Annotated in this window: 55 protein-coding genes and 2 pseudogenes (2 of these 57 cut by a window edge); 33 read left to right on the top strand and 24 right to left on the bottom strand. The window is 69.1% G+C overall.

Going from position 1 to position 56437, the window contains the following annotated elements; translation table 11 throughout:
* Positions 1-135, top strand: partial view of a GNAT family N-acetyltransferase gene (locus OG470_RS30190; RefSeq protein WP_328417755.1) — the final stretch only. 630 nt of this gene lie to the left of the window's left edge; the window shows 135 of its 765 coding nt (coding positions 631-765); its start codon lies off the left edge, out of view; it ends in the stop codon at positions 133-135.
* Positions 136-142: 7 nt separating this feature from the next.
* Here OG470_RS30190 and OG470_RS30195 read toward each other — a convergent pair whose 3' ends face one another.
* From OG470_RS30195 to OG470_RS30205, 3 genes are all read right to left on the bottom strand, one after another.
* On the bottom strand, positions 143-982 hold the full coding sequence (locus OG470_RS30195; RefSeq protein ID WP_328417757.1) for an amino acid ABC transporter ATP-binding protein: 840 nt from the start codon (positions 980-982) through the stop codon (positions 143-145).
* 5 nt (positions 983-987) lie between these two features.
* The gene (locus tag OG470_RS30200; RefSeq protein WP_328417759.1) at positions 988-1782 is read right to left on the bottom strand and encodes an amino acid ABC transporter permease; all 795 of its coding nucleotides are present in this window, start codon (positions 1780-1782) and stop codon (positions 988-990) included.
* Between the two features lie 79 nt (positions 1783-1861).
* The gene (locus OG470_RS30205) at positions 1862-2680 is read right to left on the bottom strand and encodes a basic amino acid ABC transporter substrate-binding protein (RefSeq protein WP_328417761.1); all 819 of its coding nucleotides are present in this window, start codon (positions 2678-2680) and stop codon (positions 1862-1864) included.
* A gap of 422 nt (positions 2681-3102) precedes the next feature.
* On the opposite strand from OG470_RS30205, the pseudogene OG470_RS30210 reads away from it, so the two are divergent.
* The 3 genes and pseudogenes from OG470_RS30210 to OG470_RS30220 form a co-directional block, all read left to right on the top strand.
* A pseudogene (locus OG470_RS30210) lies at positions 3103-3492 on the top strand (helix-turn-helix domain-containing protein); the annotation flags it as partial.
* 211 nt (positions 3493-3703) lie between these two features.
* A complete protein-coding gene (locus tag OG470_RS30215; RefSeq protein WP_328417763.1) occupies positions 3704-4906 on the top strand; it encodes an erythromycin esterase family protein in 1203 nt (400 codons plus the stop codon).
* Positions 4907-5015: 109 nt separating this feature from the next.
* Entirely contained in the window at positions 5016-5813 is a 798-nt protein-coding gene (locus OG470_RS30220) for a formylglycine-generating enzyme family protein (RefSeq protein ID WP_328417765.1), read from the top strand.
* Here OG470_RS30220 and OG470_RS30225 read toward each other — a convergent pair.
* Positions 5773-6165 (bottom strand): hypothetical protein, encoded by a 393-nt coding sequence (locus OG470_RS30225; protein ID WP_328417767.1) that lies wholly within the window; start codon positions 6163-6165, stop codon positions 5773-5775. The two genes, OG470_RS30220 and OG470_RS30225, sit on opposite strands and share 41 nt — an antisense overlap.
* 438 nt (positions 6166-6603) lie before the next feature.
* On the opposite strand from OG470_RS30225, the gene OG470_RS30230 reads away from it, so the two are divergent.
* Positions 6604-7017: an SgcJ/EcaC family oxidoreductase gene (locus tag OG470_RS30230; protein WP_328417769.1), complete on the top strand. Its 414-nt coding sequence runs from the start codon at positions 6604-6606 to the stop codon at positions 7015-7017.
* Positions 7018-7476: 459 nt separating this feature from the next.
* Here OG470_RS30230 and OG470_RS30235 read toward each other — a convergent pair whose 3' ends face one another.
* Both OG470_RS30235 and OG470_RS30240 read right to left on the bottom strand, forming a co-directional pair.
* Positions 7477-8511: an IS110 family transposase gene (locus OG470_RS30235; protein ID WP_328417771.1), complete on the bottom strand. Its 1035-nt coding sequence runs from the start codon at positions 8509-8511 to the stop codon at positions 7477-7479.
* Positions 8512-8609: 98 nt separating this feature from the next.
* The gene (locus OG470_RS30240; protein WP_328417772.1) at positions 8610-9170 is read right to left on the bottom strand and encodes a TetR/AcrR family transcriptional regulator; all 561 of its coding nucleotides are present in this window, start codon (positions 9168-9170) and stop codon (positions 8610-8612) included.
* Between the two features lie 62 nt (positions 9171-9232).
* On the opposite strand from OG470_RS30240, the gene OG470_RS30245 reads away from it, so the two are divergent.
* A complete protein-coding gene (locus OG470_RS30245) occupies positions 9233-10894 on the top strand; it encodes an FAD-binding protein (RefSeq protein ID WP_328417774.1) in 1662 nt (553 codons plus the stop codon).
* A gap of 239 nt (positions 10895-11133) precedes the next feature.
* Here OG470_RS30245 and OG470_RS30250 read toward each other — a convergent pair whose 3' ends face one another.
* Entirely contained in the window at positions 11134-11400 is a 267-nt protein-coding gene (locus tag OG470_RS30250; RefSeq protein ID WP_328417776.1) for a hypothetical protein, read from the bottom strand.
* A 1689-nt stretch (positions 11401-13089) separates the two neighbouring features.
* Positions 13090-13551 (bottom strand): nitroreductase/quinone reductase family protein, encoded by a 462-nt coding sequence (locus OG470_RS30255; RefSeq protein ID WP_328417777.1) that lies wholly within the window; start codon positions 13549-13551, stop codon positions 13090-13092.
* Between the two features lie 318 nt (positions 13552-13869).
* Here OG470_RS30255 and OG470_RS30260 point away from each other — a divergent pair, with 318 nt between their 5' ends.
* From OG470_RS30260 to cspE, 4 genes are all read left to right on the top strand, one after another.
* Positions 13870-14628 (top strand): SDR family NAD(P)-dependent oxidoreductase, encoded by a 759-nt coding sequence (locus OG470_RS30260; protein ID WP_328417779.1) that lies wholly within the window; start codon positions 13870-13872, stop codon positions 14626-14628.
* A gap of 210 nt (positions 14629-14838) precedes the next feature.
* The gene (locus OG470_RS30265) at positions 14839-15738 is read left to right on the top strand and encodes an AraC family transcriptional regulator (RefSeq protein ID WP_328417780.1); all 900 of its coding nucleotides are present in this window, start codon (positions 14839-14841) and stop codon (positions 15736-15738) included.
* Positions 15739-16028: 290 nt separating this feature from the next.
* Positions 16029-16490: a hypothetical protein gene (locus OG470_RS30270; RefSeq protein WP_328417782.1), complete on the top strand. Its 462-nt coding sequence runs from the start codon at positions 16029-16031 to the stop codon at positions 16488-16490.
* 361 nt (positions 16491-16851) lie between these two features.
* Positions 16852-17055 carry a transcription antiterminator/RNA stability regulator CspE gene (gene cspE / locus OG470_RS30275; RefSeq protein ID WP_013283833.1) on the top strand — a complete coding sequence of 68 codons (204 nt, stop codon included), beginning with the start codon at positions 16852-16854 and terminating at the stop codon, positions 17053-17055.
* 1023 nt (positions 17056-18078) lie between these two features.
* Here the strand turns inward: cspE and OG470_RS30280 are convergent.
* Together OG470_RS30280 and OG470_RS30285 are read right to left on the bottom strand one after the other, a co-directional pair.
* Positions 18079-18696, bottom strand: a pseudogene (locus tag OG470_RS30280) (transposase); the annotation flags it as partial.
* Positions 18697-18976: 280 nt separating this feature from the next.
* Positions 18977-19636: a helix-turn-helix transcriptional regulator gene (locus OG470_RS30285; protein ID WP_328417783.1), complete on the bottom strand. Its 660-nt coding sequence runs from the start codon at positions 19634-19636 to the stop codon at positions 18977-18979.
* A 266-nt stretch (positions 19637-19902) separates the two neighbouring features.
* Between OG470_RS30285 and folE the strand changes: the two genes are divergently transcribed.
* Together folE and OG470_RS30295 are read left to right on the top strand one after the other, a co-directional pair.
* Positions 19903-20499 carry a GTP cyclohydrolase I FolE gene (gene folE, locus OG470_RS30290; RefSeq protein WP_328417785.1) on the top strand — a complete coding sequence of 199 codons (597 nt, stop codon included), beginning with the start codon at positions 19903-19905 and terminating at the stop codon, positions 20497-20499.
* 28 nt (positions 20500-20527) lie between these two features.
* The gene (locus OG470_RS30295) at positions 20528-21787 is read left to right on the top strand and encodes an NAD(P)/FAD-dependent oxidoreductase (RefSeq protein WP_328417786.1); all 1260 of its coding nucleotides are present in this window, start codon (positions 20528-20530) and stop codon (positions 21785-21787) included.
* A gap of 60 nt (positions 21788-21847) precedes the next feature.
* Here OG470_RS30295 and OG470_RS30300 read toward each other — a convergent pair whose 3' ends face one another.
* Positions 21848-23206, bottom strand: coding sequence for a hypothetical protein (locus OG470_RS30300; protein ID WP_328417787.1), 1359 nt, complete (start codon positions 23204-23206; stop codon positions 21848-21850).
* Between the two features lie 364 nt (positions 23207-23570).
* On the opposite strand from OG470_RS30300, the gene OG470_RS30305 reads away from it, so the two are divergent.
* The 8 genes from OG470_RS30305 to OG470_RS30340 are packed head-to-tail and all read left to right on the top strand — an operon-like array spanning position 23571 to position 32614.
* Entirely contained in the window at positions 23571-24617 is a 1047-nt protein-coding gene (locus OG470_RS30305; protein WP_328417789.1) for a LacI family DNA-binding transcriptional regulator, read from the top strand.
* Positions 24618-24656: 39 nt separating this feature from the next.
* Positions 24657-26252 (top strand): FAD-dependent oxidoreductase, encoded by a 1596-nt coding sequence (locus tag OG470_RS30310; protein ID WP_328417790.1) that lies wholly within the window; start codon positions 24657-24659, stop codon positions 26250-26252.
* 29 nt (positions 26253-26281) lie between these two features.
* Positions 26282-27565: an ABC transporter substrate-binding protein gene (locus tag OG470_RS30315; RefSeq protein WP_328417792.1), complete on the top strand. Its 1284-nt coding sequence runs from the start codon at positions 26282-26284 to the stop codon at positions 27563-27565.
* Between the two features lie 11 nt (positions 27566-27576).
* The gene (locus OG470_RS30320) at positions 27577-28524 is read left to right on the top strand and encodes a carbohydrate ABC transporter permease (RefSeq protein WP_328417794.1); all 948 of its coding nucleotides are present in this window, start codon (positions 27577-27579) and stop codon (positions 28522-28524) included.
* On the top strand, positions 28514-29356 hold the full coding sequence (locus OG470_RS30325) for a carbohydrate ABC transporter permease (protein ID WP_328417796.1): 843 nt from the start codon (positions 28514-28516) through the stop codon (positions 29354-29356). Before OG470_RS30320 ends, OG470_RS30325 begins: the two co-directional genes overlap by 11 nt.
* Positions 29353-30267: an ROK family protein gene (locus tag OG470_RS30330; RefSeq protein ID WP_328417798.1), complete on the top strand. Its 915-nt coding sequence runs from the start codon at positions 29353-29355 to the stop codon at positions 30265-30267. Before OG470_RS30325 ends, OG470_RS30330 begins: the two co-directional genes overlap by 4 nt.
* Positions 30264-30971 (top strand): N-acetylmannosamine-6-phosphate 2-epimerase, encoded by a 708-nt coding sequence (locus tag OG470_RS30335; RefSeq protein WP_328417800.1) that lies wholly within the window; start codon positions 30264-30266, stop codon positions 30969-30971. The genes OG470_RS30330 and OG470_RS30335 overlap by 4 nt, the downstream gene beginning before the upstream one ends.
* Before the next feature lie 2 nt (positions 30972-30973).
* Entirely contained in the window at positions 30974-32614 is a 1641-nt protein-coding gene (locus OG470_RS30340) for a DUF4127 family protein (protein WP_328417802.1), read from the top strand.
* 128 nt (positions 32615-32742) lie between these two features.
* On the opposite strand, the gene OG470_RS30345 is transcribed toward OG470_RS30340, so the two are convergent.
* The 5 genes from OG470_RS30345 to OG470_RS30365 all read right to left on the bottom strand — a co-directional run bounded on the left by OG470_RS30345 (position 32743) and on the right by OG470_RS30365 (position 36717).
* Positions 32743-33900 carry an acyl-CoA dehydrogenase family protein gene (locus OG470_RS30345; RefSeq protein WP_328417804.1) on the bottom strand — a complete coding sequence of 386 codons (1158 nt, stop codon included), beginning with the start codon at positions 33898-33900 and terminating at the stop codon, positions 32743-32745.
* A gap of 13 nt (positions 33901-33913) precedes the next feature.
* Positions 33914-34291, bottom strand: coding sequence for a Zn-ribbon domain-containing OB-fold protein (locus OG470_RS30350; protein WP_328417806.1), 378 nt, complete (start codon positions 34289-34291; stop codon positions 33914-33916).
* Positions 34288-35145 (bottom strand): thiolase C-terminal domain-containing protein, encoded by an 858-nt coding sequence (locus OG470_RS30355; RefSeq protein WP_328417808.1) that lies wholly within the window; start codon positions 35143-35145, stop codon positions 34288-34290. The genes OG470_RS30350 and OG470_RS30355 overlap by 4 nt, the downstream gene beginning before the upstream one ends.
* Positions 35146-35266: 121 nt before the next feature.
* Positions 35267-36088, bottom strand: coding sequence for an IclR family transcriptional regulator (locus OG470_RS30360; RefSeq protein ID WP_328417810.1), 822 nt, complete (start codon positions 36086-36088; stop codon positions 35267-35269).
* A gap of 161 nt (positions 36089-36249) precedes the next feature.
* Positions 36250-36717, bottom strand: coding sequence for an FAD-binding protein (locus tag OG470_RS30365; protein WP_328417812.1), 468 nt, complete (start codon positions 36715-36717; stop codon positions 36250-36252).
* Positions 36718-37192: 475 nt separating this feature from the next.
* Here OG470_RS30365 and OG470_RS30370 point away from each other — a divergent pair, with 475 nt between their 5' ends.
* Positions 37193-38806 carry a hypothetical protein gene (locus tag OG470_RS30370; RefSeq protein ID WP_328417814.1) on the top strand — a complete coding sequence of 538 codons (1614 nt, stop codon included), beginning with the start codon at positions 37193-37195 and terminating at the stop codon, positions 38804-38806.
* A gap of 595 nt (positions 38807-39401) precedes the next feature.
* Here OG470_RS30370 and OG470_RS30375 read toward each other — a convergent pair.
* Complete coding sequence (locus OG470_RS30375) at positions 39402-39881, bottom strand: Rieske (2Fe-2S) protein (RefSeq protein WP_328426692.1); 480 nt, start codon at positions 39879-39881, stop codon at positions 39402-39404.
* Positions 39882-40219: 338 nt separating this feature from the next.
* Positions 40220-40381, bottom strand: a complete 162-nt coding sequence (locus OG470_RS30380; RefSeq protein ID WP_328417816.1) for a hypothetical protein — start codon at positions 40379-40381, stop codon at positions 40220-40222.
* A gap of 348 nt (positions 40382-40729) precedes the next feature.
* Here OG470_RS30380 and rox point away from each other — a divergent pair, with 348 nt between their 5' ends.
* The 4 genes from rox (at position 40730) to OG470_RS30400 (ending at position 45187) form a co-directional block, all read left to right on the top strand.
* Positions 40730-42151: a rifampin monooxygenase gene (rox, locus tag OG470_RS30385; RefSeq protein ID WP_328426694.1), complete on the top strand. Its 1422-nt coding sequence runs from the start codon at positions 40730-40732 to the stop codon at positions 42149-42151.
* Positions 42152-42538: 387 nt separating this feature from the next.
* On the top strand, positions 42539-43678 hold the full coding sequence (locus OG470_RS30390; RefSeq protein ID WP_328417818.1) for a sensor histidine kinase: 1140 nt from the start codon (positions 42539-42541) through the stop codon (positions 43676-43678).
* On the top strand, positions 43675-44337 hold the full coding sequence (locus tag OG470_RS30395; RefSeq protein ID WP_328417819.1) for a response regulator transcription factor: 663 nt from the start codon (positions 43675-43677) through the stop codon (positions 44335-44337). Before OG470_RS30390 ends, OG470_RS30395 begins: the two co-directional genes overlap by 4 nt.
* Positions 44338-44527: 190 nt before the next feature.
* Positions 44528-45187 (top strand): DUF2306 domain-containing protein, encoded by a 660-nt coding sequence (locus OG470_RS30400; protein ID WP_328417820.1) that lies wholly within the window; start codon positions 44528-44530, stop codon positions 45185-45187.
* A gap of 51 nt (positions 45188-45238) precedes the next feature.
* On the opposite strand, the gene OG470_RS30405 is transcribed toward OG470_RS30400, so the two are convergent.
* Both OG470_RS30405 and OG470_RS30410 read right to left on the bottom strand, forming a co-directional pair.
* The gene (locus OG470_RS30405; protein WP_328417821.1) at positions 45239-46438 is read right to left on the bottom strand and encodes a low temperature requirement protein A; all 1200 of its coding nucleotides are present in this window, start codon (positions 46436-46438) and stop codon (positions 45239-45241) included.
* 462 nt (positions 46439-46900) lie between these two features.
* Positions 46901-47335, bottom strand: a complete 435-nt coding sequence (locus tag OG470_RS30410; protein WP_328417822.1) for a glutaredoxin domain-containing protein — start codon at positions 47333-47335, stop codon at positions 46901-46903.
* Positions 47336-47399: 64 nt separating this feature from the next.
* On the opposite strand from OG470_RS30410, the gene OG470_RS30415 reads away from it, so the two are divergent.
* A complete protein-coding gene (locus OG470_RS30415) occupies positions 47400-47576 on the top strand; it encodes a hypothetical protein (RefSeq protein ID WP_328417823.1) in 177 nt (58 codons plus the stop codon).
* A 141-nt stretch (positions 47577-47717) separates the two neighbouring features.
* Here the strand turns inward: OG470_RS30415 and OG470_RS30420 are convergent, their stop codons facing one another.
* Positions 47718-48143, bottom strand: coding sequence for a hypothetical protein (locus OG470_RS30420; protein WP_328417825.1), 426 nt, complete (start codon positions 48141-48143; stop codon positions 47718-47720).
* 151 nt (positions 48144-48294) lie between these two features.
* On the opposite strand from OG470_RS30420, the gene OG470_RS30425 reads away from it, so the two are divergent.
* From OG470_RS30425 to OG470_RS30435, 3 genes are all read left to right on the top strand, one after another.
* Complete coding sequence (locus tag OG470_RS30425; RefSeq protein ID WP_328417827.1) at positions 48295-48936, top strand: DUF998 domain-containing protein; 642 nt, start codon at positions 48295-48297, stop codon at positions 48934-48936.
* Between the two features lie 39 nt (positions 48937-48975).
* Positions 48976-49347, top strand: coding sequence for a YciI family protein (locus OG470_RS30430; protein ID WP_328417829.1), 372 nt, complete (start codon positions 48976-48978; stop codon positions 49345-49347).
* Positions 49348-49411: 64 nt separating this feature from the next.
* The gene (locus OG470_RS30435; RefSeq protein WP_328417831.1) at positions 49412-50650 is read left to right on the top strand and encodes an RNA polymerase sigma factor; all 1239 of its coding nucleotides are present in this window, start codon (positions 49412-49414) and stop codon (positions 50648-50650) included.
* A 206-nt stretch (positions 50651-50856) separates the two neighbouring features.
* On the opposite strand, the gene OG470_RS30440 is transcribed toward OG470_RS30435, so the two are convergent.
* Positions 50857-52041 carry a peptidase M23 gene (locus tag OG470_RS30440; protein WP_328417833.1) on the bottom strand — a complete coding sequence of 395 codons (1185 nt, stop codon included), beginning with the start codon at positions 52039-52041 and terminating at the stop codon, positions 50857-50859.
* A 518-nt stretch (positions 52042-52559) separates the two neighbouring features.
* Complete coding sequence (locus tag OG470_RS30445; protein WP_328417835.1) at positions 52560-52937, bottom strand: YbaB/EbfC family nucleoid-associated protein; 378 nt, start codon at positions 52935-52937, stop codon at positions 52560-52562.
* Between the two features lie 171 nt (positions 52938-53108).
* On the opposite strand from OG470_RS30445, the gene OG470_RS30450 reads away from it, so the two are divergent.
* The 4 genes from OG470_RS30450 (at position 53109) to OG470_RS30465 (ending at position 54920) form a co-directional block, all read left to right on the top strand.
* Positions 53109-53447, top strand: a complete 339-nt coding sequence (locus tag OG470_RS30450) for a hypothetical protein (protein ID WP_328417836.1) — start codon at positions 53109-53111, stop codon at positions 53445-53447.
* Positions 53448-53452: 5 nt separating this feature from the next.
* Complete coding sequence (locus OG470_RS30455; RefSeq protein WP_328417837.1) at positions 53453-53947, top strand: WXG100-like domain-containing protein; 495 nt, start codon at positions 53453-53455, stop codon at positions 53945-53947.
* Positions 53948-54062: 115 nt separating this feature from the next.
* Positions 54063-54572 carry a DNA/RNA non-specific endonuclease gene (locus tag OG470_RS30460; protein ID WP_328417839.1) on the top strand — a complete coding sequence of 170 codons (510 nt, stop codon included), beginning with the start codon at positions 54063-54065 and terminating at the stop codon, positions 54570-54572.
* Between the two features lie 12 nt (positions 54573-54584).
* Positions 54585-54920: an immunity protein YezG family protein gene (locus tag OG470_RS30465; protein ID WP_328417841.1), complete on the top strand. Its 336-nt coding sequence runs from the start codon at positions 54585-54587 to the stop codon at positions 54918-54920.
* Between the two features lie 302 nt (positions 54921-55222).
* Here OG470_RS30465 and pdxR read toward each other — a convergent pair whose 3' ends face one another.
* Positions 55223-56437, bottom strand: the 3' portion of a protein-coding gene (pdxR, locus tag OG470_RS30470) for a MocR-like pyridoxine biosynthesis transcription factor PdxR (RefSeq protein ID WP_328417843.1). It continues 228 nt past the right edge of the window; 1215 of the gene's 1443 nt are visible here — the last part of the coding sequence; the start codon falls outside the window, past its right edge — the gene reads right to left on this strand; the stop codon is at positions 55223-55225.

The raw sequence follows: 56437 nt of genomic DNA on the forward strand, positions 1-56437 counted from the left end.
CTGTACCTCCAGGTCCAACCCGACAACACCGCCGCGCGGCGGCTGTACGACGGGGCCGGTTTCACCGAGCTGTGCCGGTACCACTACCGCACCGGCGGCCAGCGTCGGGGCAGCCCGGCGGACAGACGTACGTGAGCGGTTGTCAGAGGTTGTGGCGGTCGTCCGCCGGCAGGCGAGGCGGCTCCGGTGGCTCGGAAGACTGGTCGGGCTGACCGAGCTGCGCGACATGGGTCGGGTCGAGGACCCGGGAGAGGAATGAGCGGGTCCGCTCGTGCCGCGGCGCGCCGAGCACCTCCTGCGGCGGCCCCTGCTCGACCACCACGCCGCCGTCCATGAACACGACCCGGTCGGCGACGTCCCGGGCGAACGCCATCTCGTGGGTGACCACCATCATCGTCATGCCGTCCTCGGCAAGCTTGCGCATGACGGTGAGCACGTCGCCGACCAACTCCGGATCGAGCGCGGAGGTCGGCTCGTCGAAGAGCATCAGCTTGGGCTCCATCGACAGCGACCGGGCGATCGCCGCCCGCTGCTGCTGTCCCCCGGACAACTGTGCGGGGAACGCGTCGGCCTTGTCGGTCAGACCGACGCGCTCCAGGTTGTCCCGCGCGATCCGCTCGGCCTCAGCGCGGCCACGCCGCAGCACCCGGCGCTGGGCGATGGTGAGGTTGTTCAGCACGGTCAGATGCGGGAACAGGTTGAACGACTGGAAGACCATGCCGATGCCGCGGCGCACCGCGTCGATCTCGACATCCGGGTCGGTCATCTCGACCCCGTTCACCCAGATCTTGCCGGCGGTCGGCTCCTCCAGCAGGTCGACGCACCGCAGCAGCGTCGACTTACCGGACCCGGACGGCCCGATGACACAGACCACCTCGCCCTGACCGACCTCGAAGTCGATGCCCTTGAGCACTTCGAGCGGCCCGAAGGACTTGTGCAGGTCGCGGATCTCGACGGCGGGGCGGGGCTGTGTGGTCGTCATGCGGGTCACCGAGCCTTGGCGTATCGGAGTTCGAGGCGTCGTACCACCTGGGACAGGGGCAGGGTGATGATCAGGTAGGCGAGGCCGGCCACCAGCAGCGGGGTGACGTTCACCCGGTCGTTCAGCATGTCCCGACCGAACTTGGTGACCTCGATGGTCTGCGCCGTCACGCCCAGCACGTACGCCAGCGACGAATCCTTGGTGAGCAGGATGAGCTCGTTGGTCAGCGGCGGGATCACGATCCGGAACGCCTGCGGGATGACGATCGTGCGCATGGCGGTGAAGTGCGACATGCCGAGGGTGCGCGCCGCCTCCATCTGTCCCTTCGGCACGGCCTGGATGCCGGCCCGGATGGTCTCGGCCATGTACGCCGCAGCGGTCAACCCGAGACCGATCGCGATCGAACCGAAGACGCCGCCGGGGATCTCCCGCTCCGGGAAGGCGATGGGAATGCCGTACCCGACGAGGAAGAGCACCAGCAGCGCGGGCAGACCCCGGAACAGCTCGATGTACGCCGTGGCCACCCAGCGGTACGGAGCCACCCGGGACAGCCGCATCAGCGCGAGGATGGTGCCGAACACGAGACCGAAGGCGAACGCACCCAGCGTGTAGAGGACCGTGTTGCGCAGCGCGACGGTGATGATCGTCGGAAACATCGACTGGATGATGTCGACGCGGAAGAACGCGTCCTTCAGCCTGCCCCAGTCGGCGGCGAAGACCACCGTGGCGATGATGGCGATGAAGGCCAGGTACTGGAGCCAGAGGGACAGCCGCTCTCGCTGGCGGCGTCGCAGCTTCACGTTCTTCGCTCCTTGCCTTCCCGGAGGTTGCGTACGAGGAGGGCGCGCGAGCCGCGCGCCCTCCTGCCGTCAGCTTCGATCACGCGCTCGGCTGCTTGCCGATCCACTTCTCGTAGATCGTGTTGTACGAGCCGTCCTGCTTGGCCTTGGCCAGCACCTCGTTGATCTTCTTGAGCAGCTCCGGGTTGCTGTCCTTCTTCACCGAGAACCCGTACTGCTCGCCGGTGTCAAACTCGGCGGCCACCTCGAACCCGCCCGGGTTCTTCTTGAGGTACTCGGTCCAGACCGGCAGGTCGTTGATGGCGGCCTCGACCTGGCCGTTGGAGACGGCCTGCTGCAGGGCGGCGAGGTCTTCGAACTCGACGAGCTGCAGGCCCTTCTCCTGCTCGAACTTCCGGGCGTAGTCACGGCCCGTGGTGGCCGCCTGGACGCCGAGCTTCTTGCCCTTGAGGTCGTCGAGCGCCTTGTACGGCTTGCCCGTCTTGATCAGCATCGCCTGGGTCGCATCGAAGTACGGGTCGGAGAAGTTCATCACCTTCTGCCGTTCCTCAGTGATCGTCATGCCGGCAGCGGCCGCGTCACACTTGCCGGTGTTCAGATCCTGGCCGGACTTGATCCCCTCGAACGGCGTGTCGATGATCGTCTGCTCGACGCCCAGCTCCTTGGCGACCAGATCCATCAGCTCGACGTCGAACCCAGTGACCTTGCCGCTGGCGTCCTTGGACTGGAACGGCGGGTACGGCAGGTGGGTGCAGACCGTCAGCTTGCCGGCCTCGACCAGCTTGACTCCGCTCGCCTGGACCTCGCTGTCATCCTTCTTGGCACATCCCGCGCTCACCGCCAGGGCGGCAATCGCCACGACGAGGCCGGCACTGCGGACTGCGCTCTGGAACCTCACGGCTGTGTCCCTCCGGTTCGGCTTCCCTCGTGACGGGCAGCCAGGTTGGTGCAAAGACTGTGTGACAGGCGACGGTACCTGATCCGACGAGCCGTACCCAGATCACGCCGGGTCGTTGTGGCGAAGCAGCAATATCACGCTCAGTGAACCCGACACCCGACCAGCAACCGGACCACGTGCGGCACCAACGGGCCCGGGTCCAGGCGGCGACCCCCCTCATCCCGCCGCGCGGCAGTTGAGTAGCTGACCGGCCTCGAACAAGTAGGGATCCTCGCCGGCCGACGCGGCACGACGCCAGCAGGTGGGAGACGATCAATCGGAACCACCTCTCGAGCCGCCGCTACCTGGGTCGGGCGATCAGATCCGACCATCGAGCGCCGCACGACGAGACAACACCAGACCGAGGGAAGACACGTCTGAGGATGGACACGATTCTCACTACACCCCAGATGGCTTTCGCGGAGTTCGTTCGCCAGGCGGTCAACGACGCCCGCGACGAACGCGGTTGGACCGTCGGCGACATCGCGCGACACACCGGCGTCAGCCGCTCGACGCTGTTCCGCTGGCTCGCCTGCGACTGGCAGCACTACCCCGAGCTGGCAAAGGTACGAGCCTTGTGCGCCACCCTCGGGCTCTCCATCGCAGCCGCGATTCGCCCGCTCGCGATGCCGATCGCCGCCGCTGCGCCCGACCATCGAGCACTGGCGGAGGTCGAGGCGGACATGGGCGCCATCCGCCGACGATTGCTCGACGACACGGTCTCGGCCGCGGACAAGCACCATATTCGGGGCCTCCTGCGCCACCTCGCCCGAGACGTCCCGGTCGAGTCGACTGCGTCCTCGACGCCACCGGCCGCCGCCGGCCATGCGCCGCCGTCCGTGCCGAAGGCGAGACGGTCGCGTCAGTAAGCCCGCGCTGCGGACACGCAGAGCGTCTGGCCTTCGCTTTGAAGGTTTCGCCGAGCCCTCCTGCTGAAATCGACGAAAAGTTTGCACCGTCGGTTCAACGATACCGTTCAGGGGTATGACTGCTGGTATCACCGACGCCGCCCACGCCGTCGACGCTGTGACCGTCATGGGGTTGCTCCCGGCCAGGCCGCGGCTGCTCGCCCTGGGCGAGCCCACCCATGGCGAGGACGCTCTGCTCGACGTGCGAAACGATCTCTTCCGGCAACTCGTCGAGCAGGAGGGCTACCGGACGATCGCGATCGAGAGCGACTGCCTGATGGGCCTGGTCGTAGACGACTACGTCACCTCGGGCACCGGCATCCTCGACGAGGTCATGGAGCACGGCTTCAGCCACGGGTTCGGCGCGTCCGCGGCCAACCGCGAGCTGGTGCGTTGGATGCGCGCGTACAACGACGGCCGGCCCGCGTCACAGCAGCTCCGCTTCGCCGGTTTCGACGGCCCGCTGGAGATCACCGGCGCGGCGAGCCCTCGGCAGGCACTCACCGCACTCCACGCCTACCTCACCGCCTGGGTCGACGCCGACCTGCTTCCCCGCACCGCGGAAACGCTCGACCGCCTGCTCGGCGCCGACGACCGGTGGACCAATCCCGCCGCGATGATGGACCCGTCCCAGTCCGTGGGGCAGACGCCCGAGGCCAATGAGCTGCGTCTGCTCGCCGATGACCTGGTGGCCCTGCTCGACGCGCAGACGCCGCACCTGATCGCGGCGTCCACTTGGGACGACTGGGACCGGGCACGCCTGTACGGGCGTACTGCCACCGGACTGCTGCGCTACCACTTCTGGATGGCCGACACGTCACCGGGCCGGATGGCGAGGCTGCTGGGCTCGCGGGCTTCGATGATGGCCGCCAACCTGCTCGTCCTCGCCGAACGGCACCCGACGCTGGTGTACGCCCACAACGGCCACCTTCAGCGGGACAAGAGCACGATGCGGATGGGCAACCTGCCGCTGGAGTGGTGGAGCGCCGGCGCGATCGTCAGCGCCTACCAGGGCGAGGGGTACGCCTTTCTGGCCACGGCCCTCGGCACGATCCGCCACCAGGGGGTGGACGTCCCACCCCCGGACACCGTCGAAGGACTGCTGTACGCGCTCCCGCAGCAGCGTTGCCTGGTCGACACCCGCCGGCTGGCCGCCGCCCTCCCCGACGCCACGCCCGCCCCCCGCGTGTCGCCCTGGTACGGCTACTCCCCGCTGGACCCGGCCCACCTGGCCAACACTGACGGGATCGTGTTCGTCAAGGACACCCGGCGGACCTAGGCCCCCAGGCGTTCAGCAACAACTGAGAGGTCGGCCGACGGGCCCGTTCGCAAGCTGCGGGGCCGTCAGGAAAGGGCGACCGGCGAGCGGGCTGCTAGCGTTCGGCGCGATGTGGACCGAGGAGATCGTGGCCGGGCGCCCGGCATGGCGGCACACCCCGTCGGGCGTGGTGTTCCGAAAGGTTCCGGGCGGCCCGTTCCGGATGGGCTTGTCCGACGAGGAGTTGGACGCGGTACGCGCCATCGAGCGCAGCGGCGGTGTCGAGGACACCGTCGAGCCGTTCCTCGCCGGCGCCGAGGACGCACAGCCGGTACGCGAGGTGCGGGTCGAGCCGTTCCTGATCGCCCGGCATCCGCTGACGGTGGCGCAGGTCCGGCACTGGCTGCCCGAGTACGAGGACGACTACGCCGAGACGGACACCGGCACGGCCCGGCTCGAAGACGACCTGGAGGACCTGCTCAAGCTGTTGCCGTTCCAGGTGCCCAGCGAGGCGCAGTGGGAATACGCGGCCCGGGCCGGCACCACCACGCTGACCTTCCGCGGTGACGGGAAACCCGGCGAGGACCAGCTGCTCGACGACTTCGGCGACGAGACGCGGACCGCTGCCGGCGAGAACGCGTTCGGGCTGGCGGCGATGGGGTCGGCGAACGAGCTCTGCGCCGATGTGTGGATCCCCGGGTTCGCGGGCGCGCCGGCAGACGCGCGTGCACGGACCGGAGACGGGCCCCGGACCGTACGCGGTGGAGCCGCCGACCTATACCCGTGGCAGGGCTGCGACGAGTGGCTGCTGCTGCTCTCCGCCACCCGGTACGAGCACGCCCAGTTCACGGCAGTTCGCCCGGTCGCGCCACTGCCACCCCGCCAGGTCACGCAGGGGTGCCCGAGCCGATCCACTGCGCCTGTGTGAGCAGACCTCCAAACTGCAACCGGTAGGAGATAGCTGACTTGGTCGCCGCGTCCAGGGACTCTGGCAGCTGATCGAACGACGCGGGCCAGATATCCAACAGCGAAAAGACCTCCTGACCGTCGCGGACCCGCAGGAGCAGCATGCAGCGCCAGTGGGGTGAGAACTCTGGCCGCCGACCGGCGGCGTGCACCATCGCCGGCCGTAGGTAGTGAACGGTGGACAGATCCGCGTTCGCGGCAAGCCATCCGGCTCCGTGGTGGCGGTTGAATCCGTGATCGCGCGCCTCGTCGTCCAAGCGCATCAGTTCAGCCGTGTCGATCGCCTTGACGGTGCGCGGAACGCTCGATGACATCGGGTCAGTGTTCCACGTACCGACCACTTGCCAGAGATCAATTCGGCATCGAGGTCCTAGTCGGCTGCGTCAGCGCGCCGGTGGGGTCCAGGCTCATGCGATCCACCGCCGAGTGGCCGGGGCGGTTGCTTGACCCCGCGCGGCGGCCCGCACGCTTTGCCGGCGGCAGAAGTGCACGCTCGGTTTTTCTGCATCAACAGGGACCCTGGCCGAGCGCGATCTCCGGCCGCGGCAACCAGGCACTCGCCATCGCCGGCAGGTTCGTCACCCGCCGCCTCGCGGTGACCCTCGCCGCAGCCAACACCCTGCGAGACCGGCGATAACGAAAGCGGGGTCACCGCCATCACCGGCAGCGGCTCATGCAACCGCGCCACAGTGGACCTGCTCACACGCTGAAGCCGTAGACCTCGACCCAGCTTGATGTCTTAGCGTGCGGACATGACCGCAGCACAGATCAACGAACCGACACGCGAAGCCGACATTGAAGCGATCAAGCAGGTGGTAGCTGCTGTCGAACACTCCCAGAACAACGAGCTCCCTGATGAGTTCGTCGACCTGTTCCGGGCCGACGCGATCTGGACAACGGGCCACGGCAGGCGGCTGTTCGGCCGCGAAGCGATCTCCGTATTCACCCGTCAGGTGCTGCCCGGCGCGATGCGAGACACCAGCGTGACGTTCGACATCGAACACGTGCTGTTCATTCGCCCCGACGTCGTGGCCGTCAAGGTCCGGCAGGTGTATCAGACGCCCGACGGTCAGGAGGTCGGCACTCCGATGTTCGTCATGGCGAAAGAAGAGGGGCAATGGCGTCTCACCGCATGCCAGAACACCAGCGTGCTCAACGACGAGTAACCCCAGACCAGCCAGGCCCCCGGCGGAGCGGGCCGGCGCCCGGCCCGCCACGTCATCCATGAAGGAGCGGGGCCGGTCAAGGCTGGGGTTTTGACTTGCTGACGTTGTTTTGCCCGTCTTCCGGCATGGTTTTCGGGCAGGCGTGTGTGCGGCGTCGGGGTCAAGGCTGGGCCGTAGGCCCACCCCGGCAGGGGCTTGGCCTTGATGCCGGCGCCGTGGACGCCATGCTGGTGATGCCGGAAGTCGGTGTTGTGGGTGTGGTCGCGTCGCCAGGTTCCGAGCGATGCCGGAAGGGCAGGCCGAGGTTCGCCTGCCGGTCATCCATTCGCCCCGCGAGGGTTCGGGGGCATGGTGGTGTGCGACCGTGACCGGACGGGGTCAATCAAGCGGGCGGCCTCGCCGTCGGCCGACGGGGGCCAGACGTGGCACGACCACGCGTCCGGTCACGTCCGAACCTGTTCACACCGCCGTCTGGGCCGGACGCAGGGCACGGATGTGCCCGTCGCGCAGGCCGTAGTAGACGAGGGTGAGCAGCTTGCGGGCCACCGCGACGGTGGCGATATTGCGTCCGCGTCGCTCGGCGACGCGGGCGCGGGTGCAGGTCAACCAGCCGGCCGTGGGCGGGACACCGTGGGCGGCCTCGACCGCGGCCCACCGCACCAGGGTGGAGCCCTGCTTGGTGATCCGTCCCCGGTGCACGACAAGGTCAGACTCCCGGTGCCGCGGGGTCAGCCCGGCCCACGAGGTCAGCTGCGCCGGGCCGCCGAACCGGTCGACCTCGCCGACCTCAGCGACGAACACCGCCGCCAGGACCGGGCCGACCCCGGGGATGGCCTGGATCGCGGTGTAACCGGCGTGCCCGGAGAGTCTGGCCCGGATCGGCCCGGCGACCGCGGCGATCTCGAAATCGACCGCGTCGATCAGCCGGGACAGCGAGCTCACCCGACCCCGATACGCCCCGTCCAGCGGCGCCCGAGACAGCAACTCCCGCCCACCAACGCCGAACAGATCCGAGACAGCAATGTGCACGCCCTGCTTGGCCAACACCGCGTGCACCGACGCCTTCAACCCGCTGCGCCACGCGACCAGCTTGGCTCGATACCGCACCAGCTCCCGCAACTCGCGCACCGCCGGCGGGGCCACGTATGCCTCCGGAAGCCTGCCCACGCGCAGCAGATCCGCGAGGTCGGCGGCGTCACGGGCGTCGTTCTTCACCCGCCGGTAGGCGAACCCCTTCACCCCCAACGGATGCGCCAAATGCACCCGCGCGCCCGCGGCCAGCACATCCGCCGCCCAGTACCAGCCATACGTGGCCTCCAGCACCACCTCCGGGTCCGGACCAGCCTTCGCGATCTCCAACCCCAACGCCACCGGGTCATTGTCAATCCGCACCGTCGCGAGCTTCTCGCCCGCCTCCGTCATCCGCACGATCACCGACCGACGGCGATGCAGATCGATACCCACGATCTGCCGGCCGTCGTACTCTGCCTGCATGAGGGGCATCCTTCGTCGTGAGACGTGAGCACCCCGAGCATCCCGCCCGGGACCCACGAGGAGCGAGGCCCCGCTCCTTCATGCCATCAAGCAGACCTTCACGTGCTCTGTCGACGGAGCAGATACGAAGCCCGGTCCACGGCCTGCCCGACTTCGGCCGGATCCACCGCGGTGACGATGACGCCGTAGATCATCCGATGTGCGAGCAGTATGTCGTCCACGGTGGCGCGGTGGTCGACCAGCCCGGCCGCCTGCGCGCGCGGGAGGGTGTCTTGAATCAGGGACTGCAGACGTGTGCCGCCGGTGTACTCCGGCACGTTGCGCCGGGCGTCCACCGCCATCTCCACGAACGCGGCGGACTCCACGGTCATTTGGATCAAGCGGTCCCAGAGCCGGCCGAACGCGCCCGCGCCCGGCTCGGCGGCGATCGCCTCTAGCTGCGCGAAGTTCTCCTCGAACACCGCGAACGCCAGATCGAGCCGGGTCGGGAAGTGCCGGTACAGCACACCCTGCCCGACCTCGGCGTCCTTGGCGATCGCGCTGAGCGGCACGTGATAGCCGCGCGCGGTGAACAACCGGCGCGCCGATCGGAGGATGGCCAGCCGATTTTGCGAGGCCGCAGCCGGACCACGATTGACGCGACCGCTGGTGGAGGGCATGCTGCACTATAACAACCGGACAGGATTGTCCGGTTGGTTGCATGACTCGGGAAGGACCAGCCATGACCGACACCACCGCGCAGTCCGCCGGCACGTTCGACCACTCCTACGACGTCGTCGTGGTCGGCAGCGGCGGGGCCGGATTCGCCACCGCGCTGGGCGCGATCGACGCAGGGCTGAGCGTCCTGATGATCGAGTCAAGCGACAAGTGGGGCGGAAGCACAGCGATGTCCGGCGGCGGGATGTGGTTGCCGAACAACCCCCTGATGCGGCGCGCCGGCATCGGCGACTCTCGCGAGGAGGCGCTCACCTACCTCGAGGCCACGGTCGGTGACACCGGGCGCTCCACCTCCCGCGAGCGCAAGGAAGCCTTCGTCGACGGCATCGAGGACTTCGTCCTCACCGCGGAAAAGTACGGCATGACTTTCGCCCGCTCCACCGACTACCCCGACTACTACCCGGAGCTGCCCGGCGGGAAGATCGGCCGGGCGATCGAGGTGAAGCCGCTCAACTCGAAGGTCATCGGCGCATGGTGGAAGACCATCAGCGCGCCCGCCGGGATGCCGATCAAGACCGACGACGTGTGGCTGCTCGGCCGCGCCTGGTCCACTCCCGCCGGGTTCATCCGCGGCGCCCAGTTCGTGTTCCGTGCGCTCGGCGGCGTCGCCCGCGGCCAGCGGCTGGTCGGCATTGGCGCCGGGCTGTCCAGCGCGTTCCTGCACGCGGTGGTGCTCAAGCACCAGGTGCAGCTGTGGCTCAACGCCCCGCTGGAGGAACTGCTGATCAGCGACGGCCGGGTCACCGGCGTGCGCACCACCCGCGATGGACAGCCGGTGACGGTGCGCGCCACGCGGGGCGTCATGCTGGCCGGCGGCGGGTTCGACCACAACACCGAGTGGCGGCGCAAGTACCACGGCATCGACGGCTCCCCGTCCGGCAACCCGGCCAACCTGGGCCACCCCACCGAGCTGGCGCAGCAGGCCGGCGCCGCGGTCGAGCTGATGGACGACGCCTGGTGGGGTGCCTCCGTCGCCGCCACCCCCGGCCACGACCCGTCCTTCATCGTCGGCGAGCGCTCGCTGCCGTACTCGATCATCGTGGACGCCCGGGGCGACCGATTCGCCAACGAGTCGGAGTCCTACGTCGACCTGGGCCACCACATGCTCGAACACGACAAGGACGGCGCGTACTGGATGATCGCCGACGTCCGCCACGCGCGCCGCTACCTGCGCACCTTCGCGCTGGACCCGAAGAACAACAAGGCGATGCGCGAGGCCGGGATCATGGCCAAGGGCAGCACCCTCGCCGAACTGGCGGGCCGGATCGGCATCGACCCGACGCGGCTGCAAGCCACCGTCGATCGGTTCAACGGCTTCGCCCGCTCGGGCGTCGACGGGGACTTCGGTCGTGGAAACTCGGCGTACGACCGCTACTACGGCGACCCGACCGTGCACCCCAACGCCTGCCTCGGCCCGCTCGAGAAGGGTCCGTTCACCGCCTTCAAGGTCGTCATCGGTGACCTCGGCACCAAGGGCGGAGTGCTCACCGACCCCGACGGCCGTGCGCTGCGCGAGGACGGCACGGTGATCGACGGCCTGTACTCGGCGGGCAACAACTCCGCCTCGGTGATGGGCAACACCTATCCCGGCCCGGGATCCACGATCGGGCCCGCCGTGGTGTTCGGGATGCGCGCCGCCCGGCACATGGCTCGCTCCGACGCATAAAGGACCGCCGCAGACAGGTGGGCGCTGATCCAGACGTAGCCGTTGCGTGGTCGCCGAGCAACCGGACGACCGCGCGACGCCCACCCGCCTGCGGCACATCACCACGCGCTCGGCTGGGGCCCGGGGCTGGTCCACCGCCTGGTCCTCGTGCCGCGGCACTCCGCCGGCGATCCCTCAACGCTCTCCTCACGACAACCGTTGCGCTGCGTCCCGAATGCTCCACGATCCCGCGCAAGGAGTCAGGGGCAGGTCAGATCCTGCCCGGCGACCAGGCTGTCTGCCCGGTGGTAGAGCTCCTCGGCGATGGTGTCCCAGTCCGGGCCAAAGGCCCGGAGGTCACTGGCCGCCACACGCAACAGCTCAACATCCTCCGGCCGTTGAAGGCACGCCAGCCGGAACGCAAGGTTCCGCGCCCAGACCGGGAGACCCATCCAGACCTCTTCGAGCATTACCTTCAGCATCGCCACGATCTCGTCGGCGGCTGATGCGAAGCTAATGACCTCCACGTATGCACTAGCGACCCTGTCGTGGTGCCGCCCAGCGACCAACCGGGCCTACTCAAGCAGCGGCATGCACTCCGGCGCAGCGGGCGGGGCGGCAGCGGTCTCCCTGGGCCGTCCTTTGAAAGGCCTATCGAGCACGGCGCGAAGCCAACCGAGGGTCGTCACGGCCCAGAAGCTAGTCGACTCCCAGCTTTGAGCCCCAATGCGCAGCCGGCGCAGCTGACTGTCGGGACGCCGAATTCGAACCGACGACCCCTTGTTACCTTCCGTAGCCATCCGGACCTTGTCATTGATTGTCAGAAATAGGCGCTGAGCTGCACAGACACGATCAAGCAGTGGTTGCTTCTTGTCACTGGTTGTCAACCTCAGCCGTGGGTTTTCGGGGGGTATACGGGGGGTCCCCCCCAGAACGCGGTCAGGTCTGACCGCACCCGCTTCCTCTGCCGCCGGAGCCCTGCACGCCTCACAGTGGGCGTACTGACCGAACCTGCGGCAGCCCATCCTCCCGTCAGTTCGACCGTCACCGAAACCCCATGCGACGGTGACCTCTCGATGCTGTCCCGCAACGATCGGTGCACGAGGCACTCGCACGACGGCTGCTGCGGTTCCGGACACCGGACAAGAGCTGCCTTCAACCGTTGAACGCCGTCAACGGCAACCGGCCACGACAAGTCCATGTCCCACGGCTCCTCCGAGGGCTGGTGGAAGCAGTCATGATCGAAGCGCACGAGAAGGCCGGCTCCACACTCAGGGCAGACGAACAGGCTGGTCCAGCGGTAATTGACATGGTGCCCGGCGGTACCGTGCGGCCCGCCCCAGCTGCCGATACGAACAACGGTGAGCTGGCCCGCTCGGCAGACGACGCACATGCCCATGGCTGCCCTCCTCTGCTGTCTGGCCGCAACCACACTGTAGAGATCGACAGCAATCGTGGATGCCGTCGGCTCAGCGGCGCGGAGCGAGTCATGGACGGAGACCAGCGCATGGCCACCCGGCTGGCGCCCATGCAGGCATGCCTCGTTGTCGCCGCTACGGTCCCCGCCGCCACGGGTCAAGCCGTCAACCGGTCGAGAAGGAGGCAGGACGCCGGCTCGACCACCCACCAGACACCGGTGCCAGCAGAGGGTGGCCACCGAGATGCCGATGAAGCGCGCTCACCCAGGCGAGGCGCCTGGCGCGTGGAAGCCATGCGCTGCCTGAAACGACGCCTGTCCGACGTCGTCTACAAGCAGATGATCAAAGATGCCGCATCGGCGAGGACGGGCCCGGGAGGACATGCGGGGGCGACTCTGCAATCTAGCGCGGCTGACCCGATCCCTATGGTCAACACTTCGGAACAGTCACTTCCCGGACCCGCCGACTCCCAGCCTAGAACACCGCTCCTCGCCGTCTCTTGACACAGAGGGGTGCCATGAGCGGACGTCACCCGTCCACTAATCGCGACGGGCCGAGCCGCCCGAGGTCGCCGACGTCACCGGTCGACGCCGCACACCGGGCTGTGGTCACCTCCAGGCCGTGGAAGCAAGCTAACGTGAGGTTCCCCCGCGCGGGATCGCGCCGAGACCCAGGCCGCGCAGAGACTTCACCCATCTCTGGTGCGTGCCGGTCCAGCCGCGGGAGCGGACATCGGACGAGGCGGCCGGGGCCGTGGCCATGCTCGTGCAGACTGCCGCTCCATGTCGCCCGGGGCGGTCAGCTCAGCGGCGGGCGCAGCCGTTCGTCGTCGAAAACGATCTCGATCAGCGGGCTGTGCTTGAGCCAGTCCTCCAGGCGCTGGCGCTGGGTGACGCGCATGCGCAAACCGGGCTCGTCCTGCAGGGCGACTACCGCAGACAGTACGCGATGGCGCACCGCGGGATCCTTGACCGGCACTGCCGTGGCCGGCAGGTCCGCCCGGACGCCGTTCTTGAGGTGGAAGGTGAAGTGCGGGTGCGCCGACAGGTTGGCGTGCCAGCTTCGGGGCACCGGCATCCCGCTGAGGTACCAGCGGCCGTCGACATGGTGGAACCAGATCTCGATGCGCCTCGGGCGACCGGTGCGCCGGCCCAAGGTGGTGATGTCGATGGTGCGTGCCTCGCGCGGCGAGCCCGGACCGATGGCCAGAGCGCGCCTGACCGCGCCCACGTCGTAGCTTCTGTCCGCGGTGTCGGTCATGGTCGGCTGCCTCACTCGTGCCTGACGGAAATGGCTTTTGGGGCAAGTCAACCGTCACGCCGGGAGGGCTGCTAGGGACATCCTGGCGGATCCTTGCACGATCCTGCCAACGCGCAGGCACAGCACGGCGACGAGCCGGGCAGTCACGCAAGGCCAACGCACCCCTGCGCGGCTGACATGGCCCTGCCCCGTCCATCCAAGAGGATTGGGCAAGAGGCGAAGAGGATCATTCTTTTCGCGGGCCCGGCGCAGCGGTCTCCTGGAAGGGACACACTCCCCACGGATTCCGACGAATCCTCACGCCCCAGGAGGCACACCATGAAGGTAGCCGTCGTCACCGGTGCAAGCTCCGGCATCGGCCAGAGCGCCGCCCTGCAGATCGCCCGGCGCGGTACCGGCGTCATCCTGACCTACAGCTCCAACGAACAGGGCGCCAAGGACACCGTCGCGCGGATCGAGCAGCGGGGCGGCACTGCCGTGGCGCTGCACCTGGATCTCGGCGATACGGCGGGATTCACCATCTTCCGGGAGACCGTCGCCGAGGTGCTGCGCGAGACCTTCCAGCGGCACTCCTTCGACCACCTGGTCAACAACGCCGGATTCGCCGGCATGGCGATGATCGAGGACACCCGCGAGGAGGAATTCGACCGGCTCACGGACGGCCTGTTCAAGGGGCCCTTCTTCCTCACCCAGGCCCTGCTGCCGCTCCTCGCCGACGGCGGCGCCATCGTCAACCTGACCAGCAACTCCACGCTGCCCCAGGTGACCGCGCCGGGATACTCCGTCTACGCGGCCCTCAAGGGCGCCGTGGCGGTGCTCACCCGCTACATGGCCAAGGAGTTCGGTCCCCGCGGCATCCGCGTGAACTCGGTCGCACCGGGAGCCACCGTCACCCGCTTCGCCGACGACGCGTTCAGCAAGAACCCGCAGATCATCCCGGAACTGGCGAAGACCTTCACTCTCGGCCGCGTCGGCGAGCCCGACGACATCGGCATGGTCATCGCCATGTTGGTCTCCGAGGAAGGCCGGTGGATCACCGCCCAGGACATCGAAGTATCCGGAGGCCAGAACCTCTGAACCACTCCTGCTGTGAGCTGTGAGCTGTGAGCTGTGAACCACGCCAAGCCCTTCCCGTCCACACACGCCGCCCACGGCTCACTCCGCGACGGGCCAAGACAGCCGCCCACAGGCCGCCCTGCCTGATGAGGACACCTGCGGGATCATGAATGTGTGCCCAATCCTGCCCGGCCAGCGACCCCGTGTGGAGGTTCGTGCAAAAATGGATTCATGTCTGCCCTGGACGAAATGCGTGAGCTTCTTAACCGGCATGCGCGGCCCGACATGAGCACGGCGATCGACGGAATCCAGGTATGCAAATTCACCCATCCCAATGCCTCGGCGGCCGGGATGTCCGGGACCGTGCTCGCAGTCATCGCCCAGGGCGGCAAACGCCTCGCCCTGGGCGAGCGCCTCTACGAGTATGGGCCCGGCGAGTACCTGATCGCCTCCGCCGACCTCCCCGTCACCGGCCATGTCCTGGACACCGGGCAGCCCACCCTCGGCTTCGGCATGACTCTCGCTCCCTCAGCCCTTGCTGAACTCCTCCTGGAAGCCGACCCCCGAGACCTGCCGGCCACCCCACGCACCGCATCACCCGGCATTGCCGTCTCCACGGCCTCGCCTTCACTGCTGGACGCCATCGTGCGCCTGCTGCGGCTGCTGGAGCAGCCTGCAGACCGCAAGATCCTCGCTCCCATGGTTAAGCGGGAAATCCTCTGGCATCTCCTGCGCGGCGAGCAGGGAGTCACCATCCGCCAACTCGGTCTCGCCGACAGCGGACTGGCCCACATCAACCGCGCCGTGCGTCAGATCCGGGAGAACTACGCCACCGCCTTCCGCGTGGAGGACCTGGCGGAAATCGCCGGCATGAGCGTTTCCGCGTTCCACCGCAACTTTCAGACCGTCACAGGGATGAGCCCCATCCAGTTCCAAAAACGCATCCGCCTGCAAGAAGCACGGCTCCTGCTCGCCAGCCGCCCCTCAGACATCACCGGCGTGGGCCTCAGCGTCGGCTACGACAGCCCCTCCCAGTTCAGCCGTGAATACCGCCGCATGTTCGGCGCACCGCCCAGCAAGGACACCCAACTCCGCACTCCGCCAGCAGAACTCGTCACTGCGCTGCCCTGAGCTTGACCCTGTCGGGGATCTTGGTGTCTCCCGGTGCGGGCCGCATGATCAGCGGACATGCTCGGGGCTGTTTCGTTGGGACGGAAGTAGCCGGTCTCGCCCTCGACGTCACCCTTCTCGTGGGCGCCCCCGCTGCCGGGACGGTAGGAGAACGGCTCGATTCCCCAGTGCGAGCGGAACGCGGTCCAGCGGTCCGTCCTCCACCCGGCCCCGGCTGACGAGGGCGGCGTCGACCGCGCGTGGCCGGCGGAGCCAGACGAGGGCAATTGTCGGAGGGTAGCGTCGCCGGCATGTCGCTACCTGATCTGGTGCCGATAGCGCGCGAACCGGGGTACCACACCGACATGGTAGGGCGATACGCCGAAGGCCAGTTCTACGCGGGGATACACGGCGCGCATCGCGACAACGACCCGGAGCCGGATCCGGACCGGGAACGGATCCGCTGGTACGCCTACCTGCACCTGTTCGACGCCGACGGCCGCCATCGCCAGTCTGACATCGCGCTCGTGGCCACCGTTCCGTATCTACGAGGTGAGCTTGGTGACCAGGCCGAGGCCCGCTTGGCTAGCCTGCTCGATCAGCTACCTGAACGGCAGTACGGCGACATCGCCATCCAGCTGTTTCGCGTGGTCCATGACGGTGTCACGTTCGGCTTGATTGACGAGTCTGACGCTCAGCGAGGCGACTGGGTCGAGTTGTACCCAGACCGCCTCGGGTTCACCGAACCGTGGGACGGGCTCTACAGCACCTGATCACCGATCACCGCCATCAGCGCGTCGCAGGTCAACGCCAGTCGTCCGACGCACGCTCACATAGGCATCATGGGCGTTCCATCAGAGCGAGTCGACGTTCGCTTCACGGTTGCGGCCAGGGCGGCATCGATGAAGCAGACAAGTGACCAGGTCCACTCACCTCCATGGGATCGACGACGGATCATGTGCTACGGTAGCCGAGTTGCAGTTTTGATTTCCGTAGACGTTTTCCAGCGCCTGATGGGGCATCTGAAACCCATCCAGGCGCTTTTCGTTTTTCGTGTCGTTTCGACGCGGGTGATCAACGCGGCGGCGTAAGGGTCCGCACAGTGCGGTCTCTAACAGCCTGCGAGGAGCAGACATGACTACAGGTACCGTGAAGTGGTTCAACGCCGACAAGGGCTTCGGCTTCATCAGCCCGGACGACGGCGGCGCCGACGTCTTCGCCCACTTCTCCGCGATCTCGGCGAGCGGCTTCCGCAGCCTCGACGAGAATCAGAAGGTGGAGTTCGACATCACCCAAGGCCAGAAGGGCCCTCAGGCGGAGAACATCCGCCCGCTTTGATCCACACTCTGCGAACGGCGGCCCGACTGATTCAGCGGGCCGCCGTTCGGCGTTTCATGCGCTCACCACGGCATCTCAAAATCGGCTGATCGGCAGAAGTCCGGCCATCTCGGTGTATCGAGTGGGTGGCGCAAACGAGCGCCGCAGCACCGACGCTGCCTGTGGCCGAAATGGATCGGCTACTCACCCTCGCAGCTGTCTAACCAGACAGCTCAGCGGACCGAGGCGATTTGAACCCACGAGAACCTCATGTCAAGCCTCCTCCTTCAAGGCTTGTCATTGGTTGTCAAAACCCCTTGTTACCAACCGTAGCCGCCCCGACCTTGTCATTGACTGTCAGAAATGGGCGCTGAGCTGCACAGACACGATCCAGCAATGATCGCATCTTGTCACTGGTTGTCATCCGCAGGCGGGGTTTTCGGGGGGTAAACGGGGGCAGGCCGACAGGCCGTCGCCAGGACCCCGCCGCACCCCACTCCCCCACCATGGGACCTAAGGTCACCGAGAAAACGACCCATCGCGACCCGCCTACCGTAGGGATGGGGGTTCGTGTCGGTGGGGCGACACGATCTATTGCCCCACCACCGGCGATGCACTTCCCAACGTCGGCAAGAGCTGGAACAGCGTAGGGTCGGCGTGCAGTGAAGGACTTCGCGCCCGCCGCGCGGGCCTTCCGTCACCTGCACGCCGCGATCAGGCGAGTACCACGCTGCACGTTCACCGACCTGCTCCAGGAGGTTCGATCATGTCCAAGGACTCGACGACCAAGGCGAACGTCAAGAAGAAGGGTAAGACGATCAAGGAGAAGCAGACTGCGAAGCGCCTGAAGCGCGACGAGCAGAACGGGCATTCCTCAAACATCGTGTCCACCGGGCGCTGACGCCGGCAGCATCGCTCAATTGTCCGAATGCGGCGATGAAGGTGGGGGCTGACGATCGTCGGATCCCCACCTGCCGCTGCGGCCGTAGAGCTGCGGCAGGGCCGCTCGGGTGGTGCACAGGGTGACGACCGCGAAGTTTCGCCGGGTTCGGATCCGCCGGCGTCGGCCACGACCAGGATCTCCAGGTCCCCGGGCCGCCACTGCCCGGCCGCGATCAGCCGCCCCACGATGTCTCGCAGCTGCCCAGCGGTGACCGTGGCCGCGTCATCACCAGGTGCCAGCCGCACCGCGTCCAGCGGCGCGGTCCACGAACTGCGGCCCGATTCCAGGGCCACGACCATCGAATACGGCCAGCCCGGGATCATGATGGTCTGATCCTTGCCGCGTCCGTAGGTGTGACACAGGATTCGCTGCGGTGAGGTGTTAGCGTCCGGCCGCAGCCAGCAGGTGATGTCGACCGCTAGGACGAGACGACCGTTAGCTGCCCGCGGCAGCGGCACCGTCGCGAGGGCGATGCGCAGCCGATCGATGTCCAGTCGCCCGCAGGTGAGGGCGTCATACAACGCCCCGTGACCGCGGCGGTGCTCACCCACCAGCGACAACTCCACCAGCGACCGGACCGGCCCGTCGGCGCACAACACCGCGTCCGTCAGGTCGAACAACGCGTCAGCCCGAGCGGTCATGCAGTCGTAGAACTCTCGCCGGAACCCCGTCAGCTCCCCGACGGCATCAACCGGACCACGGTCAGGCACACTGGTCATCAGAACAGCCCTTGGTTATTGATGTTCTTCCCTAGACAAGAAGATCATCGACCAAGGGCTGTTTCCGCGATCGGTCAGGGTCCCCACAGGACCCTCGAGGGTTAAAGATCAAGTTAGGTGGGGCAATCCGTGCCAGACCCGGAACCCGCCGGGCGGTCGTCTGCGCCGGCACGCGCTTTTTTCTAGAGCGGCACCAACGACGTGCCCATCGACAGCAGCTCCGACTGCCGGTCGGTCGAGGTTCGCATCTCACCGTGACCGGTGCCTCTCCGAGGGCCAGCTAGTGCTCCGGTAGGCCGTCCAGCCGGACGCAGCAGGCCCCGGGGCGCGGCGCGAGCCGGGGCAGCAGGTCGGTACGTCCCGCACCGTCGATCATGCCGGCGAGGAACGCGTGGTTGAGCCCGCACACCAGGGCGGTCTGCCGGGTGGCGAGGGCGTGGAACGGGCAGTTGCGCAGCAGCACATGGTCGCTGAGCGTCTCGGGTTCGAAGCCGAGTCCGGCGAGCACGGGGATGAGGTCCTCGCCGGCGTCGCGTACCCGTGCGCCGATGTCCCGGCCGCGTTGCCGGGCATGCCGCCGCGCCGCCTCGGGGGCGTCGTGCGGGTCGTCGGCGACCGCGTCGGCGAGGATCTCGGCGATGAGCTCGTAGCGTCGCTCGGGAACGGTGATCGCCACGCCGTCGCCAGCGGCCTCGTAGACCTTCGGCGTCCGGCCGCGGCCCCGGGGCTGGTCGGCCGGCGTCTGGTAGTGGGCCCGCAGCAGGCCGGACTCGACGAGCTTGTCGAGGTGGAACGCGGCGAGGTTGCGGGACATGCCGTGCGCCTCGGCTGCCTCCTCTCGGGTGACGGGGTGATCGGCCCGGCACACGTAGTCGTACAGCGCCCGTCGGGACCGGTCGACGAGCGCGGCCATCGCGCTCCAGCGCTCCCCCGTGCTCACAGCCCGAGATTATCACCAGCGAAGGCTATTGAAATTCCTGCCGTGCTGGGGCAGCATGATCGATAACACCAATGGGCGTTGGTGAAAACCCTCTGGTGGTTCCCGTGCGGCTCATCGGCGGCGAACTGGCCTACCGGTACGGCGTGCGCGTCGCCGACGAGACCAACCAGGCGCAGGGCTACAACAGCACAGACAGGGAGAACTCCTGATGGATATCGCCGCACTCGTCACCTGGCTCGCGACCGTCGGCGCGGGAGGTCGCTGAGGTGAGTGCCACCGCCCTCCGGGTGCAGCACCAGCGTCCCCGCCGCGACCCGGCCGCCGCCGAACGGGCGGCGGCGGAGTTCCTGGCCGCGCTCGGCGTCGACCTCGCCGCCGACGGGCTCGCCGACACTCCGGGCCGGATGGCCCGCGCCTACGCCGAGCTGCTCACCCCACGCGAGTTCCAGCTGACCACCTTCGACAACGACGAAGGCTACGACGAACTGGTGCTGGCCCGGGCCATCCCGATCCGGTCGGTCTGCGAACATCACCTGCTGCCGTTCGTCGGCGTCGCGCACGTCGGCTACCTGCCCGGCGAACGCATCCTGGGACTGTCCAAACTGGCCCGGGTGGTCGAACTGTTCGCCCACGGCCCGCAGCTCCAGGAACGCTTGACCAAACAGATCGCCGACTGGCTGACCAGCCAACTGCGCCCGCGCGGGGTCGGCGTGGTCATCGAAGCCGAACACCTGTGCATGACGCTGCGCGGCGTCCGGGCCGTGGGCAGCAGCACCATCACCTCCACCCTGCTCGGCACCCTGCGCGACGACCACCGCTCGCGCGCCGAGTTCTTCACCCTGACCGGGGTCGGCGCCCGCTGATCGACGCACCTCGAAAGGAGCTGGACCGATGTCGAATACCGGCACGTTCGTGATCGTGGGAGCCGGGCTCGCCGGCGCGCGAGCCGCGCAGACGCTGCGGGAGGAGGGCTTCGACGGCGGGATCGTCGTCATCGGCGACGAGCCAGAGCGACCGTACGAGCGGCCCCCACTGTCCAAGGGTCTGCTGACCGGCGGCGCCGAAGCCGACAGCGTGTACGTGCACGACGCCGGGTGGTACGCAGAGCACGACGTCGACCTGCGCACCGCCGCCCGCGCCGTCGCCGTCGACCGCTCCGACGGAATGGTCCAGTTCGCCGACGGCCAGCAGATCCGCTACGACAAGCTGCTGCTGGCCACCGGCGCCAGACCCCGCGACCTCGCGGCACCCGGCGTCCACCTGGACGGGGTGCTGCGGCTGCGCACCCTCGCCGACAGCCGTCGAATCGCCGCGGCGCTGGTCGACGGCGCGCACATCGTGATCGTCGGAGCGGGGTGGATCGGCCTGGAGGTCGCCGCCGCCGCCCGGCAGCGTGGCGCCACCGTCGACATCGTCGAAACGGCCGCGCTGCCGTTGCGCCGAGTGCTCGGCGACGAGATCGCCCGGGTGTTCGCCAACCTGCACCGGGACCACGGCGTCACCTTCCACTTCGACGCCGAGGTCCGCGAGATCCGCGGCACCGGTCGAGTCTCCTCGGTCCTGCTGGCCGACGGAACCGAGGTGCCCGCCGACGCCGTGGTGGTCGCCGTGGGCGTACGGCCGAACACTGACCTGGCGACAACGGCGGGCCTCACCGTCGAGAACGGAATCGTCGTCGACGCGTCCCTGCGCACCGCCGACCCGGAGATCTACGCCGCCGGTGACGTCGCCAACGCCTACCATCCCGTGCTGCGCCGGCGCCTGCGCGTCGAGCACTGGGCCAACGCACTCCACGGCGGTGCCGCGGCGGCCCGCGCCATGCTGGGACAGCCCGTCAGCTACGACGACCTGCCCTACTTCTACACCGACCAGTACGACCTGGGAATGGAGTACGTCGGACACGCCCCGCCCGAGGCGTTCGACCGGGTCGTCGTCCGGGGCGACGTCGCCAAGCGCGAGTTCATCGCCTTTTGGACCGCTGGCGGGCGGGTGCTCGCCGGCATGAACGTCAACGTGTGGGACGTCGTCCCGTCGATTCGGCGGCTCGTCGCGGCAGCCCAGCCGGTCGACCTCGACCGACTGGCCGACCCCGCCGTGCCGCTCGACGAGCTGCAGCCGCCGGTGTCGGCACCCGGGACTCAGATCGGGTAGCCGACGTCCCGCCTTGCGGAACCGGCCGACACCCACCGGTGCCGGCCGGTTCCGACGTTACTAGTTGCTGCCTTGGTCGTGTGGAACGGTGACGGTGACGGTGCAGCCAAGCGGCCGTCCGATCTCGTCGTGGCCGGCATACGTGAGGTGGTACACCCGGTCCCCACCATTCCCGGCTCGTTCGGCCCGCAGCTTGCCACTCGTGTCCGGCGTGCCGATGGCGAAGCCACTGACGTCCGCGACGTCACCCCCGGTCACCCCGGTCAGGGTGAACGCGTTCGGCCCGAGCACGCCGTCGTGCAGGTCCACGGTGACGTTGACGTCGACCAGCTTGTGGTTCGGCGGCCACAGGACCGGTCGATCCGCCGCACAATCGAGCTGCCGTACCGGCAACGGGTTTGCCAGGGTGGCGGTGGCGTGTCCGATGGTCGCGGTGAGCCGGCCGCCGGCTTCGTAGTACATGTGCGCGGTACGCCCATCGAAGTAGAACGTCGGCGCGGCCGAGCGGCCGAGGTCGGGCGCGGCGGACATCGAGTCGTGCACGATGCCGAGGTGGATCTCCTGGTCGAAGTCCTGCCCGACGTCCACCGCGTGCATGTTGCCGTCGGCGGCGTGGTAGATCACCAGGTTGCGGTCGTTCCAGCGCAGGAAGAACGGTCCCGAGGCGTTCGGGCCTTCGATGCCCTGCGGGGTCACGATCGGGTCGGGCTGCATGGCCCAGGTCCGCGCGTCGTTGGAGACCGCCCAGCGGATCCGCCGCGACACGGGCCCGGTCGGTCCGGGCAGTGCCGCGGTCGGGTTGTCCATGAAGACCATCAGGTACCGGGTGCCCAGGCGGGGCACGGACTGCTCGAACACTCGGGCGTAAGAGGTCTCGCCACCGGTCGTGTCGTTCCGGCTGATCGCCGTCCCGCCGTAGCTGAAGTGGATGCCGTCGTCGGAGGTCGCGTACCGGGTGATGGAGTTCTCGCCGTGGAAGTAGAGGAAGAGCTTGCCCTCGCCCTCGATCCACACCGCGTGCGGCGAGGAGATGTGGCTGACCGTCGCGTAGTACGGCAGCCAGGTGTTGCTGATCAGGGGGTTGGCGACGTACTCGGTCCACGGACCGTTGATCGAGTCGGAGTACGCGAGGGCGATCCCGCCGGGACGCTCGTGCGGCGCGTAGTACAGGTAGTAGGTGCCGAGCGGGTTGGGGAAGTAGTCGGCGGCCCGGATGACGCTCGGGAAGATGAACTCGTTCGTCGGGTTGTAGGCGAGGGTGCCCTTGTCGAACGCGGTGCCCTGGTAGGTGAACTGGGGGAAGTCGAGCTGGGGTTCGGCGGCTGCTGGCTGGGCGCCGGCCACGGCGGCGACGAGCAGGCCGGCACTGGCGGCCGCCAGGACAGCGCGTCGGGACGACGGGGCGGATGGTCTCGTCATGCGGCTTCCTCTTCGGTCGGTCGGATCGGCGGCGCAAGCGGCGCAGGGTGACGCTCAGTTAGTACACAGGGGACATCGATCGGCGGGTGCCCCCTGGCACCGCCGAGCTAATACGTATTAGCATCTATGTTCCTCGAATGTTGCGCGCTCGGCGGCGTTTCTGTCAAGAGGCGGTTCGGCACCCCGCCGATCCACCCGGGCCACACGCCAACCCGCCGGGGGCCCGACCGCTAATGCGCATTACTCCAGCGGATTTACCGCGCCGAAATCTTGCGGCCACCTCTTGACACACGCCGGTCCACCCGCCAGGCTCCTCCCCAACACCGAGCGCTAATACGCATTAGCCGCACCGGAAGGACCCGACGTGACCGCTCCCCCCCGACGCGTCACCCAGCGTGACATCGCGCGGATGGCCGGTGTCAGTCAGGCGACGGTGTCGCTGGTGCTCAACAATCGGACCGACGCCGAGGTCCGCATCGCCGCGGAGACCCGGGACCGGGTGTTGCGGGTCATCGCCGAGACCGGGTACGCCGCCGACCCCGTGGCCCGCCGCCTCGCCTCGCGGTTCAACCGGATCATCGGCGTCTTCACGTACGAGCCCGCCTTCCCCAGCGGCAGTCGGGACTTCTTCCACCCGTTCCTGCTGGGTATCGAGGAGTACGCCGAGCGGGTCGGCTGCGACCTGCTGCTGCTCACCAGCGCACCGGTGGTGGACGGCCGGCGACGCATCTTCCACCAGGACAACCGGCTGCGTCTGGCCGACGGGTGCCTCCTGCTCGGGCGCGAGATCGACGGCGCGGAGCTGCACCGGCTCAACCGTGACGGATATCCGTACGTCGCCGTCGGGCGCCGCGACGACGCCGGCGGGCCGGTCCCCTACGTCGGCGCCGACTACGCCTCGGCGGTGGCCCAGCTCGTCGAGGGGGCGCTGCGGCGCGGTCACCGCCGCCTGACGTACGTGAGCATGGGCACCACCGCGGAATCCTCCGAAGACCGGCTCCGTGGCTTCCGCGCCACCGCGACGACTGCGGAGAGTGCCGGGCAGATGTCAGCGCAGGCCGGGGAGGCCGACACGACCGTCGACACCCTGCTGGCCGACGGAACCACCGCCGTCTTCGTGGAGGACTTCGCCACGGCGGTCGCGCTGGAGTCGGCCGCCCGTCGGCGCGGCCTGACCGTGCCCGGCGACCTGTCGATCGTGACCCTCGGCGACCCGACGTCCCCGGTCCCCACCGACATCGCGTTCACCGGGTTCCGCATCCCCCGCGAGGAGATGGGCCGACAGTCGGTCGAGGTGTTGACCGGCGTCATCGATGGCAGCGCAGCCGGCCTCCAGCAACGACTTCTCGCCTGCGAACTCGTCGAGGGCATCACCCTCGGCACCCCTGATCGGGCGGTCGACCGACGCTGAGCGGTCAGCCGCGCAACTGGAAGGAAGCAAGTGGTAACCATGCGTACGGACGTCCTCGTCGTCGGGGGCGGACTGGGCGGCGTCGCCGCGGCGCTCGCCGCGGCCCGGTCCGGCCGATCCGTCATCCTGACCGAGGAGTTCGACTGGCTCGGCGGGCAACTCACCAGCCAGGCCGTCCCGCCGGACGAACACTCCTGGATCGAGCAGTTCGGCGCCACCGCCAGCTACCGGGCGCTGCGCAACGGCATCCGCGACTACTACCGTCGCCACTACCCGTTGACCGAACGGTCCCGGGCCTGGACCGACCTCAACCCCGGTGCGGGTTGGGTGAGCCGGCTCTGCCACGAGCCGCGGGTGGCCGTCGCCGTCCTCGAACAGATGCTCGCCCCGTACCTCGGTTCGGGCCGGCTGCGGGTGCTGCAGCCTTACCGGCCGGTCGCCGCGGAGACCGACGGGGACCGGGTGACCGGCGTGACGCTGGCGCACCGCGACCGGGACGAGCGGATCGACGTGGTCGCGCCGTACGTCCTGGACGCCACCGAGACCGGCGAGTTGCTGCCGCTGACGGGCACCGAGTACGTCACCGGGTTCGAGTCGCAGGCGATGACCGGTGAGCCGAGCGCCCCGGCCGAGGCCCAGCCGATGAACATGCAGGCGGTGTCCGTCTGCTTCGCCCTCGACCACGTCGACGGCGACCACACCATCGACCGCCCCGCGGGGTACGACTTCTGGCGCGACTACAAGCCCGACTTCTGGGGTGACCGGCTGCTGTCCTGGAAGTCGCCACACCCCCGCACGCTGGAGATCGTCGAGCGCAGCTTCACCCCCAACCCGGACGACGACCCGCTGAGCGTCAACGCCGATCAACGCGTCAACCCCGGTGACGGCAACCTGTGGACGTTCCGGCGGATCGCTGCGCGGCGCAACTTCACCGAAGGCGCGTACGGCAGCGACATCACGCTGGTCAACTGGCCGATGATCGACTACTTCGAGGGTCCGGTCATCGACGTGCCGAACGCGTCGTGGCACCTGTCCAAGGCCCGCGAGCTGTCGTACTCGGTGCTGTACTGGCTGCAGACGGAGGCGCCCCGGCCGGACGGCGGCACCGGCTTCCCGGGACTGCGGCTGCGCGGCGACGTGACCGGCAGCTCGGACGGCCTGGCCCAGGCCCCGTACATCCGCGAGTCCCGCCGGATTCAGGCCGAGTACACCGTGGCCGAGCAGGACCTGTCCCTGGCGGTCCGGGGCGACCACGGCGCGGTCAGCTACCCGGACGCGGTGGGCGTGGGCATGTACCGGATCGATCTGCACCCGTCGACCGGCGGCGACAACTACATCGACGTCGGTTCGTGCCCGTTCGAGATCCCGCTCGGCGCGCTGATTCCGCGGCGGATGGAGAACCTGCTGCCGGCTGGCAAGAACATCGGCACCACCCACGTCACCAACGGCAGCTACCGGCTGCACCCGGTCGAGTGGAACGTCGGCGAGGTCGCCGGCCTGCTCGCCGACTTCTGTCTGGCGCGGGGCGAGTCCCCGCGTGCGGTCCGCAACACCCCCCGTCTGCTGGCCGATTTCCAGGACCGCCTTACCGCGGCCGGCGTGGAACAGCGCTGGCCGCGGATCGCGGGCTACTGAACACACACACCCCCGGTGAGGAGAAGATTGTGAGAGCAGGAAAGGCAATGCGCGGCGTCGCCGTGGCACTGGCCGGCGCGCTCGCTCTGACCGCTTGCGGCGGCGGCGACGATGCCGGCGACAGCGGCCCGGCGAAGCTGCGGATGACCGTCTGGTCGGCCAACGAGGCGCACCTCAAGCTGTTCAACGAGATCGCCGACGAGTACCGCAAGAGCCACCCGGACGTGGCCGAGATCAAGTTCGACCCGCTGCCGTTCGACACCTACACCACGACCCTGACCACCCAGATCGCGGGAGGGAACGCGCCCGACCTCGCGTGGGTGTTCGAGAACTCCGCCCCCGACTTCGTCGCCTCGGGCGCGCTGCTGCCCCTCGACGACACGCTCAAGAAGGCCGAGGGTTACCAGTACGAGGACATCTCCCCCGCCACCCTCAAGCTCTGGCAGAACGACGGGAAGCTGTACGCGTACCCCTTCTCCACCTCGCCGTTCGGGGTCTTCGTCAACACCGACATGCTCAAGAAGGCCGGGCAGAAGACCCCGGCCGAGCTGATCGCGGCCGGTCAGTGGACCTGGGACAACGCCCTGGCCACCGCCGCGGCGACGGCGGCGAACTCCGGCAAGGCCGGCATGGTCATTCGGGACTTCGACTACAAGGGCTGGGACAACCTGTCCACCTTCTGGACCGGGTGGGGAGCCCAGGCTTGGAGCGAGGACGGCAAGACCTGCGGCTTCAACAGCCCCGAGATGGTCGACGCGATGACCACCCTGCACAAGGCCACCTTCACCCAGAAGGCGCTGCCCGGCCCGGGCACGACTGCCGACTTCTTCGCCGGTGACTCGGCCATGACGGTCACCCAGATCTCCCGCGCCTCGCTGCTGAAGGACGGCGGCTTCGGGTGGGACCTGGTGCCGCTGCCGACCGGGCCGAAGGGGAACTACGCGGTGGTCGGCCAGGCCGGCCTCGGGGTGATGAAGAAGAGCCCGCACGCCAAGCAGGCGGCCGACTTCGTGGCCTTCTTCACCAACCCCACGAACTCGGCGAAGCTCGCCCAGTTCTTCCCGGCGCCCCGCCAGTCGCAGCTGACCGCCGAGACCCTCGCCAAGACGAACCCGAAGCTCAAGCCGGAGCAGCTGCAGAAGGTCGTCATCGACGGCATCACCAACGGCGTGGTCAAGCCCAGCCACTCCGGACAGGCCGAGTTGAGCCAGCAGGTCCGCGCCGGCCTCGACCCGCTGTGGCAGCCGAACGCGGACGTCAAGGCCGTACTCGACGGCGTCTGCACCAAGATCCAGCCGCTGCTGGCGAAGTAAGGCCAACGACCATGACCCAGACGGACACCAGGGTGGGCCCGGCTGCTGCCGGGCCCGCCCCGGGCCCGGCCCGGCCGTTCTGGACCAGCCGCCGCCGGGACCAGCTCGCCGGTTACCTGTTCATCGCCCCGCAACTGCTCGGCAGCATCGTCTTCGTGATCCTGCCGCTGATCCTCGTGCTCTGGTACAGCCTGCACGAGTGGAACGTGCTCGCCGGGACCTTCGACTTCGTCGGGACCGACAACTACAAGGCTCTCGCCGATGATCCCAACCTCGGCGCGGTGCTGCGCGCCACCGGGCTGTTCTCGGTCGGCCTGGTGGTGTTCAACCTCGGCCTGGCCTTGCTGCTGGCCGTCCTGCTCAACCAGAGGCTGCGGGGCACGATCGTGTTCCGCACGCTGTTCTTCTCCCCCGTGGTGGTCTCGCTGGTGGCCTGGACCATCGTCTGGGGCTTCCTGCTTCAGGACAACGGCGGGGTCAACGGGCTGCTCGACACCGTCGGCGTGGACGGGCCGAACTGGCTGCGCGGCGAGGGCACCGCGATGGTGTCCGTGATCGTCGTGCAGGTGTTCAAGAACGTCGGCCTGAACATGGTGCTGTTCCTGGCCGCCCTGCAGGGCGTGCCGGCCGAGCTGTACGAGGCCGCGGAGGTGGACGGCGCGAGCCGGATGCGCCAGTTCTGGCGGATCACCGTACCGCTGATCAGCCCGACGATCCTGCTGACCTCGATCATCACCGTGGTCGGGTCGCTGCAGGTCTTCGCGCAGATCGCGGTGCTCACCCAGGGCGGACCCGGCACATCGACGACGGTGCTCGTCTACTACCTGTACCAGCAGGCCTTCCAGTTCCATCACTTCGGCTACGGCGCCACGCTGTCGATCGTGCTGTTCGCCATCGTGCTCGCCCTCACTGTGCTGCAGTGGCAGATGCGCAAGAGGTGGGTCTTCCATGAATCGTGACCTGTCCCGGCGAACCAAGCTGGTGCTCTACGGTGTGCTACTGGTCCTGGCGATCCCGTTCGTCTTCCCGACCTGGTGGATGGTCACCTCGTCGCTGAAGCCGGTGGCGGACATCTTCGCCTTCCCGCCGCAGCTCCTGCCGACCAACCCGCGGTTCGACGCCTACCAACGGGTGTTCGAGTTGCAGCCGTTCGGGCAGCAGTACCTGAACAGCCTCTACATCGCGCTGGTCGTCACGGTCGGCACCATGGCCGTGGCGGCGCTGGCCGGGTACGCCTTCGCGCGCATCCGGTTCCGCGGCCAGAACGTGTTGTTCCTGGTCGTCCTCGCGGGCCTGCTCATTCCGAGCGAGGTGACGATCGTGCCGCTGTTCCAGATGTTCTTCAAACTCGGCCTGGTCGACACCCACTGGCCGCTGATCCTGGTGCCGATCTTCGGCGCGCCCAGCGTCCTGGCGACGTTCATCATGCGGCAGTTCTTCATCAGCCTCCCCGGTGAGCTGGAGGAGGCGGCCCGGGTCGACGGGCTGGGCCGCTTCGCCACCTTCTGGCGGATCGCCCTGCCGCTGTCGCGGCCGGCACTGGGCGCGGTGGCCATCTTCACCTTCCTGCACAGCTGGAACCTCTACCTGGAACCGATCGTGTTCCTCTCCTCTCCGGAGAAGTTCACCCTCCCCCAGGCGCTCACCCAGTTCGTCGACGCCTACGGCGGTCCCATGTGGGACGTCCAGATGGCCGCGGCGTCAATGACCGCGCTGCCCGTCCTGGTGGTCTTCGTCATCGCGCAGAAGCAGTTCGTCGAGGGCCTCGCGCACACCGGCCTCAAGGGGTGACGACACCGGTGGTCGGCATCGACATCGGCGGCACCAAGACGGCGGCCGCGCTGGTCGACCGGGACGGGCAGGTGCTGGAGCGCCGCGAGGTGCCCACGCCTGCCCGGTCCGGGCCCGGGGCCGTGCTGGACGCCGCCGCCCGGCTGGCCACCGACCTGCTCGGCGCGGCCGACGGGCCGGTGGGGGTGGGCACCGCCGGCACGGTCGACCCCGCAACCGGCGGCATCCGGTACGCCACCGACAGCCTGCCCGGCTGGACCGGCACCCCGGTCGCCGACGCGCTGGCCGCCCGGCTGGGTCGACCCGTGCGGGTCACCAACGACGTGAACGCCGCCGCGCTGGGCGAATGCTGGGCCGGCGCCGGACGGGACCGCGCTCAGGTGCTGCTGGTGGCCGTCGGCACCGGGCTGGGCGGGGCGGTCGTCCGGAACGGCCGCGTCGAGGCCGGTGCCCGCGGCGCCGCCGGCGAGGTCGGGCATCTGCCGGCCCCGGGCGCCGAACGGCTGCGCTGCGGGTGCGGCCGGTACGGGCATCTGGAGGCGATCGCCTCCGGCAGCGGGCTGGCCGCCGCGTACTCCATCGAGACCGGCACCCGCGTCACCGGGCGGACCGTGGCGGACCGCGCCGCGGCCGGGGACGGGGTCGCCCAGGGGGTTGTGGAGCGGGCCGGAGGTGTCCTCGGCGCGGCCCTGGCGGGTTTGGTGGCCCTGCTCGATCCGGAAGCTGTCCTGGTGGCCGGCGGGGCGGCCGGCGCCCTGCTGCCCGCCGCGTCGGCCGCCTACTCGGCCGAGTTGCCCGCGGGCTGGGCCGACGTTCCGCTGCTGCCCGCCACGCTGGGCGCTGACGCCGTCGTGGTCGGCGCCGCCCGACTGGCCATCGACAGACCCGATTTCGAAAGGACCAACGGGTGAACGTGCTCGACGAGTTGGCCGGCGGGCTGGTGGTGTCCTGCCAACCGCTGCCCGACGAGCCTGACGACCCGATGCGGGACCCGTACGTCCAGGCCCGGGTGGCGGCCGCGGTGGTACGCGGCGGCGCGGTGGCGGTCCGGGTCAACGGACCGGACGACGTCAGAGCGGTACGCGCCGCCGTCGACGTTCCGGTGATCGGGCTGTACAAGCACGGCACCGAGGACGTCTTCATCACCCCGACCGCGGCCCACGCGCTCGAGGTGGCGCTGGCCGGGGCGGACATCGTCGCGATCGACGCCACCGACCGCCCCCGACCGGACGGACGCCCCTTCGCCGACACGGTCCGCGTGATCCGCGAACGGACCGACGCACTGGTCCTGGCCGACGTCTCCACCACAACCGAGGGCGTCGCCGCCGTCGAGGCCGGCGCGGACGCCGTCGCCACCACACTGTCCGGTTACACCCCGGCCAGCCCACCAACTGACGGGCCCGACCTCGGGCTCGTGGAGCGACTCGTCGCACTGCTACCCGTGCCGGTGATCGCCGAAGGGCGGTACCGCAGCACGGAACAGATCGGCCGAGCCTTCGAGGCGGGTGCGCACGCGGTGGTGATGGGCAACGCCGTCACCTCACCGCTGTGGATCACCCGGAGGCTCGTGCCGGCCACCCCCCGCGCGGCGAGCGCCCCAAGAAAGAGGGAGTGAGCATGAGAAGACGTACCCTCCTGGCCACCGGCGTGGCCGGGCTGGCCACCGTGGCCGTCGGCCGGCCCGCCTTCGCGGGACCTGCCAAACGGCAGTTGACCGTGGCACTGGTCCCGTTGGACGACCGGCCGGTCAACACCTACGCCCCGCAGATGACCGCGGCGAGCGCCGGCGCCGAGGTGCAGTTGCCGCCGCGGGAACTGCTGGGCCGCTTCTTCACCCCGGGCGACGGGGCCGCCATCGCCCGCTGGCTCGGCACCACCGACGGCGTCGACGGGTACGTGATCTCGGTCAGCATGCTCGCCTACGGCGGCCTGATCGCCTCACGCACCGCCGCCCCGACCCTGGCGGCCGCCCTGGAGAACCTGGCCGCGATCCGAGCCCTGCGCTCGACCCAGCCGGGGGCGGTGATCGAGGTGCACGACACCATCCAACGCCTCGCCATCACCAGCACGGGCACCGAGCTGGACAAGTACCGCGACCTGCTGGTCACCTGGGCGAAGCTCTACGACCAGGTGATGAACCTCGGGCAGGAGGAGCTGCGGGCCCAACTCGACTCCGTCCGGGCGCGGATCCCCGACCAGGTCGTTGAGGACTATCTCGCCGCGCGGGCCCGCAACCACCAGGTCAACCGGCTGATGGTCGAGTGGGTCGCCGACGGCACCATCAGCCACCTCGTGCTCTCCGAGGACGACACCGCGCCGGTCGGCCTGGCCCGAGCCGAGCGGGTGGAACTGGAGGCGCTTGTCGCTCAACTCGGCGTCAGCAGCCGGGTGGAAATCTTCCCCGGCGCCGACGAGGTCGACGCGTTGCTGGTCGCGCGGGCGATCGCGGCCGGCACGGCGCCCACCTACCGGGTGGAGTACGCCGGCGTCTCCGGCGAGGACTGGACCGCTCAACTGGAGGGCATCCCGTTCGCGGAGAACATCCGCCGGCACGTGGCCACCGTGGGGGGACGGGTCGTCAGCGGCGACGCGGACATCGTGCTCGCCGTGAACACCCCCTCAACGGCACCCGGGCAGCGGGCCGCTGACCTGGACGCCTTCGTCGGGCGGATCGGCAAGCTGCTGGCCGCCGGCACCCCGGTCATCGTGGTGGACCCGCTCATCGTGAACAAGGCGGACCACGAACTGGTCGCGCGGATGGAGAGCGGCCTGGACCTCGCGGCGCTGCTGTCGTACTCGGGGTGGAACACCGGCGGCAACGCACTCGGCCTGGCGCTCGGCCACGGCACCGCCCGGTGGGCGTACCTCCGCTCCTCCGGCAGTGGGTTCGGCGTGCCCGCCCTGCGCGGGCCCGGCCAGGCGCACGCCGAGTACCTGCTCTACCGGTTCGTCAAGGACGACCCGTGGAAGAACATCGTGCAGGTCGAGGCGTACGCGCACGCACGGGCGCAGGGCTGGGACCCGCTCGCGCTCACCCCCGAGCAGAAGAGCTACTTCGACGGCTGGGTGAGTGAGCGGCTGGTGCCGCTGACCGAGCGGTACTTCGCCGACCACTTCGCCGGGCACCACATCGTGCTGGGCCATCGAGGCGCGAAGACGTTCACGGCGACGCTGGCTCGCTTCGAGTCGGCGCGTGTCGAGCTGCCGTGGGACCGGCTCTTCGAGGTGATCCTCGAGCCTCGGCTGAAACTGTCCTGACAGGCGCCCGAGCACCGGGCGCTGCACATCGACGACGGCTTCGAGGAGCGCGGTCAACTGCCGCGCGGGCGGGATCCTTCTCCGCTGGCAGAACCGCGCCCTCGAGGTCGGCGATGAGCCCGGGAGCATCAGATGGTCACCTCGCCGCGTACGAGTGCCTTCGCGACAACGGTCCGCAGGATGTCGTTCGTGCCCTCGCCGATGCTCATCAGGATCGAGTCCCGGTAGAGGCGCTCGACCTCGAACTCGGTGGAGTAGCCGTAGCCGCCGTGCACCTTCATCGCGTCGATCGCGGCCTCGAGGGCGACCTCCGAGCAGAACACCTTGGCCATCCCGGTCTGCGCGTCGGCGCGACCGCGTCGGACCGCGTCGGCCGCCCAGTACGCCATCAGGCGGGCGGCCTGCAACTGGATCGCGATGGTGGCGAGCTTGAGCTGGATCGCCTGGAACTCGGCGATGTGTTTGCCGAACGCCTTGCGCTGCTGGGCGTAGGCCAGCGCCTCGTCGTGGGCGCGCTGCGCGATGCCGACCGACCGCGCGGCGATGTTGACCCGGCCCCACTCCAGGGCGGACAACGCCTGCTTGAGGCCGACGCCCTCGACGCCGCCGAGCAACCGGTCTTTTGGTACCCGCACGTTGTCGAGGAGGATCTCGCAGGACTCGGTGCCCTTGTAGCCGAGCTTCGGGATGTCCCGCAGGACCTGGAAACCCTCCAGCGTCGCGTCGACGAGCAGCACGCTCATGCCGGTGTGCGCGGGCGTGGCGTGCGGGTCGGTCTTGACCAGCACCGGCAGCGGGTCGGCGTACCGCGCGTTGGTGATCCACATCTTGGTGCCGTTGACGACGTAGTGGTCGCCGTCGAGGCGGGCGGTGGTGCGGATGCCCTGCAGGTCGGTGCCGGCGTCCGGCTCGGTGAGGCCGATGCCGGTCCGCCGGGCGCCGGTGGCAAGGTCGGGCAGGTAGGCCCGCTTCTGCTCCTCGGTACCGTGCACGGCGATCATCCGGCAGGCCAGGGAGTGGCTGCCGAGGATGCCGGCGATGCCCATCCAGCCGCGGGAGAGCTCCTCGAACACCAGCGCGAACGAGACCGGGTCGAGGTCGAGGCCGCCGTATTCCTCCGGCACGGTGACGCCGAACAGCCCCATCTCGGCCATCCCCCGCACGATCTCCGTCGGGTACCGCCCGGCATGCTCCCACTCCCGGGCGACCGGGATGATCTCGCGGTCGACGAACGTGCGGAGCAGGGCGCGGAAGTCCTGCTGCTCCTCGGTGAGCGTGAAGTCCATGGGTGAGCCTCCGTCAGCGGTGGAAGACCGGCAGTGCCCGGCCGTCGTCGAGATCGTGCCAGCCGACGCGGACCGGGTCCCCGATCCGCCAGCCATGACCATCCAGGGTGGACAGCACGATCGGCCCCTCGGCGAGTCGGATCCGGGCGATCGTGAAGGGCACGGCAACCCCCGGTACGGGTGCCCGGTGCACCACGGTGAACGTGTCCACGACGCCGTCGCCGGACGCCTCGACGAACCCCAGGTCGACCATGGACGAACAGGTGGTACACAGCGCTCGCGGCGGGTGCTGGACGTGCCCGCAGGACCCGCAGGTCTGCAGCGTGTAGCGGTGCTCCCGGGTGGCGTCCCACCAGCCGGCCGTCACGTCGTCGGGCGGCGGTACGTTCATCGCTGCACTCCCAGCACGACCGTGGCGTGCGTGGACAGGATCCCGCCGGTGCCGTGCGCCACGGCCACCCGGGCGTCGGGCACCTGTCGGACACCCGCCTCGCCGCGCAGCTGGCGGACCGACTCCACCAGCAGCAGCACCCCGTACTGACCGGGATGGCAGTACGACAGGCCACCGCCGGAGGTGTCCAGCGCCAGCTCACCGCCGGGACGGATCCGGCCGTCCTGGATGAAGTCGAGCACCTCGCCCGGTCCGCAGAAGCCCAGCGCTTCGATGCTGAGCGCGGCGGTGATGGTGAACGAGTCGTACACCTCCAGGACGTCCACCTCGGACGGTGTGATGCCGGCCCGGGCGAACGCCTCCCGGCCGGACTCGCGCGCACCGGTGACCGTCAGGTCCTCGACGGCGGTCATCGACGTGTTCGTCGACCGCTCGCCGTAGCCGAGGACCCGTACCGGCGGGTGCCGCAGGTCGCGGGCCCGGTCCAGCGCGGTGAGCACGACGGCCCCGCCACCGTCGGTCACCAGGCAGCAGTCAGCGACGGTCAACGGGCTGGAGACCATCGGCGCGGCGAGCACGTCGTCGACGGTCAGCGGCCCGGCGCCGTAGCGGAACGCGGCCGGGTTGAGCAGCGCCCACTCCCTGGCGGCGACCGCGATCTCGGCCAGCTTCTCCCGCGTCCCGCCGTACCGGTGGAAGTACTGCTGGGCCGCCATCGCGTAGTACGACAGCGGGTACAGCGGGCCGTACGGCGTCTCGAACTGGGCCTTCGGGGTGTGCTCCTCGACGACCCCGCCGAGGCTGCGCGAGCGGACGCTGATGACGACCGGCTCCACACCGGAGGTGGAGCGCACGATGCGGCGGGCGATCGACGGCTGCCTACCCTACGTGTGGGGCATCTGGGGCAGCGTGCTGGCGGCCGCGGCGCTCGGCGTGCTGAAAGCCGCTCGCGGCGCTGTGACCCGGGCAGGTCGGTCAGGCGCCGCTGTAGCCGAGCTGAGCGGAGATCCGGCTGGTCGCCTTCAGCAGCGACTTCGCCAGGTCGGGCGAGTCCGGCTTGAACCGTCCCACCGGCCCGGCCACGCTGACGACCGCCACCACGTGCCCGTCGTGGTCGTAGACCGGCGCCGCGATCGACGTCGCGCCGGGCTGGCGTTCACCGCGCGAGGTGGCATAGCCGCGCTTACGGATGGCGGCCAGCTCCTTGCGGAGCTTTGCCGGGTCGGTGATGGTGCGGTCGGTGAGCTCGTCGAGCCGGTGCCGCTCCAGGTAGGCGTCGAGCTCGTCCTCGGTGACGAAGGCCAGGAACGCCTTGGACGAGCTGCCGGCATGCAGCGGGTACGGGATGCCGATGTTGACGTCCAGCCGCAGCTCGTGCTCGGGCACCACCTGGTCGACGTACAGCCGGGTGTCGCCCCGGCGCAGCGACAGCGTGGCGGTCTCGCCCGTCTCGGCCGCCAGCGCGCGCAGCTCCGGGCCGGCCATCGCGCGCAGGTCGGTGCGGGCCAGGTAGGCCCGGCCGAGCGTGACGGTCGCATGGCCCAGTGCGTAGCGACGGGTGCTCGGGTCGACAATGATCAGCTCCCGGCTGCGCAGCGCCGTGAGGATGCGGTGCACGGCGGCCTTGGTCAGGCCCAGCGCGGTCGCGATCTCGGTGACGCCCAGGTCCGGGCGCCCGCTGCGCCCGAAGTAGAGCAGCACGTCCATCGCCCGCTCGACCGCCGCGATCGAGCGGGACTGGCCGTCGCCGTCTTCCGCCACGGCCGATGCCGTCGCCGCGAATGTCCGACTGGTCATGGTTGGGCCTCCACAGCATTGTTCGTTCGTCCGGTCTCCAGAGCAGTGTAGGTCGCTCGATTCGCTCGATTCCACCTAGCGAAACAGCGTGTCCTGACCGCCACCGAGCGACGGTTGAGACGGGACAATACCCCTCGTTACGTTTGTGGTACCGCCGTTTCCTAATGCGAAACGGAGAACTTGCCAGTGTCGGTTGACAACATCGGGCGCAGCGCGGCCAGGATCGCCGGACCTCCGGGGACGGTGGTGGCGTGGACGGTCCGCGGCGTGCGGTACGGCTCGTGCCCGTACACGATGCGGGGGGTACCCGGATCGACGGTGAGCCCGGCGGCGAGCAGCCACTCCAGCACCGCCGGCTGTTCGCGCAGCGTCAGCCGGGTCAGGTCGGCCCGCGCGGCGCCCCGGCTGATCCGCCAGACGTCGTCGAAGTGCCGCTCGGGGTCATCGCTGATGCCCCGCGCATGCTGCAGCGAGAAGCCGCCGGCGGACAGGTGCCCGCCCGAGTACGGCAGGGCGCCCCCGACGTCCGACGCCTTCTCCAGCAGCAGCACGGTGCCGCCCGCGTCGGCGGCGGCGATGGCACAGGCCAGGCCACCCGGCCCGGCGCCCACAACGATCGTGGTCGGCACGCCCACCTCCGGCACTCCAGTCGCGTTTCCATGGAAGCAACAGTGTTTCCATTAGATCCGTGGGCCGTCAACCGCCCTGGGCGAACCGTTCGGCAACGATCACCGCCCGCCGAAAACTCTGCACAATTGCGACTTTCGGCGAATGTCCTCGTCGGACAGTCGCAGAGGCACTCCAGCCTGGCGCCTGCGTCTCGCGAGCACCGGCGGCGCCGATCACCAATCGACAAACTGAACGCGTCCGACGCAGTGGCGGGACGCCTCCCCCGCAGCAAACGTGGACTGCCTTGGCTCTTAGCGGAGCTTTGATCCACTGTGTAACGCTGCTGGCCGGAGGGCCGCCTAATCCCATGACGCGACGATCTTGTCGCAGGCCCGGCACCGGCTCCGCCGGCCGCCGCGGCATCACGGGGTTACCACCGAAAGGGGACCGCAGGTGCGATTCCGCACAGTGATCGGCTCAGTCCTGGCATCGACGATGGCCGCAGCAGTAGGCCTCGTCGCCACCACCGCACCCGCCGCCGCCAGGGACACCGCCACCCTGATCCAGGGCGTTACCGGCGTCGTCGACACGGCCGCGGCCGGCAGCCGGGTCTTCGTCTCCGCGAACGACCGCATCGTGGTCGCCGACGCCCACGGCACGCTCACCGGTAGCATCACCGGCCTGGCCGGCCCGACCGGCCTGGCCGTCACGCCCGACGGCAACCGGGTCTACGCCGCGCTGTCCGGCTCGAACGAGATCGCCGAGATCGACGCGGCCACCCTCACCGTCGTCCGACGGATCAACCTGGCCGCGTACCCGTCCCCGGCAAACCTGTCTCTCGACGGCGACCAGCTCTGGGTGGGCTACGGCATCAAGAACGACTTTGTCGGCGGCGTCCTCGGCCTCGATCTGTCCCTGGCGGCGCCCACGCCCGTCCAGGTCGCCACCCGGATGTATGGCGCGCCCCTGGTCGCCGGCGCCGGCAACACGGTCTTCACCGCCGAGGCGGGGATCAACCCCGCCAGCCCCCGGGTGTACGACGTCAGCACGATCCCGGCGACGCTGCGGGGCGTCATCGACGGCGCCGACAACGACCTGTCGAACCTGACCGACCTCACCATCACGCCCGACGGCGCCCAGGCCATCTCGGTCTTCGCCACCTCCGGCTTCGATGTCTGGGATACCACGACCCTGACCAAGGTCCGCAGCTACGGATCGAGGGCCGACTACCCGGGCTCACCGGGCGCGATCGCGCTCAGCCCGAACGGCGCACACGTCGCCACCGCCTTCTACGGCTCGAGCTACGGCCCCTACGCCGAGGTGTACAACGCCGCCACGGGGGCGAAGACCTTGCAGGCCCAGATGACCTACAAGGGCGACCTGGTCACCGGCAGCCTCTCCGTGCTCGGCGATGACCTCTACGCCCTGCTCAACGACTGGCCGTACAACCGGTACTACCTGTGGCGCGTAGAGGGCGCCGTCCTGCCGACGTCCACGCTAAGCCTGTCGGCCACCACCGCAGCGACCGCGCTGGACCCATTCACCATGACCGGCCGACTCGCCTTCCCCAACGACTCCGCGCCGGGCGCACAGCCGATCGAGATCACCCGCACGCTGCCCAACGGCACCACCGCCACCCTGCCCGGCGTGACCACTGCCGAGGACGGCACCTTCACCGTCACCGACACCTCGCCGGTCGGCGGCAGCGTCAACTACACCGCCATCTGGGATGGCAGCCCCGCCTTCCGCTGGTCAAAGACCACGACCAAGGTCGACGTGGCCCAGCACCCCACCTCGCTGCTCGTGACCGGCCCGACGACCGGGAACGCCACGAAGCCGCTCACGCTCACGGGTCAGATGAGTACCGCCGGCAACGTGCCCACGCCGGCCTCCGGGTCGATCGTGGTGTACCGGGTCTACACCAACAAGCATGGTTCCGTCGGGGCCGACCTGCCGGTGGTGCCGCTCGTCGCTGACGGCTCGTTCACCATCACCGACACGCCCCCGGTGGCCGGCCAGTACACGTACCACATCCGCTTCGACGGCGATGCCACCTACGCATACGCCTACACCAGTCAGGTTGTCACGGTTCGGGGCGCGAGCACCTGAGCGACCCACCGCAGTAGCGGCGACGGTGCCCGTCCTGGTCACGTACCGGGCGGTCACCGTCGCCGCGGACTGTTTCGTGGAGAGCCAGGCAGCCGTGCCCGACCGCGCGGCCGCCGGCTCGTCGCGCAGGTGCAGTCCGCGCGCCCCGCCGACGCTGAGGAGGACCGCGGGCCGGGGGCCGAGCCTCGACCGATTGCCGGGTTCGGGTTTGAGGACGGCTCCAACTCAGCCTGCGGAGCCGTACGCCCGCAGGAACGCGCGTACTCCGGCGGCGTTACGGCAAGGCATCGCGGGGCGGCCCGCCCAAGCGCCGCACCGTGCTGACGGTGCCGGAGATGGACTGGGTGGTCGAGGTCATCGACGCGTACGCCGATGAGGTCCGTCCCCTGTTCTCCCCCTGGCAGGCACCCGGCTGTGGGTGACCGAGCGGCGCGGCCGAATGTCATTGCGGTCGGCAGTCAGCAACTTCCGGGCCAAGGTGGACACCGCCACGAAAGGGTGCAACGGGCGCCCCGTCTCGGGGTATCGCGCGCACACCCGTCACGGCGGGCCACTACAGTGCCGGGAAGTCCAGGGCCGAGATGTGCAGCGCGGGTCAGGCCAGGGAAATCTGGTCGCCGGTGAGCTTGATCGTCCTGGGCGGGAGCGGCCGCGTGGCCGGGGGCGCCTTGACCGAGCCGTCGACGATGGAGAACCTGCTCCCGTGGCAGAGGCAGTCGATCGTGCCGCCCTCGACGCGCGAAACCGTGCAGTTCTGGTGGGTGCAGATCGAACTGAAGCCCTTGAATTCGCCCGGCTTCGGCTGCGTGACCACGACGCCTTCCTTGGCGAAGATCTTGCCGCCACCGACCGGGATGTCGGTGGTCTTGGCCAAAGGCTGGCCGGCAGCCGGACCGCCGCCGCCGGTGCTCGTGGCGGTGGGGCTAACGGCGGTGGTGGGGGCTCCGGCCCCGTCGCCGGGGTCGTCGCCGCCGCAGGCGGCCAGAACCGCTGCCGCGCCGACCGCGCCCACACCGGTGAGCAGCGCCCGACGGCTCTGCGTACCCGGCCCGGTGAGCACCTGATCATCGCTCATACCTCGCCCCACTCTGCCGCCGCGCCCGTCATGATTCGCGGTCATGTTCCTGCGCACAGAGACCACTCTGTCAGACGGTTCACCCGGTTTGCGGGGATTTTGGCCGGTCCGGTGGGCCGGCTAGCCCAGGACTAGCCCCAACGCCGTTCAGCCAGTTCCCCTTGTCGTGCTGGTCGCCATGGCACCTGCCCTCGTCCTGGCCGGAATCGCCATCTCCGGCGCAGCCCGTGCCCGAGGACGCCCACCCGAGCCGCCGTCACCACCTGGCCGAATTGAGTACGTTGCCGGCAGCGGGTCGGCGCCGCTGATCCTTGCCGTTGCGTGGGGTTGTTTGGCGGTCAGCGGACGGCGTCGGCGTAGATGGCGAGTTCCGTCGAGGGAGTTGGATCCGGTTGCTCGACGTGGTGCCACGCCTGCGGGATCAGCTCATCCAGCACGCCGGGGTAGACCGGTGCGGCATCCGTGAACACCTCGTTGGGCGTCACCCTGACCAGCAGCATCGCCGCCGCACGGGCCTGTTTGGAGTCGTGATCATGCGGCTGGGAAAGGAGTGGACGGGATTATGCTCGGGCTTGTAGCTTGCAACTGACCGTGACACCGCCCGAGGAGGTGAGACCCATGAACGCTGTATCGATGTGGGTGCTCCCCCTTCCCGTCACGGCCGGGCGATTGACGTAGGTGTCGCCGGGAGCGCCTCGCCAACAAGGCACTCCCGAAAGGCAACACGTATGCACTCTCTGCAGTTCACCGCCGAGCCGTCGTCGAACGATGTGGTCGAGCGCGACTCCACTGTGGGCGACGTCCCCGGACTCCCATCGCCGGCCTCCGACACCGATCGTGCGCCCCTCATCTTCGACGTGATCATTGCCGGGTGCGGGCCGGCCGGTGCGATGCTGGCCGCCGAACTGCGGCTGCACGATGTACGGGTTCTCGTCCTGGAGAAGGAAACCGAGCCCGTGTCGTTCGTCCGCATAGTCGGTATGCATATTCGCAGTATCGAGCTGATGGCAATGCGCGGACTGCTGGATCGTATTCTCGAACACGGGAGACAGCGTCCGGCCGGCGGCTTCTTCGCCGCCATCAACAAACCCGCGCCCGACCTGGATTCCGCGCACGCCTATCTGCTGGGCATCCCGCAGCCGGTCATCGTTCACCTGCTCGAAGAACATGCGATCGAACTGGGTGCGCAGGTCCGGCGCGGTTGTGCGGTGGCTGGTTTCGAGCAGGACGACGACGGTGTGACCGTCGAGCTGGCCGACGGGGAACAGCTGCGTTCGCGCTATCTCGTCGGCTGTGACGGCGGGCGCAGTACGGTGCGCAAACTGCTCGGCGTCGACTTCCCCGGCGAGCCCTCGCGGACCGAGACGCTGATGGGCGAGATGGAAGTGGGTGTGCCGCAGGAGGAGATCGCCGCCAAGGTGACCGAAATCCGCGAGACTAATAAGGTATTCAGCCTCGGGTCCTTCGGCGGAGGGGTCTATCGCGTCGTAGTCCCCGCCGCGGGAGTCAGCGATCGCGCGGAACCGCCCACCCTCGAGGATTTCAGACAACAGTTGCGCACCATCGCCGGAACCGATTTCGGCGTGCACTCACCGCGCTGGTTGTCCCGCTTCGGGGATGCCACACGGCTAGCCGAGCGTTATCGGGTCGGGCGGGTGCTGCTGGCCGGCGATGCGGCACACATCCATCCACCCGCCGGCGGACAGGGCCTCAACCTGGGCGTTCAGGACGCATTCAACCTCGGCTGGAAACTGGCCGCACAGATCCGCGGCTGGGCGCCGGAAACACTGCTGGACACCTACCAGGCCGAACGTCATCCGGTCGCCGAGGACGTGCTGGACAACACCCGCGCCCAGATGGAACTGTCGTCCACCGAATCGGGCCCGCAGGCTGTGCGCAGGCTGCTCACCGAACTGATGGACTTCGACGAGGTGAACCGCTATTTGATCGAGAAGATCACCGCGATCAGCATTCGCTACGACTTCGGCGAAGGCCCCGACCTGCTCGGCCGCCGCCTGCGCGACATCGACGTGAAACAGGGCCACCTCTACGGCCTGCTGCATCGCGGCCGCGGCCTGCTGCTGGACCGCACCGAACGCCTGACCGTCGGCGGCCGGTCGGACCGGGTCGATTACCTCGGGGATCCCACTGCGGTACTGGATGTTCCGTGCGTCCTGCTACGCCCCGACGGCCACGTCGCCTGGATCGGCGACGATCAGCAGGACCTGGACGACCACCTCTCCCGCTGGTTCGGCAAGCCCGCGAACTAATTTCGCCTGAGCAAACCGAAAATGAATGCGAACACCCCTGTCTCGGGTCGAGACCATGACAGGGACTGGTTCGCGTGGTCATCCCGCATATACGCGGCGAGATAGCGATCGAATCTGCGGCGCTGTCGTCCAGGAGCTGGGAGTGGTCGGCGTTCTCGTCGGACATCCACCGCCCGCTGGCTTGGCAGAAAGTGGCCATGCCAGCGGGCGGTAGCCGGTCGTGCTGTCCAGGTTTCGACGAGGGTTCCGGCGAGCGCTGGGCGCCCACGATCCTCGATGAGAGCGCCGTCGGCTACCTCGAACAGCAACCAGGCCGCCCGAGCGGGGTAGCCATCGGTCGTACTTTGGGACGATCTGGAGTCGCACCACCGTTCGTACGATGGGCCTATGCACCCTCGCCTGCACGCTGTGTTGGCCGAGCCGCGTGTCTCACATGCCCCGCCCCGTGTGTGGCGCGACTGGGCGTTGATCGCGGTCTTCGCGCCGGCGATCGTGTTGGAAGGGATCTTCAGGCCCGATCTGCCGTGGCGGGTGGGCTGCGTCGTCGTCGCGCTCGCGCTGCTGCCCACGCTCCTGTGGCGGCGTACGGAGCCGCTCGCGATGGTGGCGATCGCGTTCGGCTCCACGACGGTCGGCCCATTCGTGCTGCCCGGCGATGCCTGCCAGATGTTCACGGCGAGCTTCTTGGTCCTACTGGTTTGCGCGCTGTTCCGCTGGGGTTCCGGCCGGGATGCCGTAATCGGTTCGTTCTTCGTGGTGGCCAAGGTGGCCGCCGCCGGCCTGTCCGGCTCGATCAACGGCGGCGAATTGGTCGCCGGCTTCGCGGTGATGTTCGCCGCCGCCACGCTGGGTACCGCGATCCGCTTCCGCGCCGCCGCCCGGCTGCGCGAGCTCGATCAGGTGAAGTTGTTGGAGCGCGAGCGGCTCGCCCGTGACCTGCACGACACGGTGGCCCACCACGTGTCGGCGATGGCGATCCGCGCCCAGGCCGGCATCGCCGCCTCGGCGAGCCAGCCGGGCGCCGCCGTCGAGGCGCTCCGCACAATCGAGGCCGAGGCGTCCCGTGCGCTTGCCGAGATGCGCGCGATGGTCCGCGTCCTGCGCCGCAACCAGCCCGCCGACCTGTGGCCCAGCCCGCGGGTCGCCGACATCGAGCGGCTCGCCGGCCGCTTCCGCACCGGGCCGGCCGTCGACGTGGATCTCCGCGGCGACCTCGGCGACCTTCCGCCCACGGTCGGCTCCGCGCTCTACCGCCTGGCTCAGGAGTCGGTCACCAATGCCCGTCGCCACGCCCGCCATGCCACCCGCATTGAGGTCAGCGTCGCGGCCGACGACACCTCCGTGCGCCTGCGGGTCAGCGACGATGGCGAGGCCGGCGCCGCCCGCCCGACCGGCTCGCCCGGTTTCGGCCTGGTGGGCATGATGGAGCGCGCGGACTTGCTCGGCGGCACCTGCGAGGCCGGCCCCAATCCCGACCGTGGGTGGACCGTCACGGCCGTGCTCCCGCGCGAGGGGGTCGGCGCGTGACGGTGCGCGTGCTCGTGGCGGACGACCAGGAGATCGTCCGTACCGGCCTCACCATCATCTTGAACACTCAGCCCGGCATCGAGGTCGTCGGTGGGGCTGGCGACGGCCGTCAGGCGGTCGAGCTCGCCCAGCGGCTCCGCCCCGACGTGTGTCTCTTCGACATTCGCATGCCAGGCATGGACGGCATCGAGGCCACCCGGGCGCTCGCCGGGCCATCGGTCCCGGATCCGCTCGCGGTGGTCGTCATCACGACCTTCGACCTCGACGAGTACGTGTACGCGGCACTGCGTGCCGGCGCCCGCGGCTTCCTGCTCAAGGAGGCTGGTCCCGACCTGCTCAGCCAGGCCGTGCACGCGGCCGCCAACGGGGACGCGCTGATCGCGCCGAGCGTCACCACGCGGCTGCTGAAGGCGTTCGCCGACGCGGGTCCAGCCGCGCCGCGGAAGCAGCCAATCGAGGCGCTTACCGACCGGGAGGAGCAGGTGCTGGTCGCCGTCGCGCGGGGACGCACCAACAAGGAGATCGCCGACGAGCTCTACATCACGTTGAGCACGGTCAAGTCGCTCATCACCAGCCTGATGACCAAGCTCGGTGTGCGTAACCGGGTCGAGGTGGCGATGTGGGCGTACGAGAACAACCGCAGACGGGCGCGCTGGTGACGGAGCCGATCGGGTAGGAGATGGCCACCGCCATTCCTCCAGCACCCGTCCCGCCGGCGTTACCGCCCGTCGCCGGGGTTGGCGACGAGTGACCGGCGGAAGTACGACGACGGCGTACGACCATGGGCCGGTCCGATTGCGGCCCATGTGCCGATGAGCAGGGGCGGGTGCGGCGTCCACCATCGATGGCATGACAATGCGCGAGTGGCGGCTACCGGCCGCGTTGATCCTGCTGGGCCTGATACCGATGGTCGCTGGTGCGGGACGGCTTACCGAGCTGGGCACCGGACCGGAGGTCACCCCAGCGAACGCTCGCTTCGTCGCCGAGCCGCTGCCGGTGGTGCTGCACATCGTCGGCGCGGTGGTCTACACGATTCTCGGCGCCTTCCAGTTCGTTCCCAGCCTGCGCCGCCGCCGCTGGCACCGCCTCGCCGGCCGGGTGCTTGTTCCCTGCGGACTGACGGTCGCGCTCTCCGGCCTGTGGATGACCTTCGCGTACGACCTGCCGGCCCATGACAACGACGTGCTCGCCGGCATGCGGCTCGTCTTCGGCTCGGCCATGGCCGGAGCGATCCTGCTCGGCCTCGCCAGCGCGCTACGCCGGGACTTCGCCCGGCACCGCAGGTGGATGGTGCGCGGCTACGCGATCGGCCTCGGCGCCGGCACCCAGGCGTTCACGCACGCGCCGTACCTCGTCGCGACCGGCGAACAGCCCGACGGGAACGTTCGGGCCGGGCTGGTGCTCGCCGGTTGGTTGATCAACCTTGCCGTGGCCGAGTGGTACCTGCGGCGTCCGGCCCGCACAACGCAGTCTCGACCGGCTCGTCAGCCGCGTGCCGCTGCCCGCTGACCGCGCTGTTACCCCTAGATCGACTCTGATTGGCGGGGTAACGGGCACGCGTCAGCGTGATGGCGAGGCTTGCTCTAGTGGGCGTCCATGGGCGCGGATCGCGTCCGAGACGGCGACGCCGAGCAGGACGGCGGCAGCTGCTGCAGCGACCCCGAGTGGCGGCAGGCCGACCATCACCGGCGCTAAGGCCGCGAGGACGAGGATCCCGATCGGCCGTGGGCGGGACACGCGGGCGAAGGCCACGTGCTCGAATACGGAGCGCCCGGCGAGGTAGAGCGCGGGCCCGCCGAGGATGGCGCCGACCCAGGCGGGTTTGGCGTGTCCGGTTGGATCTATGAGGACGAGTTCGGAACCGGCTGAGGTGACGAGGATGCCGGACACCATGAGCAGGTGGGAGAACTCGGCCAACCGACCGAGCCGGCCGGGATCGGCGGATGCCGCGATGGCCTCGCCCAAGATCTGGCCGGCTCGGTAGAAGTAGATCCGCCACAGCAACACCGTGGTGAGGAACGACAATGCAAGGGCCGATGTTCGTTCAGCCACGATCGGACCGCGTAGAAGACTCGATCCGGAGGTCAGGATCGTCTCACCAAGCGCGACGATGACGAGCTGCCAGTAGCGTTCGGCTAGGTGCTCGCCCGCGACGGCCCACGGGGACACCTTCGAGCGACCCAGCCACGGAACCGGCCAGCCGAGCCTGCCCGCCACGTAGTCGATCGCCAGGGCCAGCGTCCACAGCGAATTGCGCGTCAACTCTGGTGCGAAAGCTCCGGTGATCCACGGCACGGCCGACGCGCCGAACCAGACGAGCGCCAGCATGTTGACGCGGCGCAGATCGTGACCCCGCACGGTGAGTACGAAGAAGAGGGTGCGGCCCACCTGGATCACGACGTACGTGCTCGCGAAGAGCAGGCCGGTCTCGGCGAGAGCCCCGGATATCGCGACCGCAAGGAACAGGCTCCCGAGCATCGTCGCGAGGACGACGAACTGGATCGCCGGCTGGTACGGGTCGAATCTGCTGGTCGTCCAGGCCGTCTGGGCCCAGATCCACCAGAGGGCCAGGAGCAGCAGCAGAGTCTCGCCGTTTTCCGAAAGGGAAGTGGTCAACGTGTCGGCGACGTGACCCCTGGTGTAGTCCAGCACCAACTCGTGCACGATCCGGGTGAGCGCGAAGACGTACACCAGATCGAAGAACAGTTCCAGGAAGGTCGGCCGCTGCGGACTCTCACGCTTGCGCAGCAGATTGGCCACCCTGTTCGTCGTCACCAGCCCGCCCGCTTCGTCGGCTTGTCGCTGAAGCAGTCGTACCACGGCGCCGCGCCGCCCACGGATAAGACGCCCGTCCCGATGACTGAAGGGCCTGACGGCCGACGACGGCTGCCGCCGCGCCCAGCGTCGTGCTCTCCCGTTCAGGCAACGGCCAGCTGACCGACGTGCTATGCGCGTTCCGCGCAGGGCTGCCCCCACCGCGGGCAACGACTACAGGACGTGACAGCACGGGCCGGCCTGCCCGCCCAGCGCCTGGTCACCGCACCTGCCGCCTTCGCCGCCCACCTGTCAACTCCCCCAGCAACCGCCACGCACGACGCCGGACCAATCGACCACCGCGAGTCGCCCGGCCTGAGGCGCCACCCGGGCCCCGAGACATCCGTCGTGGTCAGGCTCCGGGTACGGCGGCGCCATCCGTCGCCACTTGCCGGGTGACGGGCGTGCTCAGGACGAGCGGAACTGCTCGCGGAGCCAGGCCCGGTCGGGGTTCACCACAGCCTGACCGCCGAGCACGACGGTGGGCACGGTCTCGTTGCCGCCGGCCACCGCCCGGACAGCGGCAGCACCCGCCGGATCGCGCCAGATGTCCACCCAGTGCGCCCGCCGGGCGAGCCGGCCAAGGGAGAACCGGAGCTGGAGGCAGTAGCGACAGCCAGGTCGCCAGTACACGATCGGCCGGCCATCCGCCGCGCTGGCCCGCTGCGCCTCGGCGGCGTCCACCGACCGGGGGAAGGCCCACGGCGACAGCAGCAGTGCCAGCGCCAAGAAGACCAGCAACTCGGCGCCGCCGACGGCGGGCAAACCGGCGGCCAGTTGCGCCACCGCCACCAGCACACCGCACGCCGCCATCAGGATCGTCAGAGTCCACCGCCGCAGCACGCCGGGGACCCTACCGCCAGATACGCGGATGCGCCGTTCTCGCTCGCCACCCACGACCCACCACGTGTCCCTCACCATCGATCAGAGCCTGGGCGGTAGCGCGGTCAGCCCCGATCGAGTGATCGAACACTTGTACGATGCGCTGGTGGAGGACGTGGCCGGGACGCTGGTGGAACGGCATCGCTGCCGGCTGCGCCGGGGCGGGCAGATCGGTGCAGGTGCGGCATGTGGACAACGGTGAATCCCACCAGACCGACAGCCATCAGTCGCGCCCGTGAGCCATCACCGGACGGCTCACGGAGGTCGGGCACAGAGCTGAACACCCTGCTCCCAATCTGCTCCCAAGTAGAACGAGACGGCCGGTCGGTGCGGCTTTCCGATCTCAGATCCGGGTCATGGTGGAGGCGTAGCCGCCTCCGCCGGGGTAGGTCCATTCGCCGGTGACCGTGGTGTCGTCGGCGCTGAACGTGCCCTCGTAGTAGGCCGGACTGCCTTTCGCGCCGGCCCAGATGGTCAACTTGTCGCCGACGATTTCGTAGACGTAGTCGAAGGTGTTGCCGGCCGCGTCGTAGAACCGCGACACCACGTCCGTGCCGACCGGCTCACCGAACGGGTGCAGGTTGCCGATGACTTCCAGACCGGTTACGGGTTGGCCGAACTGGCTCAGTTCGACGTGCTGAAGCAGGAAGAACCGGCCGGCCATCCACTCGTACTGCACGCTTCCCTCTGCGCCGCCGGTCACCGACCAGGTGCCGACCAGACGGTCCAGGGCGGTCAGTTCGGCGCTCGGCTGGGTGTTCTCAGACATCGTGTCCTCCTCGGTGGGTCGTTGCCGGTACCTCGGAGGCGACGCCTTGGGCTTTGACATCGACGTTCTGTGACCTGGGTCACGATCCCGGAATGTCAAAGTTCGCGGTGCGGCGACGAGGTAGCGGCAAGCACCCACCAAGGAGGAAGTCATGGCCACCGTCGCCGCCACCGTTCCCGCCGTCCGCCGCTCGTCCGACCGCCTGCTCCTCGCCGGCGGCCTCGCCGGACCGGTCTTCTTCGCCTCGGCCGTGACGCAGATGCTCACCCGGGAGGGCTACGACATCACGCAGCACCCGATCAGCCAGCTGGCCACCGGAAGTCTCGGCTGGATCCAGATCACCACATTCGTGCTCGCCGGCCTCGGCGGGATCGCCCTCGCCGTCGGTGTCCGGCGCACGCTCACCGAGGGCACCGGTCGGCGGGCAATGCCGATCTTCGTCGGGATCTTCGGTGCCGGGCTCGTCGCGGCTGGGGTGTTCACCATGGATCCGGAGTACGGCTTCCCGGTAGGGACCCCTGACGGGCCGGTCGGCGAAATGTCCTGGCACAGCATCGCGCACTCGGCGGCGGCCGCCATCGCCTTCACCGCGCTGGCCGTCGCCGCCATCCTGCTGACCATCCGGCACGTCCGCCGTCGGGCCGCCCTGCCGGCGGTGCTGAACGGCCTCGCCGCGCTCATCCTGCTGATGCCGATGTCGTCGAGCCACATGAGCATCCAGATCGCCGTGAACGGCCTGGTCGCCTTCACCTGGACGACGGTCGTCGCCCTCTCCCTGCGCCGTTCGAGTTGATCGGCGTAGCGTGATCCGACCCCGCGAACGAGGATGACCATGAAGTATCTACTGCTCAGCTACACGCCGTCCGCCGCCTGGAACGCCGCGACCGCCGACACCCCGTCGGAGGAGGCGCTGGCCGCGTTCGCCGCGTACCAGCGGTTCGAACAGGAGCTGATCGAGACCGGCGAGTTCGTCAGCAGCGAAGGACTCGGTCACCCGGCGGTCAGCACCACGGTCCGCAGGACCCCGACCGGCGTGGTGGCCACCGACGGCCCGTTCGTTGAGCTCAAGGAGGTTCTGGCCAGCTTCGCGGTGATCGACGTGGGCAGCCAGGAGCGCGCCGTCGAGATCGTCTCGCGGATGGTCGAGGCGCTGGGCGAGCCGATGGAGATCCGGCCGATCATGGGAGAGGACTTCGCGGCATGACCCGCCGCGTCCCGCGTCGCCGGACAGCGGCAGACCGGGAGGGCACACGAACGGCAGCACCGGCGTGACGCCGGATGTCGAGCACCTGCTGCGCACCGAGGCGCCGCAGGTCCTCGGCGCGCTGGTGCGGCGCTTTGGCCACTTCGACATCGCCGAGGACGCGGTACAGGAAGCACTGCTCATCGCCAGCAGGACGTGGACGGCCGACGACGTGCCGGAGAACCCGCGGAGCTGGTTGATCCGGATCGGGTACCGGCGGATGGTCGACCTGCTCCGCACCGACCAGGCTCGACGCCGCCGCGAGCGGCTCGCCGGCGTGAGCGAGCTGGCGATGCAGGACCCGGCCCGACGGGCCCGTCCTGTACTGGAGACCGACGAAAGCCTCACGCTCCTGCTGCTGTGCTGCCACCCAGCGCTGAGCCCCACCTCTCAGGTGGCGCTCACGCTGCGTGCGGTCGGCGGCCTTACGACCACGGAGATCGCACACGCCTACGGGACGGCCGAGAACACCATGGGCGCCCGGATCAGCCGCGCCAAGCAGCAACTGGTCCGCGCCGGCGCCCGGTTCACACCGCCGACTGACGCTGACCGCGTCAGCCGGATGAACGCCGTCATGCAGGTGCTGTACCTGATCTTCAATGAGGGCTACACCGCCTCTACCGGAGACGAACTCGCCCGCGTGGACCTGACCCGTGAGGCGATCCGGCTGGCCCGCATGCTCCGCGACTCCCTGCCGGACGACCCCGAGGTGACCGGGCTGCTAGCCCTGATGCTGCTGACCGAGTCGCGGCGCGCTGCCCGTACCGACGACGACGAGCTGGTGCCGCTGGACGAGCAGGACCGGGCCCGGTGGGATCCCGAGCTTATCCGCGAGGGCACCGAACTGATTGACAGCGTCTGGCGGCGGCGCGAGGTCGGCACGTACCAGCTGCAGGCGGCGATCGCGGCCGTGCACGCCGCGGCCGCGTCGCCGGACCGGACGGACTGGCCACAGATCGCGGCGCTGTACCTGGGTCTCGAACGGCTCAGTCCGACCGCGCCGGTACGGCTGAGCCGGGTGGTCGCAGTCGCGCACGCGTACGGGCCGGCCCGAGGGCTGGCCCTGCTCGACAACCTCAACCGGGTTTACCATCTGGACGAGGAACCGCTGACCCGGCAACGCGAACGCGCGATCCGCGCACATCTGCTCGAGATGACCGGAGACACGGCCGGCGCGGCGGCGCGGTACCGCGAAGCAGCCGCCCTGACCCAGAACCAGGTCGAACAGCGATACCTCCAACGCCGAGCCCACCGGCTCGGCTGACCGATGATCGTCGGCAGGGACCAGCTGCTCGACGCCCTTCAGTGGAGCGCCTCCACCCCCTCGGGCGGAATCTTCAGCCCCCGGGCGGCATGTCCCTGCGACGCGGCGGATCCAACCTCGCCGCGCCGCAGGGTGTGCGCCCCGCCGTCGTGGTGGTGCTACCGGCCACCGACACCGGGTGGCGCGGGTGGGCGCGGGGTGGGGCGTCAGCACCAGCCGTTGACCGGGTTGGCCGCTCCGGTGTAGTGATACGCGTCGGGGATCCAGGTGCCGTCGGTGAGCCGGTTCCACAGGGCGGTGGTGCCCCAGCGGCCGGTGTGGGTGGTGCCGTTCGCCGAGCAGGCCACGGCCGCCGTGGCGCCGTCCGCGATCGAGCCGACGACGCCGTACCCGGTGCCTGGCCCGGACCGTCGACTGATCGATGTGCCGCCGTTGCTGTCGATGATTCCCTCGGTGAAGCCGAGCGGGCCGTAGTTGTAGAGCGCCCCGCCGACGTTGACGCGCTTCGAGCCGTGCAGCGCGTAGCCCTCGTAGGCCGTGCTGCCCTCTCTCGGCACCCACTTGCCCAGGTTGTGGGTGGCGATCGCCACGTACGCGCTGTTCTGCCGGAACCCCAGGTGTACGTGTCGACTGCTGGCGGAGCCGCCACAGGTGATGTCGGTGCCGGTGTCTCCGAGGTAGGTGCCCGCCCCGACGGACGCGCCGTCGACGTTGATGTTGTTCCAGAGGTGGTAGTAGTCCGTGGTGTACCCCCGGTCGTGGACCACCCGGATCCAGCCCTTGCACATCGTGTACGCGGTGCCGGCGCGAACGGCCAGCACCCGCTGGTCACCGCCGAACAGGTCGATCGAGCTGAACGGCCGCGGGGAGCCGGACCAGCCGTGCGGGCCACCTCTGAGGGTCCAGGACTGGCCGAGGGCGAGCGGCAGGCGCATGCCGGTGCGGAAGTCCCCGTTGGCGGCCAACGTGCCGGGGGCGGTGAAGGCGTCCCTTTCCCGTTGAGCGACGACGGAGGCAGGCGCGGCCGCGGCCAGTTCGGTGAAGTTGGCCTCGCCCTCGAAGGCGACCTGCCAGCCGCCGCGCTGCTGGTGGGCGACGAAGATCCAACCGGACGGGTAGAGCCCTTCCTCGTGCGGGGCGACGAGCACGGCGGTGCCGAAGGCCCAGGCCCGGCCGTCCCGGCGGGTGACGGTCACCCGGGTGTCCTCCACACCGGCGGTGCGGATTCCCGGGTCCGCCGCGACCGCGGCCTCCTGGAGCAGCTTGTCTCGTACGGCGGTGGTGACGTCGGTGGCCGGCGCGGCGTGGGCACCGCTCGGCACGGTGCTGGTCATGGTGGCAACGAGCAGGATCGCCGTGGCGGTACCGACCCAGCGTCGAGTACTGATCATGTCCTCTCCAGAGGGGGTTGAGAGGCTGACATATACCCGAAGGACGATATACATGAGATTGATTTGTGTCTATGAAGCGTGGATCGTCGTGCCGTCGGAACAGCCGGCCGTTAACCTGTCCGATCGCCGCCCAGTCCTACCGGATCGGCCGCACCGGTCCCGTCGCGGTGCTGCTCAACAGCGTGCGCCGTTCATAAACCCGGTTCTGGCGACGCTGCCTGTGAGTATTCGCTGATCATGCCGTGGAGGATCTGCCGTCGGTGCACCCGGATCGTGGCCAGGTCGGCCATCGGCGGAGGTGGTGTCTCGCGGTGCGCCGGGCGGGCTGCGCAGGACGTGAATCCCTTGCCGCCGGCATCACCCCCGGCGCCGACGACCGGCCACGAGCCGTCGCTGGTCGAGCAGGTCGCCGCCTGCGTCGCCGTAGCTTCCGCAACCGCAGCCGCACACCGGCCGGAAAGCAGGTAATCCTGGCCGCGGTCAGGCTGATGCTTCGAGCGCCGGCACCTCTGAGCTCACTATCGTGACGCGCGAGCGGCGGCTTCCTGCTGGGCACTGGTCATAGCGGCCACGAACGAGCGCATCTGCGGAACGGCTGCCTCCTGGATCTGCTTCAGTTGCGCCATCATCTCGGAGAGGTCGACCGACGGCCCACCGTGGCCGCCCTGAGCCTGCTGCTCGTCCAGGGCCGCGTTGACCGCCTCGACGATCGCGTCGGCGACACGCTCCATCGGCAGTCCTTTCAGCCCCGGATCGAGAGTCAGCGAGGCGAGCCGTCCATCCGCACCCAACTCTGCCTCGACCCAGCCGTTCGCGGCGCTCGTTCGGACCGGCTCGGCACCGTCTGTGGTTACTTCCTGCACCTTGCCCGCGGCGGCGACCACCTGGTCCAGCATCTCCGAGAAACCCTCGCTGCTCGGACGCATATCCGCTCCCCCGTCCCATCGGCCTCCCTTGAGCGTACGAACATCGCCCTACATGCCGCGACCCCCACGTGACCGCGAGACCTTTTGCGTGGCTGAAACGTTGACGTCGGCCGATAGAATCGTGCCGCCAGAGTCCGTCACGTGATCGGGGGAACCGTGCCAGGCTTCGACGTGCAACCTGAGGCGATTGTCACCGCCGGCAACAACCTCGCCTCCACCGGCGATGATTTCCTTGAGCAGTTGGCAGCGTTCGAGGCCGCCACCGCCGCCTACGACGGCGCCTGGGGTGACGACACCATCGGCACCTACATCGGCACCGCCTACGGCCTCGTCTCCCAATGGGCACTCGACTGCTGGTACACCGTCGCTGATGAACTGGCGGCCGCTGGCGACGACCTCGTCGGCGTGGCGGAAGCCTACGAACGGATCGAAGCGGAGGCCTTCACCGCGCTGAGCGCCCTCGGCGAGAGCCTCGGCTGACCAGCATGGGACTGCAGCTACCGAGCGAACTCGTGTCCATCCTCGGCATGCTCGGCTACGACTGGCCCACCTCGGACGAGGAAAAGTTGTTCCAGCTTGGGCAGCTGTGGGTGGAGTTCGCGCCGAAGATGGAAGCAGCGGGTGCCGCTGCCCTCGCCTCAGGCTCGGCCTATTGGGACAACAATCAAGGCGAGGCGGCCCAAGCGTTCCAAACCTGGTGGAACGGCGCCGACAGCCCGGCGAACGCGCTTCAGCAGGGCATCCCCGGGGCCTCGCTTGTCGGGGCCGGGCTCATGGTCTGCGCCGGCGTCGTCCTCGCCCTCAAGATCCAGGTGATTGTGCAGTTGGCGATCCTTGCTGTGCAGATCGCCCAGGCCATCGCGACCGCCGTCGCGACGTTCGGTGCCTCCCTCCTCGAAATCCCGGTCTTCAAAATGATCACCTCGCTGATCCTCGATCAGCTCGTCGGCATGGCCGTCGAGGCGGTGCTCAATGGTTAGACGCCGAGGCAGACCAGGGAGCGGACGACGCGCGACTCCAGGCGGCGCACCCAACGCACGCGGACCGATCGGCGTGGGAGGGCGGGTCATCCCCGCTCCGCGCACACGCACCCGGGTGCAGTTCGACGCCGGTCAGCCCGGAGGGTGGAACCGGGCGGTGAATCGGCGCAAGCTCCAACCCAACACGACCTACGTCGAACGCACCACCGGCTATACCTACAAGACCGACTCCAAGGGCCGGGTCACGCACTTCAGCGGCCGTCTCCAGCTGGTGGATGGAAACCGCAACGCCTACCAGCAGCGCGTCGTCGGCAAGCCCTTCCGCAAGCTAACCGACCAGGGCGGTCACCTGTTCGCCCACATCTTCCGCGGTCCGGGCGAGCGCATCAACCTCGTGGCGATGGACTCCAACCTCAACCTGTCCGCCTGGAAACGAATGGAGAACAGGTGGGCGCGAGCCCTGGACCCAGACCACCCAAGCCCCGGCTCGGGCTCCAGCCCAGTACGGGTCGAGGGCCGGGTGCACTACGATCCAAACTCAACATCAACCCGGCCCACCGCGTTCACCATCACGGAACAAATAGATAACGGCCCCAAACGCACTAACCGATTCCGCAATCCATGAGAGGTGCCGTAAGTGCCCGACGGTCGTGACAGCGACATCATCACTAGGATCGGGCAGATCCTCATGTCGATCCTGCCCGACAACGCGGCAACAATCACCGTCAACGGTGAAGCCGACATTGACTACGCCAACGCTGCCCTAGAGCTCCGGGGCCTCGACGGCACTGTGTTCTATTTTGGATGGGACGACAACCCCGACGAGGCCGTCGACGAGATCGCCGACCTGCTCATCGACCTGCGGCAAGTGATGGCCGAAGACGGCAGCGAGCCGTGGTACGGGTTCACCATGGCCGTACAGAGTGACGGCACCTTCGAGGTCGACTTCTCGTACGAGCCCCCAACTGACTGAATGCTCTCCGTGAACGCATCGATTGCCTCCGCTGCTAAGTTGTGCGCCGCTGACGAAAGCGACGCATCACCCACCTGCGGGCGCTGACCCGCATCTGGTCGACCGACCACGCCCCAGCGTCGACCGCCGAGGACCCGGCCGGGCAGGTGTGGCGGAGTCCGGTTCCGGCAGGGCAGCGGGTGGATCCGCGGCAGGAGCGTCCGGTTCAGGTCGGGCCCTCCGATGTAGAGGCTCGTCCGCGGATTCATGATCCAACATCCGCTTTTCGGCACGATCGGGCGAGCTACGGCAGGAGCTACTCGTCACGGTGTGTAGCGCGGCTCGCGGCAGATGTGGGCGCGGACCTCTGCGACCGCGTCGGCAAGGGCTTCCACTCCGTCTGTGATGGCGCGTTCGGTGAGGGTGGCGTAGCCGAAGATCAGCCCGCCGGGTCCGGCGGGGCTCAGTCGGTACCGGGAGACGCCTTGCACGGCCAGCCCGTGCCGGGCGGCGGCAGCCACGACTGCGGCCTCGTCGAGGTCGTGCGGGAGCCAGGTTACGACGTGTTGGCCCGCCGCGACACCGACCGGTTCCAGTTCGGGCAGCCGTCTGCGCAGCGCGGCCAGGAGTGCGTCGCGGCGGCGGCGGTAGACCGGGCGCATGGGCCGCAGGTGCCGGTCGAATTCGCCGCGGGTGAGGAAGTCGGCGAAGGTCAGTTGGTCGATGACGGGAGAGCCGCGGTCGGCCAGCACCTTGGCCGCCGTGATTTCGTCGACCAGGTGTGACGGCGCCAGCAGCCAGCCGAGGCGCAGCCCTGGCGCCAGGGTCTTGCTCGCTGTGCCGCAGTACACGACGGTGTCGGGCGCCAGCCCCTGCATGGCGCCGATGGGCGAACGGTCGTAGCGGTACTCCGCGTCGTAGTCGTCCTCGATCACCACGGCGCGGCGACGCTGCGCCCAGCCGATCACCCGGGCCCGCGCAGTGGCCGACAGGACCCCGCCGGTGGGCCACTGGTGCGAGGGCGTCAGCACGACGGCGTCCGCGTCGGTCTGTTCGAGCTCCTCGACGAGAATGCCGTTCGGCCCGACCGGGACGCCGATCACGTCCAGGCCGGCCGCGGCCGCGACAAGGCGGGCGTCGTCGTCCGCGGATGGGTCCTCGACGGCCAGCCGGCGGGCGCCGCGCGCCGCGAGCACCTGGAGCAGCAGCGCGACGCCCTGGCCGTAGCCACTGCAGATCACGACGTTCTCCGGGCGGGCCGACGTGCCGCGGACCCGGTTGAGGTAGTCGGTCAGGGCTGCGTGCAGTTCGGGCACGCCACGCCCGTCGAGGTAGGCGAAGTGTTCGTTCGGCGTGGTGGTGAGGACCGTTCGCACCGAACGCAGCCAGGCGGCCCGGGGGAACGACGACACGTCGGTGCGGCCGTACCCGAAGTCGATCCGGGGGGCCGGCCGATCTCCGCCGCGGCGACCCGCCGGCGTCGGAATCGGCTCGACCGCGACCTGGGTGTAGCCGCCCGCCCGACTGGTGAGGTAGCC

The organism is Micromonospora sp. NBC_00389 (assembly GCF_036059255.1).
Lineage (GTDB): Bacteria > Actinomycetota > Actinomycetes > Mycobacteriales > Micromonosporaceae > Micromonospora.

What these genes read in the sequence shown, in the direction of transcription:
- OG470_RS30215 (WP_328417763.1), top strand. Translation starts at nt 3,704, where the DNA reads ATGACTGCTGGTATCACCGACGCCGCCCACGCCGTCGACGCTGTGACC.
- OG470_RS30445 (WP_328417835.1), bottom strand. Translation starts at nt 52,937, where the DNA reads ATGCTGGACCAGGTGGTCGCCGCCGCGGGCAAGGTGCAGGAAGTAACC.
- OG470_RS30370 (WP_328417814.1), top strand. Translation starts at nt 37,193, where the DNA reads ATGGCCGCAGCAGTAGGCCTCGTCGCCACCACCGCACCCGCCGCCGCC.
- OG470_RS30375 (WP_328426692.1), bottom strand. Translation starts at nt 39,881, where the DNA reads ATGAGCGATGATCAGGTGCTCACCGGGCCGGGTACGCAGAGCCGTCGG.
- OG470_RS30195 (WP_328417757.1), bottom strand. Translation starts at nt 982, where the DNA reads ATGACGACCACACAGCCCCGCCCCGCCGTCGAGATCCGCGACCTGCAC.
- OG470_RS30265 (WP_328417780.1), top strand. Translation starts at nt 14,839, where the DNA reads ATGTCTGCCCTGGACGAAATGCGTGAGCTTCTTAACCGGCATGCGCGG.
- OG470_RS30295 (WP_328417786.1), top strand. Translation starts at nt 20,528, where the DNA reads ATGTCGAATACCGGCACGTTCGTGATCGTGGGAGCCGGGCTCGCCGGC.
- OG470_RS30420 (WP_328417825.1), bottom strand. Translation starts at nt 48,143, where the DNA reads ATGTCTGAGAACACCCAGCCGAGCGCCGAACTGACCGCCCTGGACCGT.
- OG470_RS30310 (WP_328417790.1), top strand. Translation starts at nt 24,657, where the DNA reads ATGCGTACGGACGTCCTCGTCGTCGGGGGCGGACTGGGCGGCGTCGCC.
- OG470_RS30360 (WP_328417810.1), bottom strand. Translation starts at nt 36,088, where the DNA reads ATGACCAGTCGGACATTCGCGGCGACGGCATCGGCCGTGGCGGAAGAC.
- OG470_RS30340 (WP_328417802.1), top strand. Translation starts at nt 30,974, where the DNA reads ATGAGAAGACGTACCCTCCTGGCCACCGGCGTGGCCGGGCTGGCCACC.
- OG470_RS30240 (WP_328417772.1), bottom strand. Translation starts at nt 9,170, where the DNA reads ATGCCCTCCACCAGCGGTCGCGTCAATCGTGGTCCGGCTGCGGCCTCG.
- OG470_RS30245 (WP_328417774.1), top strand. Translation starts at nt 9,233, where the DNA reads ATGACCGACACCACCGCGCAGTCCGCCGGCACGTTCGACCACTCCTAC.
- OG470_RS30455 (WP_328417837.1), top strand. Translation starts at nt 53,453, where the DNA reads ATGGGACTGCAGCTACCGAGCGAACTCGTGTCCATCCTCGGCATGCTC.
- cspE (WP_013283833.1), top strand. Translation starts at nt 16,852, where the DNA reads ATGACTACAGGTACCGTGAAGTGGTTCAACGCCGACAAGGGCTTCGGC.
- OG470_RS30380 (WP_328417816.1), bottom strand. Translation starts at nt 40,381, where the DNA reads ATGCTGCTGGTCAGGGTGACGCCCAACGAGGTGTTCACGGATGCCGCA.
- OG470_RS30440 (WP_328417833.1), bottom strand. Translation starts at nt 52,041, where the DNA reads ATGATCAGTACTCGACGCTGGGTCGGTACCGCCACGGCGATCCTGCTC.
- OG470_RS30225 (WP_328417767.1), bottom strand. Translation starts at nt 6,165, where the DNA reads ATGTCATCGAGCGTTCCGCGCACCGTCAAGGCGATCGACACGGCTGAA.
- OG470_RS30350 (WP_328417806.1), bottom strand. Translation starts at nt 34,291, where the DNA reads ATGAACGTACCGCCGCCCGACGACGTGACGGCCGGCTGGTGGGACGCC.
- OG470_RS30255 (WP_328417777.1), bottom strand. Translation starts at nt 13,551, where the DNA reads ATGACCGACACCGCGGACAGAAGCTACGACGTGGGCGCGGTCAGGCGC.
- OG470_RS30260 (WP_328417779.1), top strand. Translation starts at nt 13,870, where the DNA reads ATGAAGGTAGCCGTCGTCACCGGTGCAAGCTCCGGCATCGGCCAGAGC.
- OG470_RS30235 (WP_328417771.1), bottom strand. Translation starts at nt 8,511, where the DNA reads ATGCAGGCAGAGTACGACGGCCGGCAGATCGTGGGTATCGATCTGCAT.
- OG470_RS30320 (WP_328417794.1), top strand. Translation starts at nt 27,577, where the DNA reads ATGACCCAGACGGACACCAGGGTGGGCCCGGCTGCTGCCGGGCCCGCC.
- OG470_RS30425 (WP_328417827.1), top strand. Translation starts at nt 48,295, where the DNA reads ATGGCCACCGTCGCCGCCACCGTTCCCGCCGTCCGCCGCTCGTCCGAC.
- OG470_RS30345 (WP_328417804.1), bottom strand. Translation starts at nt 33,900, where the DNA reads ATGGACTTCACGCTCACCGAGGAGCAGCAGGACTTCCGCGCCCTGCTC.
- OG470_RS30400 (WP_328417820.1), top strand. Translation starts at nt 44,528, where the DNA reads ATGACAATGCGCGAGTGGCGGCTACCGGCCGCGTTGATCCTGCTGGGC.
- OG470_RS30390 (WP_328417818.1), top strand. Translation starts at nt 42,539, where the DNA reads ATGCACCCTCGCCTGCACGCTGTGTTGGCCGAGCCGCGTGTCTCACAT.
- OG470_RS30325 (WP_328417796.1), top strand. Translation starts at nt 28,514, where the DNA reads ATGAATCGTGACCTGTCCCGGCGAACCAAGCTGGTGCTCTACGGTGTG.
- OG470_RS30300 (WP_328417787.1), bottom strand. Translation starts at nt 23,206, where the DNA reads ATGACGAGACCATCCGCCCCGTCGTCCCGACGCGCTGTCCTGGCGGCC.
- OG470_RS30220 (WP_328417765.1), top strand. Translation starts at nt 5,016, where the DNA reads ATGTGGACCGAGGAGATCGTGGCCGGGCGCCCGGCATGGCGGCACACC.
- OG470_RS30230 (WP_328417769.1), top strand. Translation starts at nt 6,604, where the DNA reads ATGACCGCAGCACAGATCAACGAACCGACACGCGAAGCCGACATTGAA.
- OG470_RS30430 (WP_328417829.1), top strand. Translation starts at nt 48,976, where the DNA reads ATGAAGTATCTACTGCTCAGCTACACGCCGTCCGCCGCCTGGAACGCC.
- OG470_RS30270 (WP_328417782.1), top strand. Translation starts at nt 16,029, where the DNA reads ATGTCGCTACCTGATCTGGTGCCGATAGCGCGCGAACCGGGGTACCAC.